The sequence below is a fragment of the Streptomyces sp. NPDC059010 genome (assembly GCF_042740355.1).
GTDB lineage: Bacteria > Actinomycetota > Actinomycetes > Streptomycetales > Streptomycetaceae > Streptomyces.
Genome location: NZ_JBHYJA010000062.1, coordinates 10,208 through 54,950, shown reverse-complemented (window position 1 = coordinate 54,950; position 44,743 = coordinate 10,208). Strand labels below are relative to the sequence as shown.

34 protein-coding genes, 1 tRNA gene and 3 pseudogenes are annotated in these 44,743 nt (G+C 66.5%); 19 read left to right on the top strand and 19 right to left on the bottom strand.

The window, feature by feature from the left end; genetic code table 11:
• Positions 1-108: 108 nt before the first annotated feature.
• From ACFWYS_RS42060 to ACFWYS_RS42045, 4 genes are all read right to left on the bottom strand, one after another.
• A complete protein-coding gene (locus ACFWYS_RS42060) occupies positions 109-1,164 on the bottom strand; it encodes a plastocyanin/azurin family copper-binding protein (protein ID WP_384781466.1) in 1,056 nt (351 codons plus the stop codon).
• A gap of 48 nt (positions 1,165-1,212) precedes the next feature.
• Positions 1,213-2,526: a copper resistance protein CopC gene (locus tag ACFWYS_RS42055; RefSeq protein WP_384781464.1), complete on the bottom strand. Its 1,314-nt coding sequence runs from the start codon at positions 2,524-2,526 to the stop codon at positions 1,213-1,215.
• A gap of 23 nt (positions 2,527-2,549) precedes the next feature.
• Positions 2,550-3,200 carry a hypothetical protein gene (locus tag ACFWYS_RS42050; protein ID WP_384781462.1) on the bottom strand — a complete coding sequence of 217 codons (651 nt, stop codon included), beginning with the start codon at positions 3,198-3,200 and terminating at the stop codon, positions 2,550-2,552.
• 720 nt (positions 3,201-3,920) lie between these two features.
• Positions 3,921-4,265, bottom strand: a complete 345-nt coding sequence (locus ACFWYS_RS42045; RefSeq protein WP_384781460.1) for an ArsC/Spx/MgsR family protein — start codon at positions 4,263-4,265, stop codon at positions 3,921-3,923.
• A gap of 261 nt (positions 4,266-4,526) precedes the next feature.
• Here ACFWYS_RS42045 and ACFWYS_RS42040 point away from each other — a divergent pair, with 261 nt between their 5' ends.
• A complete protein-coding gene (locus tag ACFWYS_RS42040) occupies positions 4,527-4,730 on the top strand; it encodes a cold-shock protein (RefSeq protein ID WP_384781458.1) in 204 nt (67 codons plus the stop codon).
• A 221-nt stretch (positions 4,731-4,951) separates the two neighbouring features.
• Here the strand turns inward: ACFWYS_RS42040 and ACFWYS_RS42035 are convergent, their stop codons facing one another.
• Positions 4,952-5,308 (bottom strand): hypothetical protein, encoded by a 357-nt coding sequence (locus ACFWYS_RS42035; protein ID WP_384781475.1) that lies wholly within the window; start codon positions 5,306-5,308, stop codon positions 4,952-4,954.
• On the opposite strand from ACFWYS_RS42035, the gene ACFWYS_RS42030 reads away from it, so the two are divergent.
• Entirely contained in the window at positions 5,207-5,620 is a 414-nt protein-coding gene (locus tag ACFWYS_RS42030) for a hypothetical protein (RefSeq protein ID WP_384781456.1), read from the top strand. The genes ACFWYS_RS42035 and ACFWYS_RS42030 overlap by 102 nt on opposite strands.
• A 573-nt stretch (positions 5,621-6,193) precedes the next feature.
• Positions 6,194-6,670: a hypothetical protein gene (locus ACFWYS_RS42025; RefSeq protein ID WP_384781454.1), complete on the top strand. Its 477-nt coding sequence runs from the start codon at positions 6,194-6,196 to the stop codon at positions 6,668-6,670.
• Position 6,671: 1 nt separating this feature from the next.
• Here ACFWYS_RS42025 and ACFWYS_RS42020 read toward each other — a convergent pair whose 3' ends face one another.
• The 3 genes from ACFWYS_RS42020 to ACFWYS_RS42010 all read right to left on the bottom strand — a co-directional run bounded on the left by ACFWYS_RS42020 (position 6,672) and on the right by ACFWYS_RS42010 (position 11,411).
• Positions 6,672-7,877 carry an IS110 family transposase gene (locus tag ACFWYS_RS42020; protein ID WP_384781452.1) on the bottom strand — a complete coding sequence of 402 codons (1,206 nt, stop codon included), beginning with the start codon at positions 7,875-7,877 and terminating at the stop codon, positions 6,672-6,674.
• 249 nt (positions 7,878-8,126) lie between these two features.
• The gene (locus tag ACFWYS_RS42015) at positions 8,127-10,574 is read right to left on the bottom strand and encodes a DUF3376 domain-containing protein (RefSeq protein WP_384781450.1); all 2,448 of its coding nucleotides are present in this window, start codon (positions 10,572-10,574) and stop codon (positions 8,127-8,129) included.
• A gap of 321 nt (positions 10,575-10,895) precedes the next feature.
• Entirely contained in the window at positions 10,896-11,411 is a 516-nt protein-coding gene (locus tag ACFWYS_RS42010; protein ID WP_384781448.1) for a hypothetical protein, read from the bottom strand.
• Positions 11,412-11,830: 419 nt separating this feature from the next.
• Between ACFWYS_RS42010 and ACFWYS_RS42005 the strand changes: the two genes are divergently transcribed.
• Entirely contained in the window at positions 11,831-13,024 is a 1,194-nt protein-coding gene (locus ACFWYS_RS42005) for a transposase (protein WP_384781446.1), read from the top strand.
• Between the two features lie 22 nt (positions 13,025-13,046).
• Here the strand turns inward: ACFWYS_RS42005 and ACFWYS_RS42000 are convergent.
• The 4 genes from ACFWYS_RS42000 to ACFWYS_RS41985 form a co-directional block, all read right to left on the bottom strand.
• Positions 13,047-13,120 (bottom strand) — tRNA-Ala (locus ACFWYS_RS42000).
• A gap of 315 nt (positions 13,121-13,435) precedes the next feature.
• The gene (locus ACFWYS_RS41995) at positions 13,436-13,987 is read right to left on the bottom strand and encodes an EF-hand domain-containing protein (protein WP_384781444.1); all 552 of its coding nucleotides are present in this window, start codon (positions 13,985-13,987) and stop codon (positions 13,436-13,438) included.
• Between the two features lie 259 nt (positions 13,988-14,246).
• Complete coding sequence (locus tag ACFWYS_RS41990) at positions 14,247-14,897, bottom strand: hypothetical protein (protein WP_384781443.1); 651 nt, start codon at positions 14,895-14,897, stop codon at positions 14,247-14,249.
• A gap of 56 nt (positions 14,898-14,953) precedes the next feature.
• On the bottom strand, positions 14,954-16,378 hold the full coding sequence (locus ACFWYS_RS41985; protein WP_384781469.1) for an ISL3 family transposase: 1,425 nt from the start codon (positions 16,376-16,378) through the stop codon (positions 14,954-14,956).
• Between the two features lie 9 nt (positions 16,379-16,387).
• Here ACFWYS_RS41985 and ACFWYS_RS41980 point away from each other — a divergent pair, with 9 nt between their 5' ends.
• The 5 genes and pseudogenes from ACFWYS_RS41980 to ACFWYS_RS41960 form a co-directional block, all read left to right on the top strand.
• Positions 16,388-16,648, top strand: a complete 261-nt coding sequence (locus ACFWYS_RS41980; protein ID WP_384781473.1) for a hypothetical protein — start codon at positions 16,388-16,390, stop codon at positions 16,646-16,648.
• Positions 16,649-16,919: 271 nt separating this feature from the next.
• A complete protein-coding gene (locus ACFWYS_RS41975) occupies positions 16,920-17,165 on the top strand; it encodes a hypothetical protein (protein ID WP_384781441.1) in 246 nt (81 codons plus the stop codon).
• Positions 17,166-17,178: 13 nt separating this feature from the next.
• Positions 17,179-18,594: a DUF692 family multinuclear iron-containing protein gene (locus ACFWYS_RS41970; RefSeq protein WP_384781439.1), complete on the top strand. Its 1,416-nt coding sequence runs from the start codon at positions 17,179-17,181 to the stop codon at positions 18,592-18,594.
• A complete protein-coding gene (locus tag ACFWYS_RS41965) occupies positions 18,591-19,250 on the top strand; it encodes a DJ-1/PfpI family protein (protein WP_384781467.1) in 660 nt (219 codons plus the stop codon). The genes ACFWYS_RS41970 and ACFWYS_RS41965 overlap by 4 nt, the downstream gene beginning before the upstream one ends.
• A 273-nt stretch (positions 19,251-19,523) precedes the next feature.
• Positions 19,524-19,625: pseudogene (locus ACFWYS_RS41960) on the top strand (3-oxoadipate enol-lactone hydrolase); the annotation flags it as partial.
• A gap of 232 nt (positions 19,626-19,857) precedes the next feature.
• Here the strand turns inward: ACFWYS_RS41960 and ACFWYS_RS41955 are convergent.
• Entirely contained in the window at positions 19,858-20,823 is a 966-nt protein-coding gene (locus ACFWYS_RS41955) for a restriction endonuclease (RefSeq protein WP_384781437.1), read from the bottom strand.
• Positions 20,824-21,186: 363 nt separating this feature from the next.
• On the opposite strand from ACFWYS_RS41955, the gene ACFWYS_RS41950 reads away from it, so the two are divergent.
• From ACFWYS_RS41950 to ACFWYS_RS41930, 5 genes and pseudogenes are all read left to right on the top strand, one after another.
• Complete coding sequence (locus ACFWYS_RS41950; RefSeq protein WP_384781435.1) at positions 21,187-21,786, top strand: toll/interleukin-1 receptor domain-containing protein; 600 nt, start codon at positions 21,187-21,189, stop codon at positions 21,784-21,786.
• Between the two features lie 64 nt (positions 21,787-21,850).
• Positions 21,851-22,057: pseudogene (locus tag ACFWYS_RS41945) on the top strand (Wadjet anti-phage system protein JetD domain-containing protein); the annotation flags it as partial.
• 52 nt (positions 22,058-22,109) lie between these two features.
• Positions 22,110-22,262: a hypothetical protein gene (locus tag ACFWYS_RS41940; protein ID WP_384781471.1), complete on the top strand. Its 153-nt coding sequence runs from the start codon at positions 22,110-22,112 to the stop codon at positions 22,260-22,262.
• 187 nt (positions 22,263-22,449) lie between these two features.
• Complete coding sequence (locus ACFWYS_RS41935) at positions 22,450-25,428, top strand: hypothetical protein (RefSeq protein ID WP_384781433.1); 2,979 nt, start codon at positions 22,450-22,452, stop codon at positions 25,426-25,428.
• Between the two features lie 320 nt (positions 25,429-25,748).
• A pseudogene (locus ACFWYS_RS41930) lies at positions 25,749-25,988 on the top strand (transposase); the annotation flags it as partial.
• A 353-nt stretch (positions 25,989-26,341) separates the two neighbouring features.
• Here the strand turns inward: ACFWYS_RS41930 and ACFWYS_RS41925 are convergent.
• Both ACFWYS_RS41925 and ACFWYS_RS41920 read right to left on the bottom strand, forming a co-directional pair.
• Positions 26,342-27,025: a hypothetical protein gene (locus ACFWYS_RS41925; protein ID WP_384781431.1), complete on the bottom strand. Its 684-nt coding sequence runs from the start codon at positions 27,023-27,025 to the stop codon at positions 26,342-26,344.
• 24 nt (positions 27,026-27,049) lie between these two features.
• Positions 27,050-30,070, bottom strand: coding sequence for a CHAT domain-containing protein (locus tag ACFWYS_RS41920; protein WP_384781429.1), 3,021 nt, complete (start codon positions 30,068-30,070; stop codon positions 27,050-27,052).
• 1,475 nt (positions 30,071-31,545) lie between these two features.
• Between ACFWYS_RS41920 and ACFWYS_RS41915 the strand changes: the two genes are divergently transcribed.
• The gene (locus tag ACFWYS_RS41915; RefSeq protein ID WP_384781427.1) at positions 31,546-34,482 is read left to right on the top strand and encodes a putative dsRNA-binding protein; all 2,937 of its coding nucleotides are present in this window, start codon (positions 31,546-31,548) and stop codon (positions 34,480-34,482) included.
• A gap of 122 nt (positions 34,483-34,604) precedes the next feature.
• On the opposite strand, the gene ACFWYS_RS41910 is transcribed toward ACFWYS_RS41915, so the two are convergent.
• Positions 34,605-34,871 carry a hypothetical protein gene (locus ACFWYS_RS41910; protein ID WP_384781425.1) on the bottom strand — a complete coding sequence of 89 codons (267 nt, stop codon included), beginning with the start codon at positions 34,869-34,871 and terminating at the stop codon, positions 34,605-34,607.
• Between the two features lie 14 nt (positions 34,872-34,885).
• Positions 34,886-35,842 (bottom strand): hypothetical protein, encoded by a 957-nt coding sequence (locus tag ACFWYS_RS41905; RefSeq protein WP_384781423.1) that lies wholly within the window; start codon positions 35,840-35,842, stop codon positions 34,886-34,888.
• A gap of 534 nt (positions 35,843-36,376) precedes the next feature.
• Between ACFWYS_RS41905 and ACFWYS_RS41900 the strand changes: the two genes are divergently transcribed.
• Positions 36,377-37,450 carry an IS110 family transposase gene (locus tag ACFWYS_RS41900; protein WP_384781421.1) on the top strand — a complete coding sequence of 358 codons (1,074 nt, stop codon included), beginning with the start codon at positions 36,377-36,379 and terminating at the stop codon, positions 37,448-37,450.
• A 109-nt stretch (positions 37,451-37,559) separates the two neighbouring features.
• The gene (locus tag ACFWYS_RS41895; RefSeq protein WP_384781419.1) at positions 37,560-39,926 is read left to right on the top strand and encodes a protein kinase; all 2,367 of its coding nucleotides are present in this window, start codon (positions 37,560-37,562) and stop codon (positions 39,924-39,926) included.
• Positions 39,927-40,032: 106 nt separating this feature from the next.
• Here the strand turns inward: ACFWYS_RS41895 and ACFWYS_RS41890 are convergent, their stop codons facing one another.
• Positions 40,033-41,928 carry a competence protein CoiA family protein gene (locus ACFWYS_RS41890; protein WP_384781417.1) on the bottom strand — a complete coding sequence of 632 codons (1,896 nt, stop codon included), beginning with the start codon at positions 41,926-41,928 and terminating at the stop codon, positions 40,033-40,035.
• A gap of 207 nt (positions 41,929-42,135) precedes the next feature.
• Here ACFWYS_RS41890 and ACFWYS_RS41885 point away from each other — a divergent pair, with 207 nt between their 5' ends.
• A complete protein-coding gene (locus tag ACFWYS_RS41885) occupies positions 42,136-43,290 on the top strand; it encodes a restriction endonuclease (protein WP_384781415.1) in 1,155 nt (384 codons plus the stop codon).
• Positions 43,291-43,293: 3 nt separating this feature from the next.
• On the opposite strand, the gene ACFWYS_RS41880 is transcribed toward ACFWYS_RS41885, so the two are convergent.
• The gene (locus tag ACFWYS_RS41880; protein ID WP_384781413.1) at positions 43,294-43,551 is read right to left on the bottom strand and encodes a helix-turn-helix transcriptional regulator; all 258 of its coding nucleotides are present in this window, start codon (positions 43,549-43,551) and stop codon (positions 43,294-43,296) included.
• A gap of 96 nt (positions 43,552-43,647) precedes the next feature.
• Here ACFWYS_RS41880 and ACFWYS_RS41875 point away from each other — a divergent pair, with 96 nt between their 5' ends.
• Positions 43,648-44,535 carry a transporter gene (locus ACFWYS_RS41875; protein ID WP_384781411.1) on the top strand — a complete coding sequence of 296 codons (888 nt, stop codon included), beginning with the start codon at positions 43,648-43,650 and terminating at the stop codon, positions 44,533-44,535.
• Positions 44,536-44,743 lie beyond the last annotated feature (208 nt).

Genomic DNA, 44,743 nt, shown 5'->3' with positions numbered 1-44,743 from the left:
CGCGGGCCATCCGGAGTCGTCGGTGGAGTACGTCCCCTACGAGGTCGCCGAGCCGGGGGCCGCCCCGCCCGGCCGGGCGCCCCCCCGCCACCTTGCTTCGCGCCCTGCTCAGCAGGAGTTGGTGAGGTAGTCCTCGGTGGGGGTGAGCATGTGCTCGGCCCAGACGGTGTGCATCTTCACGTAGGCGTCCGGGTTGAGGATGTCCGAGACCTGCTGGCCCAGGGACTCCTCCAGATGCGCCTTGTTGATGTGCTGCAGGAGCACGGTGAGGGTGTCGTCGCCGACGGAGCCGGCGCCGTTCACGGCCGGGGTGAGGATCGACTCCACCCAGACGGTGTGCATCTTGATGTAGCTGTCGAGCTGGAGCGCGTCCTGGACTTGCTGGCCCGGGGACTCCTCCAAGTGGGCCTTGTTGATGTGCTGGAGGATCGGCAGCAGGACCTGCTGGATGCTGACGCACTGCTCGGTGCCGCCGCCACCGCTCGCACCGCCCGAGCCGCTGCTCCCGCCGGTCGAGCCGCCGCTGGAGCCGCCGGAGCTCGATCCGCCCGTGCTGCCGCCGGTGGAGCCGCCCGCGGATCCTCCGGTCGAGCCGCCGCTCGTTCCGCCCGTCGAACCCCCCGTGGAGCCGCCGGTCGAACCCCCCGTGCTGCCGCCGGTGGAGCCGCCGCTGTCGGCGACCACGGTGATGGAGGCCGTCATGTCCGGGTGGACGGCGCAGTAGTACTTGTACGTGCCGGCCTTGGTGAAGGTGTACGACCAGCTGTCGCCCTTGTTCAGCGTGCCGGAGTCGAACTTGGCCGGACCGCTGGTGGTGGTGACCGTGTGCGGCGCGGAGTCCTCGTTGATCCACTTCACGGTCTGGCCGACCTTGACGGTCAGCTTCGGCTGGGCGAACTTGTAGTTCGTGATCTTGATGGTGTAATCGGCCGCCTTGGACTGCGCCGCCGCCGGCTGTGCCATCGAGTGGGCCTGCGCGGCCGGCTGCGCGGTGGCAGGAGCCGGGGCTCCGCTGGTCGTCTGGAGAAGCGCGAGGCAGCCCACGGAAGCAAGGGCCGCGCCCAGACCGGCCGTCATCAGTACCCGGTTGCCGCGCCGGGCGCGGGATCCGTGCCCTCGCTCTCGCCGCGCGCCGTCGGCGGATGCGGAGTCGTCAGTGCTCATAGGGGTGGTTCTCCTTCGAAAGGAACTGGTGGTACGGGGTGGCGCCGGTCAGCGGCCGGGGGCGGACGTGACCAGCAGACTCGTCGCGGCAAGGACGACGAGGACGAGCCCCGTCTCCGCCGCGACCGAGTAGACGAAGGGCCGGACGGTGGCGCGGTCGCCGCGCAGCAGAACGGCGATGTCGAGCCGGGTGCGCACCCAGCTCCGGCTGCGCTGGGCGCCCAGCAACACGGCGGCCAGCACGGCGAGTTTGATCAGCAGCAGCTGCCCGTAACCGGTGTCGAAGAGCGCGCTGAACGAGCCGACGACCTGCCAGGCGAGCACCGCTCCTGCCACCGCGATCGCCGCGACGCAGACGCCGGCCAGCGTGGAGTAGCCGGAGACGGCGGCCGAAAGTTCCTCCGGCCGACGCCGTGGCAGCACGCCGAACAGCAGGAAGGCGAGGCCGCCCAGCCACAGGGAGACGCCGAGCAGATGGACGAGATCGGCCACAGCACCCCAACCCGGGTGATTGCCCTCGGAGTTGTGGCCCGCCATGCCCGTCGTGCGCAGCAGGCCGAGGCTGACGGCGGCCGCGCCGACCCGCCAGCCCGGCGACCGCGCCGCCCGCTGGCCGCCCTGCATCAGCGCGGCCAGCACCACGGCTGCCAGCACCCACATCAGCGCCCGGCACGCGAGTACGACACCGACCTCGCTGTTCAGCAGGTCCATGTACGTGGACACCTTCAGCGCGTCGCCCAGCGGGCCCATCGCGCCGTACGCGCCCTGCAGTCCGGCGCCCGCCAGTGTGGCGACGAGCCCGGCCGCCCAGGACGCGGCCAGAATCCGGCGCGTCCTGCCGTCCTGGGAGCCCTGCGGCCACAGCATCGCCAAAAACCCGAGGCCGCCGACGAACAGGGCCAACGCCAGATAGTCCACCCAGCGCACGGCGACCCATGCCTGGCGCACGGCATCGGAAGGCGCGGGGGCCGCTGCAGCGGCCTCGTCGCCCCCGGCTGCCGGCGCGGAGTCGGAGGCACCTGCACCGATGGCGAAGGACAGGCTGCCGGAGGTCGGATGCCCGTCCTCTTTGTCAGTGACATGCCAATCCAGAGTCGAGCGGCCGGCCTCGACTGTGGCCTTGGGGATGGTCACGACGACGGATGACGCGCGCCGCTGCCCGGTGGCCGGCCGCCCGACGGTCAAGGGCTTTCCGTCCGCCGCCACGTGCACGTCGGGAAGGTCCACGGCCTCGCTGAAGGTGAGCGTCACCGTGCCGGGGGCGTGAGACAGCCGGGCGCCGTCCTTCGGGGATGAGGAGTCCAGTTCGGTGTGGGCGGACGCGGCGGGCGCGCTGACCAGTAGGGCCAAGAGAGCCAGCACAGCTGTCACCACAGCGCGAGTTCTCACCGCGTCAGCTCCGCAACCAGGGCCGGGTCGGACGCTACGCCGACGCAGATCCCCGTCGAATCAGCCGACACGGCCGCTGAGTCAGCGGCCGCGGACGGGGTGGGCGACGGGGAGCTTCCGCCCGTGAGACCACCGAAGCCGTCCAGAAGTCCGGTCACTGGAGTGATCACCCCATCGAGAAGCGGCTGCACCAGACGCACTTCGCCGTCCGCACAGGACTGCGAAGGAGACGGCGACGGAGCCGGGGAAGGGGGTGAGGAGGGAAGCGACGAGGGCGAGGGAGAGGACGACGGGCCGCCGGAGTGGCCTGGAAGATTGCCCGTGCTGCCGTGCCCGGCATGACCGCCGCCGGTGTCCTGCGTGCCGCTGCCCGCGGGCACGTCACCGACGGGCAGTGTCCAGGAACCGTCCGACGTCCCGCCCCCCGAACCGTCGGGATCGGTGCCGGTGGGGCCGGAGCCGCTCCGGTCGGACGGCGACGCGGGAGCCTCGGCGGCCGGAGGAGCGGCAACGTTCACGCTCTGGTCGGCGGGGGCGCCGATACCCGACGCGTATCCGAGGACGACGATCACCGCCGCGACGAGCGCGCCGGCCGCGAGCTCGTCGCGGTGGTCTCCTGGCCAGGACGCCCTGGCGAAGAAGGGCATGACTCCTCCTGACGACGGCACGCGCTGGCAATGCCGAAGAACGGGATCGCAATGCCAAGGAGTGGACCGATGCCAGGAGTCCATGTGGATACGCGCCAGTTAATGCGTCGTTTCTTTGCCTCACTTGCGTACAGTGGCACACTGTGAGAAGGGGCCTCACCGGTCGAATACGCGCATTACCATCCATGGAGGAATGGTGAATGCGAACAGGGTGGCCATTATTTCTTCACCGAATTTACTTGCCCGCAAATGCGGCCGTGCGCGCGGGGGTGCGGCGGACTCAGCAATCGGCTTCGGCTCTGGCTGCCCAGGCGGAAAGCGGGGAACGGTCTGGCCTGTCCTTGCGCTCCCCATCGACGATGATCAGCCGCCGGAGATCAGCAGCAGGAGGCTGGTGATGGTCAGGTCGACATCACCACAGCCGAGGCGGCCTCGGTGCCGATGCAGGCGCCGCGCAGCAGGCCGCGGGCGAGGAACGGCGCGACCATCGGAGCGACCGAGCCGACCATCGCCGAGCCGAACCCGTACGCGGCGACGACGGCCGTGAACGTTGTGTCGTCCAGGTGGGCGGTGTGTCAACCTCGGCGCGGTTGAATGGGACCCGGGTGGGGTCGGCCGATGCCACAAGGTCTCATCCCGCGGTGAGGTAGGCCGCTGAGCACTTCGGTGCGCTCGTCGCAAGCTTCGAGCGTTGCCAAGAGCAGCCGTCGGCCGGGCAACTCAGCCAAGAACCGACCGTACGGCTTCGGGCGATCTGCCCAGCACCGTTGTTCCGTCGTCCGCGGTGGTGATCGGACGCTGGATGAGTGTCGGGTGGGCGGTAAGGGCCTGGATCCAGCGGTCGCGGTGTGCGGCGTTTCGTTCCCAGCACGCCATGCCCAGTCGAGTTGCGGCTGGTTCCCCGGTGCGGGTGATGTCCCAGGGCTCCAGAGCGAGCCGTTGCAGCACATGCTCGAGTTCTTCCGCGGTCGGCGGCTGCTCCAGAAAGCGGCGCACCGTGTACTCGGCGCCCTCCGCGTCGAGCAGGGACAGGGCGGAACTGCATTTGCTGCAGGCATTGATCAAGAATCCGGCTGCCGGAGTACCGGGCGACACCTTTCCAGGTGCCGGGCTTACCTCGACATCCCGAGTGCTGATGCTGGCGCGTTATCGGTAGCGGCTGCCGCCGCGTCGTTATAGCGTTGTGATCAGCAGTCGTGGTTCCGAAGTTCCGTTCGCCCGTGATCGCCTCACGGGCGTTCTTGCTGTTCAGCGCCTCTCCGGACCAGGGCGATCACCTCCCGGTCGCGCAGGGCGCGGGCCCGGTTTCCCTCGAAGGAGTCAGCCATGGCCAAGGGCACTGTGAAGTGGTTCAACAGCGAGAAGGGCTTCGGCTTCATCGAGCAGGAGGGCGGCGGCCCCGACGTCTTCGCCCACTACTCCAACATCGCCAGCCAGGGCTACCGTGAGCTGCAGGAGGGCCAGAAGGTCGAGTTCGACGCCACCCAGGGCCAGAAGGGCCCGCAGGCGGAGAACATCCGCCCCGCCTGAGGCCCGCCTCGGTCAGGCCCGGCATCCCTTCGGGACGCCGGGCTTCGCCGACTGCCAGCTCAGCGCACAGAGCTTGACCGGGAACATGCACGTCAGCCGCCCGCGACTCTTCTCGCGGGCAGATGGGGCGGGAGCTTCAGGCCCCCGGCGGCGGTGACGATGGCGTCGGTGGCGAAGCCGAGGACGAGGCCCAGCAGGACGCACCAGGTGGTTCAGAACCTTCAGTGCGGCCTGCGGGCAACGGCCAACAGTTCGATGACCACGTGGAGGATCGACCCCGCGGCCAGGCCCAGGAAGGCGATCGACACGGTGTCGTTGACGATGTGCTGGCTGACCACGGTGCCGAGGAAGGTCGGACCGCCGCCGATCAGGCCGAGCAGTAGCAGCGTGGCCCATGAGGGGCGTTCGCCCTCGGCGGCCAGCGGGGCGACGATGCCGAACCCTTCGGTGGCGTTGTTTCGCTGCCGTCCGTCGCCATGGTGATCCTTGTCGCCGGCACCAGCGGTGTCTTCGGCAAGGTTCTGGTCCCCAGCGGCATCGGCAACGCGATCGCTGACGTCCCGCGCCGACCTGCCCACCGGTCAGCTTCGCTGGTGGCCCTGGCGATGGGCGCGGGCGCCCTCGCGCTGTCCCGCATCAACGACGCCGGGTACTGGATGTTCACCAAGCTTGTCGGAGTGGACCTGTCCCGCTATCTGCTGGCTCAGCACGTCCAGGTGCGCGGGGTGAACCGGCCCGACCGCACAGTCCGACGTCTGCTAGGGACGTCGAAGACCCGATCGATGCGCAGGCTGCTGCGTGGGCCGTGCTCAGTGGTCGCGCCAAAGCCCAGGCAAAATCCGGCGACGGTCCGGTGCACAGCGCCCGGACCGAGGCCATCGGTGAGGTAGCCGACGACGTCGGAGCCCGGGGCGCCGCCCTTGCGGCTGGCGACCCCTGATCGCGCCGCTCGCCTTCGTGTGCTGTTTGTGCTCGGCTGGGATCAGGTTCGGGGTGTTGCGTGAAGGGGATTGAGCATGTCCAGCGGTTCTGAGTGGTGGTGAGATGGAGGCGGGAGGATGGGCGGGTGCCGTCCCGGGCCCATGGTCTGACTCATGATTTCTCTGACCGATGTGTCTCGATCACACGGTGTCGGCCGGTGGTCGGGGATGGTGCGTTGTCGGTGCCGGGCCGGCGGGGTGTGTCCCGATAGGGGCCTGCCGATTGTTGTGGCGTCCTCACGATGCTGACCGCCCGACGCGGCCCGGTACCGGCAACGCGACGCGCCATCGGACCGGAAGGAACGGGCATGCCCAGATCGACCGTGGCCAGTACGCCGCCTGCTCCGCAGACCCGTCGTCGTCGCCCTACGGCGGAGGTGGTGCTGGGAGTGGATACGCACCGGTCCCGGGGGGGTGCCCCTATGTCTTTGGTCAAGGGAAACGAGGGTGCGTCGGGGTAGGGGAGCCAGGCAGCATGGCGGGGTGTCTGATCTGCTGTGGGATGACGTGAGTTCTCTCTTCGACCCGGACTTGATGGGGTCGCTGCCGGACGTGCGTGTCCCGGATGTCTCGGTGGAGGGCTGGCAGGCGGTCCTTGATCTTGTCGCGGAGAAGGGCTGGAAGTGCCAGTACTCGGAGGGAGAGACGGTGCTTCCGGTGCCCCGGGCGGAGGTCGTGCTGTCCCGCCCGGTGGATGCCGAGTGTCCGAACCTGCGGGTCTGGCCGACTGCTGACGTGCTGGCGATCTTCCGCTTCCTTGACGACGGGGTCGTCGACTTCGACGTCGATCTGCGGGAGTTGCAGGGGCAGGAACGACTCGATGTGTTGTGCGGCTTTCTCCGGGAGATCGGTCGGCGGTTGGGCAGACCGGTGCTGATGGACGGGGAGGGTGCCTATGGCCATCCGATCCTCGGCTTCGATGTCGAGACTGATCGAGTCGTCCTTCTCATGGAGCCGTAGGTCAGGCGGCTGAGCCCGATTGCTGGGGTTCGTAGAAGGTGCCGTCGCGGAGCATGGCGAAGAGGACGTCGGCCCGGCGTCTGGCGAGGCAGAGCAGGGCCTGGGTGTGGTGTTTGCCCTGGGCGATCTTCTTGTCGTAGTAGGCCCGCGAGACCAGGTCGCCCAGGGCGGCGAACGCAGCGAGAAAGAAAGCTCGTTTGAGCTGCTTGTTTCCCCTCCGGGAAGGCTGTTCTCCGCGGATCGAGGACCCCGAGCTCCGGGTCGCCGGGGCGAGACCCGCGTAGGCGGCGAGGTGGCCGGCCGTCGGGAAGGTGCTGCCGTCGCCGACCTCGATCAGGATGCGGGCTCCGGTCCTGACACCGACTCCTGGCATCGAGGTCAGGACGTTGGAAAGAGGGTGGGCCTCCAGCAGTTCCTCGATCCGCCCGGCCAACAGCTTGCGTTGGTCGAGGACGGCAGTCAGGGATGTGGCGAGGCTCGGGACGATCAGCGCGGCCGCTTCAGTTCCGGGGACCGTCACCGTCTGCTCGTCCAAGGCGGCGAAGATCTCCTCGACCAGCCGCTCGGCCATCCTCGGCGCCTTCGGCCGCAGCAGCGTGACCAGCCGCCGTCGGCCGGCCTTGCGTATCTGGGCCGGTGACCCGAACCGTTCCAGCAGTGTGAGAACGGCTGGGTGCTGCAACCGCGGCCCCAGCACCCGTTCCAGCGAGGGATGGATCTGGGTCAGCAGGCCGTGTAGCCGGTTCGCGACCCGGGTGGCCTCGCCGGCCAGGTCGTCATCGAACCCGACGATCATCTCCAGCTCGGCGATCGTCTCGTCCTCGCCCTCGATCGCCCGCAGCGTGTGCGGCATCGCGCGGGCCGCGTCCGCGATGATGAACGCGTCCTTCGCGTCCGTCTTCGCCTCACCCGGATAGAGGTCGGCGATCCGCCGCATCGTCAGTCCCGGGAGATAGGCGACCGGGCAGCTCATGTCCCTCGCGACCGCCAGCGGCAGGCCCCCGATTGAGGCCGGCTGGTCGACGACGACCAACACCGTTCCGTGCTTGGCCTTCAGTTTCGCGAACAGCTCGCGGAGCTTGGGTTCGGTGTTGGGCAGGCGCTTGTCGAACGCCTTCTTTCCGCCTGGGGTGACGGCGGTGGCGTGGTGTTCGCCCTTGCCGACGTCCAGGCCGAGGAAGACGTCGATGTCGCCGGTGTCGATCACGCGCAGGCCCCTCCATCACGCTTTCGTCCGGCCTTGCCAGGGCACCGAGCTGCCACATCCACGTTACGGAGAGCTCTTCCAGCTCGGGTGAAGCCGGTGCTCAAGCCCCTCATCAGCGGTCCGTCGATGCCTTCGGACCCGGTGACACCACCCCCCGGATCATCAACAACAGGAGGGGGAAGTCATGCCGGACCCGAAGGCCGGAGGCTCCACTGCGGAGCCGCGAAGAAGGTAACGGGGGGTGCCGGTTCAGACCCGGGTTAGCAAGGCAATGGCAGTGCCGACCACGCCAATGACCATGAAGCCGAGCACGGCTCCGACAGCAAGGACCAGCAGCAGCACAGAGCGCAATGTAGCCCGGACTGCTTTCGCCGCCTCCTTCTGCACGGTCTTCGGGTCGTCGAGGTAGGCGCGCCACGCGGCACGGCGGGTGCTGCGGGTCAGCCACCGGGCCCACCAAGGGAGCCGCAGCAAGGCGAGCGCGGCATCCATCACGCCGTGAAGCGCCTGCGCCCCCGAATTCGTGGCTGCGATCTCCCTGAGTAGCACATTGTCCTGTGGTTGCTTGAGCTGTTCCAGGTGACCGCGCATCCACTCCCGCGGAGGGGGGCCGTCCTGGGGGGCTTCAGCTCGTAGGATGGCGTCGTGCAGCTCTCTTTCCCTGGCCCGCTTCCCTTTCATGGTCATGGGGAAGAGGCTCAGTAGGTGATGGGCAGCGTCCATGCGTCCCCACGCGAAGTCCGACCTGCGCCAGGCGGAGCTGAGGAATGCTCCAAAGTGCTGGAAGCGCACACCGTAGAGCTTGCGGTCACCGATGCTGGCGAACCGGTCCTCGTTGAACAGGGGACTGATGGCGTCGGGGCCTAGCCGCAGGAGGCGGAAGTCCGGCATCAGTCGTTCGACCATCTTCGACGGCGGAGCGTAGGCCCGGGTGACCACTTCCACCGTCAGACAGGCGGTGACGACGTCTGCAGCCCGCCGCCAGCCCGGCAGATCGGCTTCTTCCAGCGCCGTCACATACCTGTCGCCACCTGTCCTTGCGACATCGGCGAGTTTCTCCGGGACCCGTAGATCCGCAAATACCTCCTGCAAGAGGCGGGCAGCCACCTCGTCAGCGGTGTCGGAGCCCGGCGGATGGCGGAGCTGTAGTTGAGCGTCGACCGCATCAAACAGGGCGAGCACCTGGCGGGTAAGCTCGCTGATGGCCTCGGCACCGCTGATCAGCGCCTGCCGTCGATGCGTCGACGACGAGACTTCGGCCAGGCGGTGGTGGAGATGGCTGCTCATGCACTGAAGGGCTCGTTCACAGGTGAGCAACCCCCAATGCCACGCGCCGCCGCCGTACGGATTGGTGAGTTCCCTCGCGGCCATCTCGGGCACCCAGTTGGCCTCCTCGTTGACCTCCTGCTGCAGCCCGAACAAGACTGCCTCAATGCGGTTGATGTCCGCCTCTGGTGTAGTTGCTAGGGGAATCACCGTCTCGGTATCGGCGAGCTTCTTGCGGACGTCGTAGAGCACGGCCCGTGCCCGGTTGAGGCGGAAGTCCGGCAGCAGTTCCAACGCTCTAGTCTGCAGTTGTTGCGCCAGGTCCGGGTGCTTGCTCGCGCGAGCGAACAGGTCCTGCTGGGTGTCGCGGATGCTGTTACCCAGGCGGGTGCATAGCTCCTCAGTGCTTGACCGGAAATCAGCCTCCTGCGGGTACCGGACCGCGTTCAACAACACTTTGGACCAGGAGATTTCGTCGCACTTGTTCCCGGTGGTGCTCTCCGCGCCGAGGCGTCCCACAGACGGGACGATGAAGACCACCACTCGGTCGACCGGCGCGTTCAGCCTGCGCTTGTTGATCGCCTCCAAGACGGGCTGGAACGGCGCATTATCGAGGACACCACCATCGATGACACAGCTGGCGGGGTCGTTGTACCCAGGCTTCGGAAGCTGGCGGTGCCTGACCAACGGCTCTTCATTCACTGGTGAGAACGCCACGGGAAAGCCGGCAGTCGCACGTGCCGCCAGCACCAGTGCCGGGGTGTTGTCCGCTGCGAAGTCGTCCAGCGGCTCGGTCCTGAATCCCCAGTCCCTGCCTTGCTTGGTGTAGGTCACAGCAGCTGGCTGATACTGGAAGCGGTAAAGACGGCGATGGTCGCGTACGTCGAACGCATTCCGGTAGCCGTCAGTGTACGAACGCGAGCGACCGTCCAACGCGGTGGCGGTCACGAACAGTGTGACCTCCTGCCGCTGATCCATCAGGTTCGTGCGCTCACCAATGTGTTGCAGGACATCATCGATCTTCTCTCTGAACGACTCCCCGCTCAACACGCTCGTCTCTGACTTCGGCTCCAGCAGCCCCTCCAGCGCTGCAGACTTCTCCCACACGCTACGCAGATCGGGCAGCCCGGCTCCGCGGCCGAGGGCGGTAGCCAAGATCAAGCCATTGAGTCCGCCTGCCGAGGTTCCCGCCACGATGTCGATCAGCACTTTCGTGTCGGCGGACTCGGTAATTGATCGCCAGATCCGGAACACCGGCCGGTCAACGTCGGCCACGGACTCCTCGGGGACACCGCTTGACGCCCGGCACAGGAGATCGAGTTCATGGGTGACCCCTCCCATCCACACCGCGAGGCTTACGCCGCCGTTCATCACCAAGGCGAGGCGCGTCTCGCGCCGGGGTCCGAGTACAGGGTTGGTCGGGGTGGCCATGAGGGCAACGTAAGACGTCTTAACGCCGGTCATGCCCTGGCAAAGCACCTATGCATCTGTCGGGCACAGAGTTTCGCTCGAACGGAACAGCCGATTCATCCGGGACCACTCCAACTGATCAAAGGCAAGCCTTTTCGACCGGAGCCCAAGTCGCAGAAACGTCCCGTTCATGAGGTCCGTCAGCTTGCTGACCGACCCCTTGTGGCTCCATGGCCGGGCGCGCTGAGGACGGCGACGCGGCAGCCACGGCCGGTCTTTCCCAGGCCGTGAAAAGAAATCTGGGAGACGAAGGGCCCGCGCGGCACGTTGCGGTCAGGTCACTCACTCTGTGGATCCGGCCGGTGCGGCGGGGAAGTGTCGCTCCAAGATCTTCGCCCATCTGTGCGAGGTGATGTGGCCGCCGTCCGCCTTCAGCCTGTCGGCCTGGGCCTGGACGAGGTTGGTGAGTGCGGCGACGAATGGCGCGGCCTCGGTGCCCTCGGCGAGGGGGGCTGCAGCCTCTCGCAGCCTCTGCTGTGCGGCAGCGAAACGGTGCTGGGCCCGGGCTTCCTCTCCCTGGACGCTACGGCGGATTTCATCGAAGGTTGGATCATTCTTGTATGAGGACTCCTCAACGAGAGTGAGCAACCGCTGTGCGTTGTCCCGTTCGTGTGCTTTCTCGATCTGCCCGTGTTGGGTGACATAGACGAGCTGGTTCCACAGCACGCTGTCGATCGCGGGACGAACTCCATTCGGCAGGCTACCGGTCGCGATCAGCGAAGTGATCAATCCGATGCCTACGCTGCGGTTCTGCGTGCCCCCCGTCAGGTAACCCATCCCGCGGACCAGGGCATCCATCTGCCACTGCCGGTCGCGAGCCAGGGCGTCCGTTTCCCATTGCCGGACACGGGTGTCCAGATCCGTTTGCCACTGCCCGACGCGAGTGTCCGGCGCGCAGTTCGCCGCGGCGTTGTGCGTCCGTGCGGTCAGATGTTGTTGCCCCCTGCGCCTTCAGCGGTTCTTGGGCGCGGCTCATGGCTCTTACCTGCGCTTTCCCGCTGATGTTCCGAGCGGTGGACGAAGTGTTGTTCTCCGGCTGAGGGTCCGTCGGTTCGCCTGCGAGAACTCGGGCTGCGCACGCCGTACCTTCGTCGAGCAGATACCCGGCCTGACACGCCGACACGGTCAGAAAACCGAGCGGCTGCGCTCGACCCTGGCCGCGGTCGGTCTGGGCCCTCGCGGGCCGGGCCGGGGCCCGCATCGCCCGCGTTCTCGGCGTGTCCGTCAGCCGCAGCACGGTGCTCCGGCTGGTCGACGCTCTTCCAGAGCCCGAGGTGGCCGCCCCGCGTGTGGTCGGCGTCGACGAGTACGCCACTCGCAAGGGCCGCCACTACGGGACCGTCCTGGTCGACATCGAGACCCGCCGCCCCGTGGACCTGCTGCCTGACCGGGAGGCATCCAGCCTGGCGGCCTGGCTCGCCGAACGGCCAGGCATTGAGGTCGTCTGCCGGGACCGGGCACCGTTCTTCGCCGAGGGCGCCGCCGCCGGCGCCACGCAGGCCGTCCAGGTCGCGGACAGGTGGCACCTCTGGCACAACCTGAGCGAAGCCGCCGAACGGGCCGTCGCCCAGCACCGCCGCTGCCTCCGTGCCCTTGTCCCTGCCGCCCCCGAACCGGAGCCGGAGCCAGGCCCGAAACAAGAGTCGTCCAGTTCACCCTGGCCTACCGGGCACCGGTTCGCCGACCGCACCCGGGCCCGGCACGCCGCCGTCCACGCACTGGTGAAGGCCGGGCACAGCCACCGCTCGATCCAGCGACAACTCGGCATGACCTGGCGGACCGTCAAGAAACTCGCCGACGCAGCCCGGCCTGAAGAACTCTTCACCGGCCAGTGGCAAAGCCGGCCCTCCGTCCTCGACGACTACAAGACCTACCTCGACGACCGCTGGAACGAGGGCTGCACCAACGCCTGGAAACTGTGGGAGGAGATCGTGCCGCTCGGTTACAAAGGCAGCTACCAGCGCGTCCGCGCCTATCTGCGCAACAAGCGCACCTCGCCGCGGCCGGTGACCGCCCGGCCACCCTCGCCCCGGACGGTCTCCCGGTGGATCCTCAGCCGCCCGGAGACCCTCTCCGAGCCCGAGCAAGTCCAGCTCAAGACTGTCCGCACTCACTGTCCCGAACTCGACGCCCTCACCCGGCACGTCCGCTCCTTCGCGGTCATGCTCACCGAGCGCCAGGGCGAGCGCCTGCCAGCCTGGCTCGACGCCGTTCGCAAAGACGACCTTCCCAGCCTCCACACGCTCGCCGCAGGCATCGACCGGGACCGCGACGCTGTCATCGCTGGCCTGACTCTGCCCTGGAACTCCGGAGTCGTCGAAGGACATGTCAACAGGATCAAGATGCTCAAACGCCAAATGTTGGGCCACGCAGGCTTCCAACTCCTACGGAAACGTGTCCTGCTGGCATGACCGAAATACTGGCGGGGTGGGATGGGGCCGGCCGGATTCGAACCGGCGTCCTCCCACATGCGGTGAAGGCGCGACAACCACTGCGCTACGAGCCCCAGCCCGCCCAAGATCATACGAGCACCCGCCCTCCACTGCTCTGAATTTGCCCAAGCCCACGGGGCACTCAGCGTGACGGCGCCACAAAACCTGAGTGAGAACCTCGGGTTGGGAGGCGCTGAAGCCGTATCGCAATCGAACGCGGCCTGCGGACCGGGCTCGGACGACGATGCCCTTACTGCCCAGAGCGGTCCGGGTCCGGAGCACCAACCACGGTTCCGGACCCGGACCGCCTACCGGTACCACGCGCGTAAGGGCTGCCAGGCGAGGGTCAGGCCGTCATCCTGCTGCCGTGCCAGGCGGCAACCCCGCGTGTCAGACGGACAGGCGTCCGAAGAACAGACTGCCTGGGGCGTCCAGGTCCGAGGAGTAGAAGAACTCCCTGACCGCGCGGATGAACTCCTGCCGGCTGATCGCTCCGTCACCGTCGGTGTCCAGCTGCGCGAACACGTCCATCGCGGCGGGATCGGTCATGTTCCAGACGTCCAGGTACTTCTGGAACTCGGCCTTGCTGATGGTGTTGTCGCCGTCGGTGTCCATGATGTCGAAGATGGCGTGCGGGATGCCCTCGACCATGTTGAAGCGGCTGGTGTCCACGCTCGCCGCGCGGCTGGCGAAGTGGTACTGCTCCTTGGAGAGGCGGTTGTCGCCGTCCGCGTGGCGCAGCAGCTCTGCCCACTGCATCTGGTACGAGATCAGCAGCGCCTGTGCCCGGAGGTCGCGCTTGTCGATCTTGTAGCCGGTGAGGTAGCGGTCGACGAGGCGCTGGTAGTCGCTCCAGTCGACGTAGCCGTCACCGTCGGTGTCGGTGGCGGCGAACATCTGGTCCAACTTGATGCTGATCGGGTCAGTGGTGGCGGTCGCCATGATTGCCCTTTCGTGGGAGGGATGTGGTGGTGCGCATCGGCACACCCGCCCCGAAGCTAGACCCAAGATCATCAGAAGGGGCTGTTAAAGGCATATACCATCAGAAAATTCGCACAATGATGTGAACACCCCTCGTGACCGGTGTGGTCCTGGGCAGATCGGGTATCGACTTGGGCCCCTTCGCCTGGTGGCCACATCCGAACATCGCCTGCCGCCGGTGCTGCTCAAAGTCGGGCTCTGGCACAGATTTCGTGATCGGTTACGGTGCGTGTTGGCCACTGGTACCCGGCAGTGGTGCACTGATGGTCAGATCTTCGTCGAGTCTGGCTACCAGGTCCTCGGCGAGAGTCGGAACATGGCGTGTGGCCCACTGCTTGGTCAGAGAGAGAAAGCCTTGCAGTCCCTCCTGCACGGTATGCAGGATCCCCGGTAGGTCACCCACCACGATCTCGATGGGCTGCCCGGAAGGGGTTCCTTGAGCGTCTACGCTGTCCGGCCACAGCTGCACGACCTCGTTGGCATGCTCAAGCCTTGGTGAAGGGTCATGGCCGAGCCACAGGGGCTCTCCGTCTGCGACGTGGAGCCACTCGCGCCAGTCCTCCAGCCCACAACAACATCCTGGCCGGACGGTGACGTTGGTAGGGGTGTCGTGGACGCGCAGCCCTCCTGGTGCGATGACTTTGTCTGTCTCCAGCAGGCAGCGAATCGTCTCACTGGCGTCCATCAAAGGGCGATCGTCGTCACCTGTCCGCGAGTTGTAGTCAGCCAGCATGGCCAGCGCGCTGCCGACTTCGAGCGGGGACATACTGCTCGACAGAGCCATGAACTGGTACGGAGGCAGGTCAGCCACCGGCCAGAAAGAGAAGTCAACGGTGTCTGGGGTTTCCAGGACGGCATTCACGATCAACACCGCGTCATTCTCGCCTGGTGCGGTTCAGCCCGCTTCGCAGTTTCTCCTGGGGCTCATCACGCGAAGAGAACGCGCTTCCGGAGGAGGTTGAAGCCGGCGCGGCCGAACATCTGGCGCTTGAGCATCTTGATGCGGTTGACGTGCCCTTCTACGACTCCGGAGCTCCAGGGCAGGGTGAGGCCGGCGGCGACGGCGTCACGGTCGCGGTCGATGCCCGCGGCGAGGGTGTGGAGACCGGGCAGGTCATCTTGGCGGACGGCATCGAGCCACTCGGGCAGCCGGTGGCCCTGTCGCTTGGTGAGGATCTGGGCGAAGGAGCGGACATGTCCGGTGAGGGCTTCCAGGTCGGGGCAGTGGGCCAGGACGGCTTTGAGCCGGAGCTGTTCGACCTCGGAGAGGGAGTCGGGGTGGCGCAGGATCCAGCTGGCGACAGTGCGGGGTGAGGGCTGGGGTGCGGTAACCGGGTCGGCTGAGAGGCGCTTGGTGCGGAAATAGGCGCGAACTCGCTGGTAGCTGCCTTTGTAGCCGAGAGGCACGATCTCCTCCCATGCCTTCCAGGCGTTGGTGCAGCCCTGGTTCCAGCGGTCGTCCAGGTAGGGCCTGTACTCGTCGAGAACGGAAGGGCGGCCCTGCCACTGGCCGTGAAAGAGGTCCTCCGGGGTAGTGGCGTCGGCGAGGAGTTTGACCGTGCGGTAGGTCATGCCGAGCTGGCGTTGGATCGCGCGGCGGCTGTGGCCGGCCGCCAGCAAAGCGTGGACAGCGGCATGGTTGGACCGGGTTCTGTCGGCGAACCGGTGGCCCGTCGGCCACGGTGAGCCAGTAGGGTCGGCCGGCTCTTCCGGTTCCCTGACCTGCCTGGGCGGCTCGGGTGCGGTGCCTCGCAGGCACTCCCGATGGTCGGCGACGCACCGTTCGGCGGCTTCACTGAGGTTGTGCCACAGGTGCCAGCGGTCCGCGACCTGCACCGCTTGAGGTGCCCCGACGTTGGCGCCTTCGGCGAAGAACGGGGCCCGGTCCCGGCAGACGATCTCGATGCCTGGCCTCTTGGCAAGCCAGGCGGCCAGGCTCGATGCCTCCCGGTTTGGCAGCAGGTCAACCGGCCGTCGTGTTTCGACGTCGACCAGCACCGTGCCGTAGTGCCGCCCTTTGCGCGTCGCGTACTCGTCGACGCCAACCACTCTCGGGGCTGGCAGATCCGGTTCGGGCAGCGCCTCGACAAGCCGCAGCACCGTGCTGCGGCTGACGGACACTCCAAAGACGCCAGCTATCCGAGCTCCCGCCCGGCCGGCCAGGGCGAGGCCGAGCGCCGCCAGCGTCGAACGCAGACGCTCGGTCCACCGGCCGTACCTCCGAGTCAATCCCGGCACCTGCTCAACGAACGTCCGTCGCCCGCACGAAGCGACCAGGCAGGCGAAGCGGCGGACCCGCAGACAGAGCACCACCCGGCGCCCCGCGCTGGGAACATCCGCAGGAAAGCGCAGGTAGGAGCTATGAACCCGGATCGACCAGTTTCCGCAACCCGAACCACCGTAGTGGCACAGCTCTGCTCGGACACCGAACTCGAGATCGGCCCCAAGGTCCAGGCCAGCTCCGGTACCGACGGCAACCGCTTCCACCTGAGTGCCTCCGCCGTGTTCGGCGCCGGCAATCCGGGCAGCGTGTTCCTGTCGTGGGCGGACATGGCGGACGGCGGCGACACGACCATCCGCGGCAGTGTCCTCACCGCCAGCCCCGGCGGGCTTTCTTCTTAGCCGGTGTCACCGCCGCAGCCCTTGCAGGTCCACCGTGCCGCCTCCGTTCGGCGCGCAGGCTCTTCCCTGGACTGCCGTCACTAGTCAGGCCCGCCGGGAAAGGCGGTACGGGCCCTGGCCGCACCACGTCCGGGGGCCCTGGGGCACCCTCACCCGGGTGCACCTGCGCGCCTCCTCGTGAGGTGTCGGGGCATCCCTGCATGATGCGGAGCGGCCCTCCAAGCGCCGAGGGCGGCCGCACACGACAGGACTCGACTACAAGGAGACTCCCATGCCGAACAACACGCTGGCTGGACCGGTGCCGGACCCGTGGCTGGCGGCGGTCAACGTCACGGTGCCGGTGTCCGTGGCCAACGACCTGGACAAGATGCAGGGTGTGATCAAGGACGTGATGACGCAGCTGGGGTGCCCCACGTGCCACTCAGGGAGAGACCTCCGCATCACTATCGCCCGCGACTTCGTGGTGGATCCGGACGGCCAGGTCCAGCCGGCGGTCACTGTCCCGTTGACCCGCTGACCCAGGGCCCGCCGTGACGAGACTAGGGGTGGGGCTCACCTACGTACCCGGTCTCGACCACATCCTCCACGAGGTTGCCGACCTGCTCGACGTCGTCGAGATCGAACCGCAGAGCCTGTGGCGGGTCCGCGGAGAGGGCGAGATCTCGGTCGACGAGGACGTGCTGGGACGGCTTTCGGACCTTCCCGGCGCGCGGCTGCTGCACGGGGTCGGTAATCCGGTCGGCGGCTCCTGCCTTCCCGACCCACGGCACACGGCCCTCTTCGGTGAGCTGGCCGAGAGGCTGCACGCGCCGTGGGCCAGTGAGCATCTCGCCTTCAACCGGGTGGCGGACCGGAGGAGTTGGTTCCACACCGGATTCATGCTGCCGCCCTGCCAAACGGAGGCGGGCGCCCACGCCGCCGCCCGGTCCATTCGCACCATGGCCGATGCGCTTCCGGTGCCCCTCGCCGTGGAGATCGGCGCGAACTACCTCCGGCCGCGGCCCGGCGACCTGTCCGACGGCGCGTTCGTCAGGCGGGTCGCCGAGGAGAGCGGCTGCGGTCTGCTCCTGGACCTGCACAACGTCCTGGCCAACGAACGCAACGGCCGCGGCAGGGTGGACGATCTGCTGGCCGACCTGCCCCTCGACCGGGTGTGGGAGGTGCACCTGGCCGGCGGTTCCGAGTACCGCGGGTACTGGCTGGACTCCCATTCCGGGCTACCCGACGACGATCTGCTCGCGCTCGCCGACCGGATCCTGCCGCGGCTGCCGGCCCTGCGCGCGGTCCTGTTTGAGGTGACTCCCTCGGCCGTACCGGATCTCGATGTGGGCGCCGTCCGCGAACTGCTCGTGGTGATGAGGGAGATGTGGCCCCTGCAGACCGCCCTTGCACGGCTGTCGCCGCCGCCTCCGGCCGACATTCCGCACCCAACCAGACAGGAGACGACCGCCCCATGCGACTGGGAACTCGCGCTCGGCAGTCTGGCCGTCGGCCGCGATCCCGGAACACCGCTGGCCCAGGAGCTGGTGACCGACCCGGCGATCGGGCTGCTCCGGGACTTGGTCGCCGAGTTCAGGGGCAGCGCGCTCACGGGCACCCTCCGGTACACGATGCGGCTGCTGTTCCTGACGCTGGGACCGGTCGGTATGGGCGAGTTGCTAAGTGGCTACACGCGTTCGTGCACGCCGCGCCTCTTCGCCTCCGAGGAAGCGTTCGCGTTCGCAGACCACCTGCTGGAGGCCCCGCCGCCCGTACCCTGGCTGACGGACGTCGTCCAGCTCGACCTCGGCCTCCTCCGCGCGCGACTCGACGGCTCACCCTGCACCGTCGATCTCCGCACCGATCCCACCGCGCTCCTGACGGATCTGGGAGCCGGGCGGCTACCGGTGGAGCCGCCACAAGGCCACTTCCGTGTCCGCCTCGTCGACGACGCCGCACCCGCCTGACCGGGTACGAGGCTTCGCGCAGCCGCGGGCCGGATCGGCGCAAGCTTTTCAAGCTCTTCGAGCCGCTCGACGCCATCGGTCCGTACGAGCTCCTGGCGAACGTCCCCGACGCCCAGGTGCGCTTCGTCGCGCCCGAACCGGGGCGGATCGTCGACGTGCTGGGCGCCATGTGGGTGGACGTGCCCACCCGGTACACGGAGGTCGAGTCCTGCGACGTGCTGCTCGTCCCGGGCGGTGCGGGGGCGCGACTGATGCTCAACAACACGGAGTTCATCGACTGGGTGTGGCGGATTCACGAGACGACCCGCTTCACCACCTGGGTCTGTACCGGGGCGCTCATCCTCGGGGCAGCGGGGCTGCTCAAGGGGCAGACCGCGACCACCCACTGGCTCGCGATGGACGACCTGGAGACGTTCGGCGCCACCTACACCGCGGAACGCGTCGTCTGGCATGACAAGATCATCACCTCAGCCGGGATCTCCGCCGGTATGGACCTGGCCCTGGGGCTGTGCGCGTTGCTGAGCGACGAACTCACCGCCCGGGCCATGCAGCTCCTCACCGCGTACGACCCCCAGCCGCCGTACGACAGCGGCTCCTTGGCCACGGCGACGCCCGAGGCCGTGGCCCGGGCCCGGGAGCTCGCCAGCGGCGGCTGAGCCCGCTCAGCCCCAGCGTGGGCGCGGCAGCCCAGTTTTGGCCATCAGCTCCCACCTCGTAGGACCCGCGTGCCGGCCCCTCCACAGGGAGTCCGCAATGAGTTCGCCGAGTTTCTTCACCCAGGCCGGGAACTTCGCCAGCGTGGTGGCAGGCGGAGTCGACCCGCGTACCGGCCAGTTCACTGCTCGGATCACAGTCTTCCACCTAGTCAAACAGCTACAGTCAGGACCCCACTCATAGGGGCTGTCGTGACAGATGAGAGGGTCGGGCGGGTGAGTGAGACACCGATGAACACCCTGCAATACCGCTTTGACGGGCCAGAAGACGCCCCGGTCCTGATCCTCGGTCCCTCACTGGGTACCACATGGCACATGTCGTAGAAACCGTCTCTGGGCGTCCAGCTGGTCCAGGGCGGCCGCGTAAGTCCAGGTCGGAGCCCTGTGGCACGCAAGCATCCATGGGGCTCGTGACACCGACGTGACAGATGCGCAGCGGATTCCCTGTGTGCAGCGACGGTATGGGGGGAGCACCTTGCCATCGGCATTGGGCCAACGACTGCCCGGGTGGACGCTGTGCGCTTGAGTGATCTGATGGCGCGTAGGGTGTTCAGAAATCGGAGCCCAGCACGGCGAGAGGGCGACGTTCGAGCTGCGCGAAGCGGACCTTTTCGCGCAGCCAGGCCACAACATCACCTTGCCGTTCGAGCAGGAGAACGAGTTCCCGGAGTTCGGCCAGGACGATCACTCGCTGGTTCAGTGCGCGTTCGCTCTCTTCGATGGCCGGCCCGGTGAAGCCAGATGCAGAGATGAATAGGGCGCGGACTTCCGAGCGCCCGTACACCCGTACCAGGTGGCGGCTCATCGCGTTGATCTCGACAGGCTCACCCCACCACTTGATCTCTACGAGGTACGCGGATCCGTCGACTTCGAGGGCGCCGTCGATCTGTTCAACGGGATGCCCCTCCTCGCTGCGCAGCGTGAAGGATTCCCTGATCAAGATGCCTTCGGTCGCGAACAGGTCGTTCAGCACGCCTTCCAGGGCGGTGCCTCGCTTTTTTGGGTTGTCTTCGTTGAACAGATCGTTGAGTCGGTCTCGGAGTGCTTGAAACCTTGCCTTCCGTCGAGCAAGGCGCTCAAGCTCGCTTGTGCGTGCTTTGATGCGAGCTGCTCGCTCTTCATCATGCGCCTGGCTCATCCGCGTGAATGAGTCCTTGACGTTCACGAGTCGTCGCACGCTTGCTTGTAGCCCCTGGGCCGGGAGACGGTCGTCCGGCCACAGTGTGGAGAAGTCCTCGAATTCGATCGTTCGTTTGAGGATCTCCCTGCGAACGCCCAAGCCTGCGTCGCCCTGTTCATTGATCCGGCTGAGTACGGCACGAACGATCTTGTACTTGCTGACTGCTGACTTGTCCGCGGCGAGCTGGTGTCGATGGGGCGCGAGAAGGTCTTCGCTGACGCCAGCGCCCCGCAAGAACCCAAGGACCCCCTCTTTGCTCCGATTAAGCCGGGGCACCAGTTCGATCAGCAAATCCAAAAGCTCAGGCGGCCAGTGGTAGGCGTCGTTGTGGGCCACTCGTCATCTACACCTTCCGCGCGGGAGCCGCTCTCAGGGGTGCTTCGATCTGGGTGATGCCCGAACGGCGCAACCCTATGAACCTGATTGTGCAGCGGCTGCCGCTGCTTGAGACCGGGTTTCGCGGGATGCGTGGCATGAGGCTGGTGCGGAGATCTCTTGGGGGCCCACTGGCAGCTTCAGACTGGCCGAGCCGGGGGACTGGCACTACGGCAGCGGTTGGCCTGCCGGGTGGTGTCCAGCTCGCGTTCCTTCACGTCCCGGACGGTGAGGCCGACTGTGCGGTCAAGGAGCCAGACGCGCGATCTCGTCAGTTTGACGATTTTCCCTATCTGGTGGAGCCCCCGATGGGAAGCTGTGTTCATGCACGCCTTCATCTCTCACAACCACCGCGACAAGCCCCAAGTGACCCCACTTGCCGCCCGCTTGCGGTTGCTCGGCGTGGACGTCTGGCTCGATTCATGGAAGATCCGACCTGGGGATCGGATCCCCGGCAAGGTCAACGAGGCGCTGGGGCTCGTAGACACCGTCATGGTCTTCTGGTCCGCCAACTCTTCGAAGTCCCCTTGGGTGAACACAGAGTGGGAGGCCGCCCTCACACGGCGACTGCGGGATGACTCTGTCCGCGTCATCCCGGTTGTCCTCGACGACACTCCGCTTCCGCCGCTCCTTGAGCCGATCATGTGGGTTTCCCTGGTTGACGGTGATGTCGATCGAGCCGCTCGGGAACTCGTAGGTGTGGACTCCCAAGCAGAACTCGTGAAGACGATGCAGCGGACCGTTGAGGAGTCCGGGCTGGAGTACAGGTACTTCCATGGGTTCGGCGTCATCGTTGGCTGTCCCCGGTGCGGAGCTCCAAGTTCGAAGTTGGAAGGCTGGAGCGCCGTTGATCACGTCCGAGACGACATGTATGCGGGCGTTCGTTGTGCCGAATGTGGGTGGGACGAGGGCGGTGAAGTCTGACTACACCGCGCGCACCGTACAGAGTTTCGTCGGGGCCAACGCGCCGTGGCGTGGGCAGTGACTGATGAGGACCCTGTCGGCTCGTTCCGGCGGGGGTCTCTGCGTTCGGGGATGGGCCCGGTTAAGCGGTGCGAGGGCAGTCGTAGCGACGCAGCACGGTGCGGGGGACAGGGCCAACGACGTACGCCTGGCCCTCTGGGGCGATGTGGACACCCACGGCTTCACCATCCTTGACCGGCTGCGCCGGACCCTCGCGCTCACGCAGTCGATCCTGATGAACCGGCCTACTTTCCTGGAGCACCGCGGGCAGTGGGTGAAGGAAGATGCGCCCACCCACCGGCCGTTCGGCACACTCACCGGACGAAGCCGATGTCTACGACAACCTCGTGGACGGCGAGTTCGGCCCGAACGTCCTGCTCGAACAAGAACGCGTGCGATTCCACCTGGTTGAGGACGTCGTCAACGTGCTTCGCTAGGCGTTGAGCAGCCATCAGCCGGGCTGGCGGTGTTGATGGTGGGTGCTGAGATGGAAGTTCACATGCGCAGGTCTCTATGGGCTCAGTTCAGAGTTCGGCGTGTTCAACTGGCGTGCACACGAGGGCTATCGAGCCGTCCAATCGTGGAGCTGGTCCCATTGTCAGCGGCGGAATGCATCATGTCCGCATGACGACGAACCCGCAGCACGATCCCCCCGAGCCGATTCCCGCAGCCGACTCTGGGGAAGATGACGTGGAACAACTCTGGGAGGAGATCGGTGCTGGTCACAGGCTCGTGGCCCCACCTCCAGATCTTCCTCCGCCGCTCACGGTGACAGCCCCGCTGCTCCTTCAGGTAGAGCAGTTGTCCTGGGAGAGCCTCGAGCATCTGATCGTGGCGCTGGCCCGTGAAGTTGAGGGTGCAGTCCGGTCCAGGCTGTACGGCAGGAACGGGCAGAAGCAGCACGGCATCGATGTCGTGGGGTACTTCGACGATGGCAGCCTGACGGTCTATCAGGCGAAGCGCTGGCGGAGTTTCACCGCCGATGCCCTCTCGGATGCGGTTCGGATGTATGTCGAAGGAACCCGCCCGTTCGACGCCACGCGCTTCGTGCTGGTCACCACTGCCTATGCCGGTGACACTGCGGTGGAGGATCGGCTCCATCAACTGCGTAAGGACTATCACCCACTCGACATCGAACTCTGGGGCCGGCAGCAGCTCTCGGACCTGCTCTTCCCACAACGTGCCTTGGTTGACCGCTTCTTCGGGCGGGCGACGGCAGAGGGGTTCTGCGCAGACGGTCCGGATCCCGTCACGCAGCACACCCATACCGTGGTGGGCTTGCCAATCCGGGACTTCACCGATCCGTTCGCTCTGGAGGTGCACCGTGTCATCGAGGTCGAATCAAGGGATCCCGGTGACCGGCTGCCCCCGCTACCGGCCTACATCAGCCGGGAACACGACAGGCGGGTGGGCCAGCTTGTCGCACGGGTAACCGCCGGACAGAGCGCTCTCGCTGTACTTGTTGGCGACTCCTCCACAGGCAAGACACGAGCATGCTGGGAGGCTATCCAGGCGCTACCGGGCGACTGGCGACTCTGGTATCCGATTGCTCCAAGCCCAGCGGAGGCACTCCTCAATGGCGTGCTGTCCGTCGGGCCGCGGACGGTGGTCTGGCTCGACGAAATCGAGCCCTACCTGGCGTCGCCTCAGCTGGGCGAGCAGGTGGCCGCTGCGCTGAGGGAGCTACTCAAGGATCCCACCCGGGGCCCGGTCGTGGTCTTGGGAACAGCCTGGCCGGAGCACTGGGAAAGGCTTACCCTGCCGCCCGCTTCAGGCGCACCTGATGGGCACCGAGAAGCCCGCATGCTGCTTGCCGGCCACAGTGTCCTCGTCCCCCGTTCGTTCGATGAGCCAGCTCTGCTGGCAGCGCGCAGAGCAGCACACGAGGACCGGCGGTTGGCAGAGGCACTTCACCGAGTCGGCGACGGACGGATTGTCCAGTACCTCTCTGCCGCTTTCGCTCTCATGGAGCGCTATACGACTGCCCCGGCCCCCGCGCAGGCCGTGATCCATGCAGCAATGGATGCCCGCCGGATCGGATGCAGTGGAGCACTGCCTCGTACGCTGTTGGAACTGGCTGCCGTCGGCTATCTCACCGATGACGAATGGTCTGCTCTGAGGGAGGGTTGGTTCGACCAAACCCTCTCCGCGCTTCAACAGCCCTGCCGCGGCGCGACCAGTCCTCTCGGCCTGGTGCTCCCCCGTCCCGGTCAAGCAGTTCACGCGGAACCCCATTTTCGTCTTGCTGACTATCTCGATCACCATGGACGGTCGAGTCGGGCGGCCGGGCCTGCTGCGGCTTCGCTCTGGAGTGCGCTTCCCGAACATGCAGCGATGAATGATCTTGTCGGGCTGGCCTGGGAAGCCCGAAACCGTGGTCTCTTTCGATACTCGTTCCAGCTCCATCTGCGTGCCGACGCCGCGGGCATCGAAGGCACTGCCTGGCTCGCGGGTGACCTGATGGAACGAGCCGAGCAGCACCAGGAAGCCTTGCGCTGGTATCAGCGCGCAGTCGAGTCCAGGGACGAGGACGCCTATGCGAACCTGGTTGAGCTGTCGGAGGCTTTCGGTCAGACGGATGAAGTGGTCGAACAGCTGACACGACTGGCCGAAGCCAATGATGAGCTCGCGCTCTCCTGGGTCGTCGAGCTGACAGCGGACTCGCGCAGTACGGGTGAGACAATTTTCTGGCTCGGCGGTCTCGCCGACCGCGGTGACGCCGCTGCCGCCCGCGAAGCCGGTGAGATGCTTCAGCAGAACGGCCGCTTAGCGGAGGCACTTGAGTTCTACCGGCGGGCAGCACTTTCTGGCGACGCACTCGCGATCCGGCAGTCCGTAGGCATGGTGTGGAACACCGATGGTGCTGATAGGGCCCTCGCTTGGCTGAACGAGCTGGCTCAAGGGGGCACCACCGACCTGATGGTCACGGCCAACACACTCGCTCAGGCCGGTCGTTCGGCCGAGGCGCTCTCGGCCTTCAAGCGTGCGGCCGACACTGGCCACGACATGGCCTTCGGTGTCGGAGCTGAACTGGCCGTGAAATGTGAAGGACTCGAGCAAGCTGCAACGTGGTTGGAGCCATTCGCGACGGCCGGCAGGCCATTCGCCTCGGCCGCATATCTCGACATCCTCCTGAAGGCAGAGCGTTCTGACGACGCGCTGCGCTGGTGTCTGGAGCCCGATAGGCGCGTGGACATGGCAGTGCTTCACACCGCCGCCGAGCTGCTGGTCGCGTCGAGGCGCGAGGACGAGGCGCTGCGTTGGCTGGGCTCCTTGGCTGAACAAGGACATGCCTTCGCCCTCTGGCGCATGGCAGGACTTTCTGAACAGCTCGGGCGAGTTGACGAGGCAGTGTCGCACGCGAAGAAGCTCGCCAAACAAGGTCACACATCGGCGCTCCATCTCACGGCATTCCTCACTGCGCGACAAGCCAAAGGCGAGGAGGCAGTTTCCTGGTATAGGAAGGCAATCTTGGCGGGAGAACCGTTTGCTATCGCCGAGATGGTGGATCTGTTGAAGGAACTAGGGCGTCATGACGAAGGCGATCGCTTGCGCAAGTATGGTTTGGAAGCCGATGGGCAGATTGCTGGCGGCGCAGGCTGACCTGCTGCTGGCGTCGTTTGGGAGCGCCCTGCTGGCGCGATCGAGGCTGGATGTGAATCCTCCAAGACCAGGCGGGAGGAATGAGGCGAGGCTGTAGTTTTGCTGGCCAGGGCCGGTTGAACTTGGCCCGCAGACGGATCGTCCGCCCGAACCGTTCATTGCGGCCGATTCGTGAGGCCGTGGTCGAGCGTGACTCCTTTGGACGGGCCGTGATGATTCGCCGCCCCAGAAGGCATGGGCGTGTCGTTGTTGAAGATGACCGCTGGGGCTCGGATGGGGCGAAGCGTGGCCAGGCTGCTGTCGGTGCCTCTGGTCCACGGAACCCGCTGGAACGGCTGAACCGGGAGATCAGACGGCGGGCCGACGTCGTCCAGGTCTTCCCCAACCTCGCCGCCCTGGACCCACTCGCTGGCGCCGTCCTGGCCGAACTCCACGATGAATGGCAGGTCTTCGACGGTCGCTACCTCTCCGAAGCCCGCATGGCCGACCTCTTCACCACCAAGCCAACCCCGCCCGAACTGCGGATCACCCCGCAACCGAAATTGAAACAGCCGCCGTAATACACCACCCAGCGGGACGTGACCTGCAGGGGTTGGCCAGGATCGCCAGCGCTACCCTGCGGGGAATCCGACCCCAGTCCGGATGCACTCCCATGGCCGGCTGGGGCTGGGACCAGGGCTGTGGTGCTCTGTCGTGGCAGCGGATCCGACCTGCTGGCACCAGTCCCTCTGATCCTGGGCCAGAGTGGGACCGGGGACTGCCGCTCCGGGACGGCGGCGCCGAAGGCAAACTCCCTGTAGAAGGTGGTTGCTTGGAGCCAGTAGCACGTCACCTGGCCTCGCCGGGCAACAGACCTGCGAACCGCAGGCTACTTTGCGGGCGACTCACCGATCTACTCATGGACGCTCTCGGCCTACGCCCGGCGTGCGGGATCGAGGGGGACGACGCTGAGTTCAGAAGGTAGGTCAGCCCGATAGGAGATGAGCCCGAACTTCTTCCGGTTGATGGTGGAGGATACAGCGACCAAGGCATCGACCTCAGCCCCATGGGGCATTTCCACCACCATGCGCAGCGTCTGGACTCCCTCGAGCTGCCACCTCTTAGTCCTGGTGAACCGCCACTCCGGGTCGGACTCGCCTTCGCCCTGGGCGATAACAAACACTTCCTCGTGCTCGGCCTCGATGCCGCGCTCGAACCCGGGCTCGACGAATCCCAGGCTCAAGGTGAGTCCGAATGTGGTCGAACGTCGAATCGGGGAGGCAACTCTGAGGGGTGAAAGCGCACGAGCCACCGCTGATGTGCCAGGCTGGCGGCCCACGAGCGCCACACCCACCGCTCCGCGCACGTGCGGTTCTCCGTCCGCCGGGTAGAACGACACGTCGAGTTGCAGGATGCAGTACCTGACATCGCCGTTTCCATCGAGGCCGGCCAGTGTGGGCGCGGCCTCACGGCACTGTTCCGGCGTTAGGGGAACCACGATCGGCCGACCAAGACCAAGCCGCCGCACTGGTGCGGTGTCCCGCTCACCGAGCAGCACCCGTTCCGGGATCAATTCGACGTCGACGGTCTCGGTCGGCGGAGCAGCGATCTCGATCATGCGTCTTCCATTCCATTCTATGACTCACCAACCGCCTAGGTAGCAAAACGCACCCCAATGGCGGTATTGAGGATGTGCCTCTCGGGTGGCCTCTTGTGCGACGCGGAACGCGGTCAGGCAGCACTCGCCTTCGGCAAGCGCCCTGTAGAGCGTGGTGAAGAACAGTGTGGTCGGATCGGGGTGCACCGGCCACAGGCAGCCGATGACCGACCTGGCGCCAGCCAGCAGGAGCGCCGCCGGCAAACCTTGCAGGTTGTCGCCGTAATCCACTCGTCCGAGCGCCGACTGGCAGGCAGCCAGCGTCACCACCTCCACCCCCCGTAGATCGCACCGCAACAGGTCGTGGGCGAACACCCTGCCCTCGCCGTCCCCGTCGGAAGCGAGGTACAGGCATTGGAAGGCCGGCGCGGCAACGTTGTGCGACCCGTGCGCACCGATGTGGACGAATCGCGCCCGGGGCAGGGCCGCACGCAGGGCCTTCCGTGTGGCTGCCGGTCCGGTGAATGAGGTGCCTCCTGCCACCTCGGCGATGCGGTCGGCCTGTTCGGCGAGCACTTCCTCACAGGCCAATCCGAAGCGGCCGCCCCCGTCGGGAGAGCCGAAGGCGACGACCGTGCGCTCGGTTGCCGAAGCCACTGGGGACGGACGCAGCGACGAGAGGCCGGGAATGGTGGTGACGGTCCAGTGATCGGCTAGTGGTGCTCCGCCTTCGTGGATCAGATGAAATGGCATGAAGTGCAGTGGCCCGTGAGGCCACAGGCACAAGTGGTCGTACCCTTCGTCGCGCCACTGATCGAATCGCTGGGCCAACGGCCCGAACAAATCGACCAGAGAATCCGTGAGCTGTCGCTCCGCATCCCTGGACACGGCGCGGAAGAGGGGGTCTGCGCACACTGCCTCACGGACCCGCGCCACCTCGAGAGCGGTAAACCGCACCACCAGTGCCGGCCCGTCGTCAGGCCGACTCAACAGGTCCTGGGCCGGGGCCTGGCGAGAGACCCACGTGCACTCGACACCGCGCGAGGTGATTGCGGACAGGTGGATTGCCAGGTCACCTCTGTCGATTTCACCGAACTGCAGGGAGATCAGCACCGTCCGTGGGGGAAGCAGTCCTGCTGTTTCGTCCAGCCGCTGATAGACCGACTCGCCAAGAGCGGCGCGCGTGCGCGCCAGATGGGTACTCAGCTCCCGGTTGTACCTCCGCTGCAGATTGCGGAGCCGCTGGTCGGCGCTTTCTCCGGGTTCGCTTTCTGACACGCCGAGATATGCACCGAGTACTACTTCCTCCCTTAGCGGACCGGCGCCGACCGTGACCGCTTGCGACTCGAGTTCGACAACTTCGGCGAGCAGTTCGTCCTCATGAGGGAAGCGGTCCAGTGGGCCGGCGTCTTGATGGGCCACAGTGAAGCGCTGGGCCTTGCCGAGCTGATGAACGAGGTGGCTGCTGAAGCAGTCCTGGGTAAGGTTCCGCGCAAGCGCTACAGCCAGCTCGAAGAGCACCTGGTCGGCTTTCTCCCTCACGACCGCCACCGCCATCGCAACCGCGGCGGCCAAGGACCCGATGGCTTCTCTGGCCATGTCGGGGTCACCGTCTTCATCGAGTGCACCTAAGACCAGATTCAGGCAGTGCAGCGTCTGGTCCTCAAAGTCGAGTGCCGCATACCAGTAGGCCGCCTCGGCAAACAGGCTCAGGGCACGGCCGTGGTTTCCGTGAGCCCATTCAGTCCGAGCGACCATATACCGCAGCTGGTTTTCGGCGAAGAGGACCCCGGCGACGGCCGGGCCGGGGTATGCGGTGTCGATCTCGTGCGCTTCGCGCAGCAAACGCATCCCGTCGCCCGGCCTATCGATCATGCCAGCGTGCACCGCCAGATGCGCCAAGCCGGAGGCTCTTTGCCGGGGTGACCACTTCTCGCGTCCGGCCTGCCGCCGCAGCCGGCGTTCCTCTTTTTCGAGAGGGAAGTTCTTCGGCGGGCAGCCGGAAGGGTCATCCGGCAGTCCGTGCATGGCTGCCACCAGGAAGAAGCCCCGCGCTGCCGGAGTGGTGCCCCCTTGGAGGGCCTCCTCTACTTCGGTGAGGATCCCGCAGACGAGGTTCGAACGGCCGCCCGCGATCGCGGCTTCCAGCGACAGTCGCGCCAGATCGTCCGCTTTGACGCGCCCCTCTAAGGCGCGATATTCGGCTAATGGAACCGGTGGAAGGCGCTCACTGGTCAGGTCTTCAGCCGCTCCGTTGCGCGCCAGTATGTAGAGCAGGCTCACAAACCCGGAAGCGTCCTGCGCACCGTCCCCCATGGTTGTCACCGCTTGACGTGCCGCGTGGACGATGTCCGCGGAGGACACCTGGAGCCCCACAGACGCCCCCAGGTCCAGGGCCTGCGCCCATGCTTTCAACACAGGCATCCGGTCTGGCCCGACGGCGAGTTCGGCAGCCTCCTGTAGGAGGTCGATCGACTCTGTCACCGGCACCCGCGGGTGGGGCATCATCACTGCGTTCGCATCCACGCCGGGCTCACGCTCCCGCAAGTGCCGGATCAACCTCGACTGCCAAGGAATCCAAGCGGCGTCGAAGCTCCGAGCCCGGCCCACCATGTTCATCCCGTACGGTGTGAAGCGCAGCCGACCGGCCTGCAAGAGCCAGGTTGCCAATGGCACCGGATCCTCGACACGGCGGGCGTCGTTGACGAACCTGTCGGCAAGTTCACAGGCATGGTCGAAAACGCGACGATCAGGTACCGAGACCAGCCAAGCAGTTGCCGCGGCCAGCACTCGTACCGCGGCGCACTCTCGCCAGGGCGCGTCCACCGGTGCACCGGACGACTCCACACAGGTGAAGAGCAGGCGACTCAGAGCGTAGGCGAACTCGGCGTGATCGTCGCCCACGGCCAGGTCGACCTCCGCGGCGACGGAGGAAACTTGATCACCATCGACCATCCTGCCGAGGAGAGCTGCGCGCCGCTCGGCCTCGTCCTGGCCGATGGTGTGTCGAACGACGGCATCGGACAGGGCGAGCAGAGACTCGACAACGTCTTGGTTCCCGTTCATCACGAGCCCCCAGTGATGGGCCACCGATGTCCTATTTACGATTATCCCGGACATCAGCCGCCAGCGACACTTCAATGGGAAATTCCGTTCGGCCTCTGGCCGTCGCCTCACCCGCCCGGCAGGCGCCCTGCTGCTGTCACTGGCGTCCGCCATGCTCTGCGCACGAACGAGAACGCCACTGGTGGCTCATCGAAGACTGCACACGGTCCACAGGGGACCCAGACGCCGAACGAATGGCCGAGTGGATCGCAAGGAGTACGGGCACGAGCTGTCGAGCGATAGCTTCCTCGGCACCCGCGCGGGCGTCGTGGCCGCTCTTCTGTGACGGTGACGCCCACGCATCAGTAGCTGCTTGGTCATGCTCTCCCTTCCTGCTTTGGCTCCGTGGCGTTGCGCCGCGGAGAACCGGGCGGGATGTGCGTTAACGCCCCCCAGCGCACACGATCAAGGGGGAACCGTGCCACATCCGATCACCCGGACACGCAACTGGTGGAGCGGGAGATCGCGGAGTATCCGGCTCTTCAACTGCATGTGCATCCCTCCGTGCATCGCCGTTCTGCACGGGCCTTTAGTTCGGCCACATCGACTGGTGGACACGACACGCCTTCCTCCTCGACCGTAGCCTCCAGCGTGACTGGCGTTGCTTCGGCGGTCCCATCGCCGTACTGCTGTTCACCAGTTGAGCAGCGCCCAGGACGAAGCCCGCCAGACCAAACGTGCCTGGGCCCGAGCTGGAACGGAAGGAGCGGCCTTCCAGAGCTCCCTGCGCTCGCTGTTCACCAGTCCCGACCTCGCCTCTCCTGACCTCCACGGCAGAATCCCTGGGCGACCAGATCAACGCGATCCGTTCCCTGCGCCGCGACGATCCCGCACGAGACGAAGCCATCGTGAGCGTCCTCGCCGAATTCGACGCAATGCGGCCAAGCCCGTCGGGACGCCTCCGCCGCACTTTCAGGGCGCTAGTGCAACGCAGCGACGAGTTGTCGCAGGTGAGGCTCTGGCGGACCCAGCTGCAGAAGCGGTGGCAGATCCTCCGCACCCAGATATGCGCCCAACTGGCCGACGGCTGGCTTGCCGACGACACGAAAACCGCTGCCCATCAGGCTATTTGAGCAGCCCTTGAAAGCAGGCCGAAACCCATGGATGTGGGAGCGAGGCGACGAGCACGCTGCGGTGAATGCGATGCGGTACTTCCTCAATGACCCAATCGCACTGTGCCAGGCCGCCAGAGCCCTTGAGGTGTACAGGCGACCGTTCGGCGCCGAGGCTGCGTGACATCGAGACCCGCCGATGTTGATGCCGGTGATGGCCGTGATGTGACCCTGGAAGTCGTCGCCTAGCGACTTCCGAAGAAGCAGACGCAGCTACACCAGAGCCCTGGCGTCGAAATCGGTCTCAACTGTGTAAATGCCTATCACTGCTTGCCATGCCGTGATCCACTGGAACAGGGGGCGCGGCTTGGAGCAGCCGGCCGCGTGCCGACGACACAGGGCTCGCACGATGCACGGGGACCGCAGATGAACCACTGGGTTGGAATCGTCGCGCTGCGTGACGCGCCGAGTGCCGTGTCGACGCCGCTACACAGGATGGCGACGGCGATCGAGACAGCCCGCCGGATCCGCACCTACAACCTGGGCACGGGGCGCAAGGTGCTTCACGCCGACTTGCGCGATGCACTGCGAGCTGTCGGCCGGCGCTACTCCTTGGCGAACGACTCGGCGCGGGCGGCTGCCTCGTTCCGCGCAGTGCGCTTCTTCCCAGACCATACGGATGCGTGGCGGGATCTGCCGTGGTGGCTGCAGCAGGACTTGGCCAGGGAACTGGAGGCGTCGCTGCCGGTGCAGCGCAGTGCCATCGCTGTGCAGGCCCGCCGACCCCCTCGGCAGCTGCCGGTCACAGGGAAGCCGCAGCGGCGGGCCGGGTCCGTGGCCTCCACGACGTCCGTCGTCGAGCGGGTTGGGCTGGATCCGATGGACGTTGTACGTCCGCCGTTGACGGACCCCGGGACGCCGTTCGACGTTATCGACTTGGGTGCCGTGTTGGAAGCGGATCTCGCGTCGACCGGTCTGAGCTTGGCCGACGATCCCGTGCACGCGCGGTGGCTGCGGATCGCGACCCTGCACACGAGTTACGTCTACGAGGACGTGCATGGCCCTGCGGGCCTGCTCACGCTGCACACCCTGAACATGCTTGGCTCGCTGGGCGGAGCGTGGCTGGACCTCCTTGTCCTGGACGCCCTCGCAGCGGATCCGACAGTCCACGACAAGGACGAGGGTACGCAGTCGGCTCGCCTGGCCCACCATCGCAAGGAAGCAGTGCGGCAGCTCGGAGCCTGGGCGGCGGCTGCCGGATTCGCTCACCTGGGGCGCGGGCAAGCGCAGAGCGAGACGGCGAGCGTTGCCGAGACGTTGGCCCTGCAGGTCGTTGGAGCGCTCGTCTTGATCGGCGCGGATGAGTCGGCGCGCAGGCTGGTCGCGGCGAAGACCAGCGACGCGGGACGGGGTTGGGGGGCTGGCGTCCCGCAACGCGATTGGATCACGCTTGTCCAGGAGCGGCCGTACGTCCGCGGCATGCGGTGGTCGTACGACACCGAGGGCCCGGACCACGACAGGACGTTCACCGCAACCCTTCAGACGGACGACGGGCGTACGGTGAGTGCGACTGGCGGTTCGAAGAAGGCCGCGCGCCAGGCCGCGGCCTATGCCTTTTTGATCCGTTACGATCCAGCAGCCGCCTCCACCGTACCGGCGCCCCGGCGCGACCCTGCCCCTGTCAGCCCCTCGGGCTACGGCGTTGACGAGCCGGGCCACGGGAAGGCGATACGCGACCTTCGGCAGGGATTCGGCTTGGCGGTAGCGGCCGAGCCGTGGCTGGCCCAGGCCCTCACCCACAAATCCTGGGCCTATGAGAACCCTGGCCTTGTCGAGAGGGCCCACCAGCGGAGCAACTCCCTGCTGGCGCACGCGGGTTCGCACGTGGCCAGAGCCCTCATGGCCTACGAGAGGGCGCACGAGGCGGCGTCCCGGGGCTTGCGGCCTGCTCCCGAGGAAGCACGGATCGGTTCGGTCGGCAACACGGAGTGCGGCCGTCTCGGCGAGGAACTCCGCCTGACCTCAGCCATGCTCATCGGCACCGGTGAACGCCGCAGCCGGCGCTCCGATCCCGGAGAGGGCGCCGCCCAGGCAGTACTGGCCGTCGCCTGGCGGCAGCTCGGCGCGCGCCTCCTCACTCGGCGCCCATACGTGCTGCACACGTGGCTCACCACTTTGGACCAGGGCCTCGACCCCGTGACGCAGCTGCAGAATGTGTGCAGCCGCTTCGGTATCCGCCTGAACGAGCCGGAGTTCTACGTCCGTGGTGAGGACCACGCCGAGGAGCGGTACTGCGAGCTCGTCCTCACCTGCGGCGAGGAGAGCATCCGCTGGGCGGGAACCCCGGTCATGGGAGGCAAGGCCATGGCCAAGCAGCGCGCCGCACAAGAGATCCTCGCTCTGCTGCACGCCCACGCTTCCGGTAACACCGGTACGTGGTCCGCGGAGGAGACACGCGTCCTGCGTGGCGTTCTGCGCCAACAGCTCCACCAGGCGCCCCACTTGCCGCCGAAGGAGTGCCTGAACTGCGCCCGTGACGGTGTCCTGGGCCTGGACCTTCTGGCGTCCGCAGACCCGGAGGGCTTCCGCGCCTGGGCGCAGCGAACTCAGACACTGGTGGGAGACCTTCCCCAGGACACCCTCGACCACCTGACCCGCTTCTACACCCAGTGCCTGACCCAGGTCCGTTACGGCGACGACTCCTCCCTGCGCACCGCACTGCGGCGCGTCGCTGGCGGTGCAGCGGATGTGTCCACGCATCTCGCGGCCACGGCGGCCCTCCGCGCCGCGACCGCGGAGCACCCCGCGGACCTGCGGGGCCTCCTGGCCGCATGGTGGGCTCAGACAACGGAAGCGGCACCCGTCTGGCTGTCCGACGGCACGGGCCAGCGCGGCGCCCTGCCGCTGACCGCCGTGGAGGCCGGCGCGCTGAGGGAGGTCCTGGTCTGGGCGGCGGAGGCGGCAAGAGCGGTGAACCGTCCCATGTCGGTGGAACTGACGATCGACACAGACCGCCTGTACGTACTCCTGGGCATCGAGGGCGTGAACGTCCCGAAGACCTGCGCCCGTCTCCTCCCCTTGCTCGATGAGATCGTCCCGTCGATGCGCTGCACGGCGACCGAGGACAGCCTCCTGCTCCATTGGCGGCAGCTGGATGGCTCCAGTGATCTCGACGAGACCACTCTGGCCGTGACGGGCTTGACGGCGCTTTCCGAGCCGCTGCCCGTACCGGCCGATCTCAAGCGGCAAGCTCGGGACGCGTCGCCTTCCCGCCTTGATCGGCCGCCTCGCCGGGACGGGCCTGACCCTCAGCCTCCGTAACTCCACTCCTTAAAGATCAGCAAGCGGTCGGCGATTCGTGTCTGGCGACGATGGACGCCTTGAAATGCAAGGTAAGCCATGCATGTAGCGCGCCGCCGACAAACCTGGATAGGGCGAGCTCTTTAGGGCTGCTGCGACGAGTTGGCGAGTGCCACGGCCTGAGCCTGGCGCGCGGCGGCGAAGACAGCCCGGCGGGCACTGAACGGGTCGTGGGCCGAGCGCAGCCAGGGGTGGGTACCGAGAGCGGCGGCCAGCCGCCTGCACTCTTCCTGGGCTGTGAGCCACCGCTCGCGTTCTGCGCGTGTGATGTCGGCTCGTCCTGCCGCGATGTCGGCTCCCGCCGGGAGGGCGTCGGCGAGTGCGCCAAGGTGCTGAAGGGCGGAGTCCAACGTCACCCTCGCCGCTACCACGTCGCCGGGAATCTCCCAGCCGTCCATGTTCCACGTGGACCTGTATTCCGGCGGAGGTTCCTTCGATAGCCAGTCGGAGGCGTCGATGGGGTCGCCGTTGTCGCGGGGGCGCGCGAGTTCCGAGCGAATCCCGGTGTCCTCGCCGTAGTGGCAGTGCACATGTGCCAGCCACGCCGCGGCCCGGTGCGCGCTTGCATGAACAGTGTCACGAGCTCACCCGTGGCCGTCATGCGCACCATTTCGTCGTAGTGCGCCTGCGTCGATTCCCATGTGGCGTGCCAACCGGCACAGCGCGTACCCGTCTTGGGGCATTCGCGTTGAGTGGTCCAGTCGCAGCGGACCATGCGCAACGCCTTCACGCCTCCTCGCACGCGCAAAGCGTCACCACTGCCCACGTCCTGCCATCGCTGGACGTTCAGCCTGGCCCAAGGCGCCCGATCGATGGCCAGCGAGTTCTCGTTTGTCACGAGCCACAGCGGTGTCAGGCCGTCGCCCACCGCGGTGCGCGTCCTGTTGTCCACAGAACCACTCGCGATCGGCGAGATCTGGATCTCATAGCCGATCTTCTTTCCGCTGGCCCCGGCGACCGTTACATCCGTACGGCGGCGACCATGTACGGCTCGGTCTTCGACGGAGACGCTGAAGCCCTCCCGGCTGGCTGCTTCGGCGGTGTGGTTCTTGAGCGCCTTGTGCAGCTCGCTCTCGCCCGCTGTCTCGTTGACCTCGCCCCTGGTCACGTGCCGGGCGTGGTAGCGGCCGTTCTTCTCGACGATGGTCATGAACCCGGGGCAGACGGTGCCGTATTCGTGGGCCCCGAGGCAGTAGAGAAGGTCGGGCTTGTAGTTGCGGTGAATCTCCTGCAGGAGCCCCGGGCGGTCGGGGTTACCCAGGTCTGATGCACTCAAGTCGATAGTGATCCCGTAACCGCGATGCAGCACGTTGTGGGTCATAATTTGAGAGTAAGTCCTACCTCTGACAACAGAGTTGGTTGCCGCAGTCGGACTGGCCGGTTGCGTCCATGGAGATGGCGTACGGGTTCGACCTGATCCGGGGGTTTGCTCCGGCATCGGGATGGCGCCTGCGAGCCGTTGCCAGTCGTTCGCGCGGGGCGCTTTGAGATGCGCCGGAGAAGACCTTGCGGCGCGCAGCGACTAGGGAGCTTCCAAGGGTCTTCGGTCGGTAGATGACATCTGTGTGAGGACGGGCGGCGGTTGGGGAGCATGCCAGCGAACACTGCTGCAGTACCGTGGACTGGCTCCTGACATCTCTGACCGACGTGTCCTGACCATCCTGTGTCGACGCGGGGCGAGGCAGTGTGCTCGGACGCTGGGCCGGGCGAGCGTGTCTGGAGCACTGCAATGCGGACGACCTCTGCACCGTGTCACTGGTGACCGCTCTCCGGGCCGGCGGCGCACTGTTGCCTGACCTCCGACAGGGGGATGAACTATCGAGTCGTCAGCCCGCTCCCAGCCGTGGACCGCTCTGTGAACGCGGATGAGGTGATCCTCGGGGTCGACACCCATCGAGATGTGCACGTTGCGGCTGTGGTCTCGATGACAGGCAACGTCTTGGCTGTTGAGCGCTTCCTGACTACGGCGAGTGGCTATCGACAACTTGCCGAGTGGGCCGGCCGGTGGGGTGCTGTCTGCCGTGCTGGGGTTGAGTGCTCCGGCAACTACGGTGCGGCGCTGTCTCGATATCTGCTGTCTCAAGGCATCGCGGTTGTCGAAGCTCCCGGCCCGGGGCGCTCGGCTCGCCGTCGACGGAGCAAGTCCGACGAGGGCGATGCAGTCGCCGCCGCCCGTTCTGTACTCAGTGGCCGTGCGCGTTCCCCAGTGAAGGCGGCCGACGGCCCGGTCGAGAGCGCGCGCATATACCTGATGGCCAAGGACTCCGCGGTGAAAGCTAAGCGGCAGGCCGTGAACCAGATCAAGGCCATCCTGGTCACGGCCGATCCGGCCCTCAGAGAAGAGCTGCGGAGTCTGTCGCGCCGTCGTCTGACTCTCTCCTGCCTGCAGTTGCGTGAAGGCGGCGAGGAGGTAGATCCGATCGTGCGGGCCACCAGGTTTACGGTGCGGATGCTGGCTGAACGCATCGAGCACCTTGATCGGCAGGCTCGAGTGCTGGAGCAGCGCCTGTCCGCGTTGATCAGGACGCACTACCCCTGCCTGGTCAACTCTGTCGGAATCGGACCCCACAGTGCGGCGGTGTTGTTGACGGCCATGGGTGACAACAGAGAGCGCATGCGAGGCGAGGCGTCGTTTGCGGCGTTATGCGGGGCAAGCCCGGTCGAATACTCCTCGGGCAGCCGGCAGCACCGCCGGCTCAACCGCGGCGGCCACCGGCAGGCGAACGCGGCCCTCCACCGCATTGTGCTGTCCCGGCTACGCTGGGATCTGCGTACGCAGGTGTACTACGAGCGACGTGTGGCTGAGGGGAAGACCCGGCGAGAGATCATCCGTTGTTTGAAGCGGTACGTGGCGCGCGAGATCTACCGGCTGATCACCACCAGCCGTCAGGGAAATGCGAACGGGCTCAGCTACCTGTCCGCCCCGTAGCCCATTGCGCCCAGCCGGGGCATCGGTGTCTGCGGCCTGTGTTGATGGCGAGGCTGAGCGCCATTGTGCCATGCAGGAGGTGCAGCGGAGGTTACGCTCCGCAGTTGGCGTGAGCAGTCGTATCTTTGTGTTCATGCCGCCGCGTCACAAAGAACTGGTCAGCCCCGGCACTCGGATGAAGTTCCGCTCACTGGCGACGAACTTGACTGTTCGCACGATTGCCGAGGCGTGGCAGAGCCACAACTTCGCCCCCATCCCCGACGACGAACTTCGGTACACGGACTCCAGCGTCCGCCGCACCACCTTCGAGTCCTACGCCGCAGCCGTTGACTGGTCCGACCGCAGCCACGTGACCAGGGCGCTGCGTGTGTTCGAGGACATGATTCGGACCGGACGGCGGGAGGGGTGGAGTGGGCCCTGGCTGGACGATCTGACCGAGCGCCTGCGGCAAGACGGCCTGCAGATCGATGAACGCGACCGCATCACCGAGATTCCGGGCACCTGGACACCGGCAGTCCCTACCCAGAGCTCGACGCGCAGGGACAACCGCAGTGTGGCGCTCACCGAGGTGACGCGGCGTCGCATCGCCGAAGCCCTTGGCACGACCGATTGGACGGGCGGGCTGGGCGACCTCCCGTTCCTCGAGCGCCTCTATGACCTCGATGCCTTGCCGAGCCATGACTCCCGCTTCGCGACGGCACGAGAAGACATCGCCAAACACCGCTACGCCAACGACGACTGGGAAAACGACTGGATCTTCAGCGACGACCGGTTTGGCCTGGGGCGCGGCCCGGACGAGACGTTGCTTCGATTTCTCAGTGAGACCCTTCACCCCGCTGTACGCACGGACGAGGAGGAGGTTGCACGTCTCGTGACTGTGCTCAATAGGGTGCTGGCTCCGGATGGTTATGTTCTGGAACCGGCGACTGTGATCAGCGGATACCCGGCCTATCGAGCCGGGCGCTTGGCAGAGAGGACGGCATCCGGCCAGTCGGACGGAGACGTTGCCGCGCGCGAGGACTTGGATCCGATGCCCGGCTCCCGGCACAGTTCTGCGCCGGGGACCTCGACCTCTTCGGCGGTGGCCGATGACGCGGCGCGGGTGCGACGTCTGGCCCGCGGAGATCGGAAGGACTATTCCTGCGAACGCCTGCCGTTCGCCGACGGCGGTCAAGCAGACGTCTTTCGCGCGATACATAAACCGACGGGCGCCAGGGTGGTGCTCAAGAAGCTCCGTGACCGGAACCCGCCCGAACGTAAACGCGCCCGCATGCGGCGCGAGATCACCCTGGGCCGCTGGCTCGATGGGCACCCGCATGCCATGCCGATCTTGGACGCGGATCCAGGCCACACCTGGTTCGTCATGCCCTACGCCCCCTTCACGGCGGAGCAACGCAGAGACCAGCTCGCCGAGCCGTCGGAGCTGAGGAAGCTCGTCGATGCCCTGTGCTCGGTGTTGTCCGCCACCCACCAGGCTGGGTGGATCCACCGGGACATCAAGCCCGCCAATGTGCTCATGTACGACGGCCGTTGGGTCCTCGCAGACTGGGGCATTGCCCGGCGTCCGCGTGGACAGACCACGGACCCGCAACGTACCCGCGTCGGCGTACCTTTCGGCTCGGACGGTTTTGCCGCTCCAGAACTTTCCATGGACGCACACAGCGCCACAGGCGCCGCCGACGTGTACAGCATCGGTCAGCTGATTGGCTGGGCCGTGACCGGAAAGATGCCCGCGATCAACGTGCCGCTCCTGCCCCAGGCAGGGCCGTGGAGAAGCATCGTGCGGCAGGCCACACAGACCGATCCCGCTCGCCGGTCCCCCACTGTCCAGGCACTGCGCCAGCTGGTCATCCAGGAGACGCAAGCCCCAACGCAGTCAGCCTTTGTGAAGGCGCAGGCCCTTCAGCGTGATGTGGAATCAGGCTCTGGCACCGCTGCACACGAGTTGATCGCGTTGGCCGCGCGACATATCGATGACGCGTCGCTCTACTGCGACCTGCTGGTCAAACTGCCCCTGCGGCCACTCTTGCCGGCGCTGCTGGCCGATGCTCAGCGAGCCATCAACATCGTCCGCGCGATGGCCGCACTCCTGGGCACGCACCGGTCTCCTGAGCGGGGGGAAGTCGATGCCACCATCATGTGGCTGATTCGCATTGCGCAGCGGGCAGCAGAGATCGGTGCACTCGACCTTCTCGAGGAGTGCTGTGACGGGGCATTCGAATGGGACGCTCACTGGGATCAGTGGGGACCTCAGAAGGACATCGCGGCATGGCTACGCACCTTGCAGGGCGACAGTGCCAGCTCAGTCGCCTCGATGCTTCGCCAACACCCCACCTGTGCACAACACTTCAGTCACGTCGCCGACGACGTCGATGTCGACCACCGGATCCGAGCCGCCCTGACACAGCTTGGCGACGCGCGTCCCGCGCCAGCGCAGGCTGACGCGATCCGCCCATCCCCACCCGGACTGCGGTGACGCGGGGTTGGACCGGGGGCTCCCTTCGCGCCGCGTCTGGAGAACTGCACACGATGCGCCTCTCGCGGCAGTCTGTTGGGCTGACCGGCGAGTGCCGCGAGCGGCTTCAGGTCGACTCGTGGGCCGGATTGGTGGACGACTGCCGCGGGACAAGCCTAGCTGGCATGGTCCGAGGAGGGTTCGCGTAGGCCGCGTGCGCGCGTTCCTGCTCGCGATGCCAGATCCGCTGGAGGGCTTCGTCTGACCGCGGCACAGCGAGGCCCAGGTCCCTGAGGATCTCTCGAAAGAAGGGGACGGGGCCGCCGTCAGGTGCCACGACCAAGGACGACAAGAGCGGGGCATCGCTCCCGGAACGATTTTCGATCTGGGTCAGCAGGGTGAGGCGCACATCCTGAGCGGTGTTCTTGCCGCCGGACAGCAACAGCCAGTGTGTGGTGCTTCCTGCCTGCGCCACAGCGATCAGCTGCTGCCGCAGCTCGTCCGGAGCGGGGACAGCTGGCCTTTTTGCCTTGGCGAGTTGAGCGTCGCGTGGGCGCCGATCCCGCTCGTTCGGTTCCTCGACGGGGCGCTCGTGCGAGGTGGCGTTGGAAGCCTTCTGGCTACGCTGCGCCGCCTGTCGGGCCGCGGTGATTGCGGCCTCCAGCTGAGCGCTCGTTTTGCGTAGAACCCGGAGCCCACGGCTGTTGAGCTGCGTGCGGCGGGTGCCCTCCAGCAGCCTGCGCGCTGCTCGCAGTTCCTGCGTCAAACGGGCGGCAGTCCCGCCGCCTGCGCCGCCAGCCAATTGCTGGCCTTCGGCGAGCAGATCTTGCAGCCGCATCCATTCGTCGGCGCCGGGCGTCTGGCTGCCCTGCCCAGCCGCCTGGTGGCTGCCTTGAAGTTCGACGCGGCGCGGGCTGAGCGGGGTACGAGTACGGCGTTGGGGCACCGCCGCATTAAGCGGCAGTTCCGGGGGCATGGTGCGCGCCGGGACGCCGTACTTGGCGAACGCGCGATCGGCCTCTCGCTGAGCCCACCGCTTCAGATGGGGCGCCGACGACGGCTTCCCCAGCCCGATACCTTCGATAACCCTGGCCAGGTACGGCAACGGCGCACCCTCATCTGTCCGCATGAGCGCGGACAGTACGGGGTCGCGCGCAGGGAACGGGATGTCGACCTCGGTGAGCAGATCGACGAGGTCCGCGTCGTCGTATCGGGTGAAGTCCACGCCGATCGTCTGCCCGAGGCGCTTCAGGGTCGGTTTGGTTGCCCAGCGCGCATCGAGCTCCAAGGCGTCTCGAAGCGCGACGATCAGTTCGTCCCAGCCCAGCTCGCGGACGGGCGGCGGCGGGACCTCAGGCGATCGCTCTGTGCCGCTGCGCCTCTTGTCGTCGGCCCTCGCGCGCCGGCTGGCCGCCCGGATCTTGTCGACTGCCGGCGTCGCTAGTCCGTCGTGGGTCAGGTCTGCGGCTGAGAACGGAGTCCATTCGGTTGCCTGACCGCGTTGTTGCACACCGAGATAAGGGCATCGCTCGGCTCCCCTGGTCTCGAACCGGATCCGGAAGACGTACCCGGACTCGTTCCAGAACACATCGGGCACCGCGCCGCCGAGCCCGAAGATCCAGTCTGCCTCTTCTCGTAGAGGTAGGGTCTCGCCAGGCGCTGGACCCCACGAGCCGTTGAGGTCGGGCCACAGGCGGAAGTGCAGCCGCCGGGCCATGCCCTGTGGGTCGACGTCGATCGAGCCACCGGAAGCGGCGGCGTTGCCGGGCATCCGGACCGTCGCTTTGAGGCCACGACTGCCCATCCAGCTGCGCAGAGCCCGCCTCATGAAGAGATGGTCGGCGCTGTCTTCACCATTGGCGGTCCGCGTGCAGGTGTGATGAGGATGGTGCGCGAAGTGACAGACCTTCGATTCATAGAGGCGGTCGGTGAGCCGTTCTCCGCATCCACCGAGCAGAGTGCCGCACCAGTAGGTGTACTGAGGATGGCGTTGCCGCCATTGCGTCAGCTCTCTTGCCTTCATGGGGAGGATGATTGCCAGGTCCGAATCGCGGCTACCGATGACAGCCGTCTGTATCCGACGATGGTCCACGGGCGGCGGTTGCATGACGTTGGACCTCCGGCGGAGGGAAGCTGGCAGGCATCAACAATCCTGCCAGAACAGGTCACTTGTGCCAGTCGCTTGCAGCGAAAACAGCCGAAACTCCCCGGCCGAGCGAGTATTTACTGGGTGAAGCACGGGCAGGTGGTGACGCTGGCGTGCCGGCACCAGTACGGGAGGGGCGGGGCGATGTGTTCCAGGTGTACGACCCGGGATTGGTCTGGCGACCGGTCGCTGCTCGAATGGCTCGGGGAACTCGTTGGAGTCCGGATCGGGCTATCCGTCACGGAGGATGAGGTGGCCCGCATCGTCCGCGAGGCGACGCGGGATTCCCCGATCTCTGACTACAAACAAGCAAATGAAGTCTTCGGGCGTCGCGCGCTCGAGCGTCTCGGCCTGCGTGGTGCGATCGCTGCTGGCGACGGGGTGATCCCTCGCATCTGCGCAGGAGTCGGAGACGGCGAACTGGCGGTACGCGCCATCGCCTTCATGATGGAACGCGTCGTCAGACCTGGCGAGGCGTCCAAGCAGTGCGCGATGCCGGGCGCCGGGTCCGACCTCGTAGACATGTTCCGTGCAGGCTTGCCTCTCGGTGGCGTGCACATCCCGCAACTTGAATACGGGATACGGGACACAGACGCCACCGAGTGCGTGGCAGAAGCCCTACGTCTCTACGGCCGGGCCTTCGCTGACGCTGTTGCCATCGTCGTCGACGAGATGCGGTACAGGGCGGCGCGCAATCCCATTGTCTTGGGTGAGCGCCAAAGTTGGGATGATGTCCTCGGCCTTACTGAACTCTTCTCGTCGGAGTCGGTGTTGGCTTCGTATGGAAGATTCTTTGACCAGCGATTCGTCAACTATCTGGCTGCCAACTATGAGGCGATCGGGGCAATTCACTGGAGGAAGTTCGAAGGACTTGTCGCCGAGTACTTTGACCGGCAAGGGTTTCGTGTGGAGATCGGCCCCGGAAGAAACGACAACGGCGTGGATATTCGGGTCTGGGAGGACGACTCGTTTGCCGACACCTCGCCGCCCACGATGCTCATTCAGTGCAAGCGCGTGAGGCGAGAGATCGACAAGGTGGTGGTGAAGGCCCTGGCTGCCGACGTCGCATGGGAGGGGGCGCAGCAAGGGTTGCTCGTGGCGACGGCTGACTGGTCGCCGGGGGCACGGGAGGTCGTCCACACCAGGAACTACGCGGTCACAGAGGTGAACCGAGCGGCCGTGCAAATGTGGCTTGAGGACCTGCGAGTATCCGGCAACGGACTCTGGTACCCGGCCTGAAGGTCAGACACCGACACCGCTGTACTCGGGTTCGCCGCTGTCGAGGACGCGGAGCAGCGATGCGGTGACGACGCGAGTGCTGCGGCCAATGCGCAGTACCCGGCACGGGAATTCCCCGCGGCGGACCAGGTCGTAGCCCTTGGCCCGGGAGAACCCGAAAGCCTTGGAGGCGTCTTCTACGCTTCCCGTTCCGCCCCAGGTAGCGCGGATGTGAGCCGGGCTGTAGGGGGCGTCCTGCGGCGGGCTGTCCTGTCGGTGCATCGTGCTGGCTGGTCCCTTCTCGAAATGCGGTGACAGCGGAAATATCCCTGCGCGGATGGGCGTTCCCCTCTGGCATCGTGATCGTGAGTCGAGGGGGTGGTCGGTCTGAAGCTGTTCAACACGGCAGGCGGCGTGGTCGAGGTCCTGCCGCGTCTTGCGGAGGTCGAGGCGGATGTGCAGGCCCTCGTCGAGGCGCACATGGAGACGATGCTGGGTGTCACCTTCCTGGCGAGCGAGTACGTCATCGACTGTGTCGATGGCGGGCGGATCGATTCGCTGGGTCTCGACGAGAACGGTGCGCCCGTGATTGTCGAGTACAAGCGCGGCACCGACGCAGGGGTGATCAACCAGGGCCTCTTTTACATGGCCTGGCTGACGAACCACAAGGACGCTCTCCGGAGTCTGGTCCGCGACCGGCTCGGGGCGATGGCCGCGTCCCAGATCCTTTGGAGCGCACCGCGGCTGATCTGCGTGGCCGGCGACTTCACCCGCTACGACGCGCACGCTGTACGCGAGCACCGGCGCTCGATCGACCTGGTCCGCTACCGGTACTTCGGCAGCGACCACATCGGTCTTGAGACCGTGGCCTCGGTCACCGGGCACTCGGCAGAGGCCAAGCGGGTACGCCGCAGCGCGCCCGGGGCGCCGCTGGTGGTGCAGCAGGGCGGTGCGATGGCCGAGCTGGCGGCGGCGGTCGACGAGGTCCTCGTCGGGCTGGGTGACGGCGTCACCCGGGTGCAGCGTAAGCAGTACCGCGCCTACCAGCGGTTGCGGAACTTCGCCTGCCTCATCCCGCCCCAGCAGACCAAGGTGCTGGTCTACCTGAAGGCGGATCCGACGGCGGTGGATCTGGTGTCCGGGTTTACCCGCGACGTGACTGGGCTCGGCCACCATGGCACGGGAGACCTGGAGGTTCAGCTGCGCACCGAGCGGGATCTGGAGCGCGCCCAGGACCTGTTCCGCCTGAGCTACGCCGCGGCGTAGCACCTTGACCGGAGGAAAACGGCACGGGCTATGCAGTTATGAGAGGTCTTCGTGTGCTGTCCTTCCGGTAGGACGGTCAGGTAATTGGCGGTGGACCACTAATGATCCGGTGGAGTGGGGGGTTAGGTTACACGGAAACCTCGCGTATAGTTGTGCGCACCCAGCGGGACGGAATTAAGGCGGTGGGGGTTGAGGTGTTGTTGTATTG

Coding starts and splice junctions, on each gene's coding strand:
- ACFWYS_RS42050 (WP_384781462.1), bottom strand. CDS start 3,200: ATGCCCTTCTTCGCCAGGGCGTCCTGGCCAGGAGACCACCGCGACGAG.
- ACFWYS_RS42015 (WP_384781450.1), bottom strand. CDS start 10,574: ATGGCCACCCCGACCAACCCTGTACTCGGACCCCGGCGCGAGACGCGC.
- ACFWYS_RS41980 (WP_384781473.1), top strand. CDS start 16,388: ATGAACCCGGATCGACCAGTTTCCGCAACCCGAACCACCGTAGTGGCA.
- ACFWYS_RS41880 (WP_384781413.1), bottom strand. CDS start 43,551: ATGCACCGACAGGACAGCCCGCCGCAGGACGCCCCCTACAGCCCGGCT.
- ACFWYS_RS42030 (WP_384781456.1), top strand. CDS start 5,207: ATGGTGATCCTTGTCGCCGGCACCAGCGGTGTCTTCGGCAAGGTTCTG.
- ACFWYS_RS41890 (WP_384781417.1), bottom strand. CDS start 41,928: ATGAAGGCAAGAGAGCTGACGCAATGGCGGCAACGCCATCCTCAGTAC.
- ACFWYS_RS41920 (WP_384781429.1), bottom strand. CDS start 30,070: ATGAACGGGAACCAAGACGTTGTCGAGTCTCTGCTCGCCCTGTCCGAT.
- ACFWYS_RS42010 (WP_384781448.1), bottom strand. CDS start 11,411: ATGGATGCCCTGGTCCGCGGGATGGGTTACCTGACGGGGGGCACGCAG.
- ACFWYS_RS41995 (WP_384781444.1), bottom strand. CDS start 13,987: ATGGCGACCGCCACCACTGACCCGATCAGCATCAAGTTGGACCAGATG.
- ACFWYS_RS41905 (WP_384781423.1), bottom strand. CDS start 35,842: ATGACCCACAACGTGCTGCATCGCGGTTACGGGATCACTATCGACTTG.
- ACFWYS_RS42060 (WP_384781466.1), bottom strand. CDS start 1,164: ATGAGCACTGACGACTCCGCATCCGCCGACGGCGCGCGGCGAGAGCGA.
- ACFWYS_RS41935 (WP_384781433.1), top strand. CDS start 22,450: ATGACGACGAACCCGCAGCACGATCCCCCCGAGCCGATTCCCGCAGCC.
- ACFWYS_RS41975 (WP_384781441.1), top strand. CDS start 16,920: ATGCCGAACAACACGCTGGCTGGACCGGTGCCGGACCCGTGGCTGGCG.
- ACFWYS_RS41925 (WP_384781431.1), bottom strand. CDS start 27,025: ATGATCGAGATCGCTGCTCCGCCGACCGAGACCGTCGACGTCGAATTG.
- ACFWYS_RS41940 (WP_384781471.1), top strand. CDS start 22,110: ATGCGCCCACCCACCGGCCGTTCGGCACACTCACCGGACGAAGCCGAT.
- ACFWYS_RS41950 (WP_384781435.1), top strand. CDS start 21,187: ATGCACGCCTTCATCTCTCACAACCACCGCGACAAGCCCCAAGTGACC.
- ACFWYS_RS42040 (WP_384781458.1), top strand. CDS start 4,527: ATGGCCAAGGGCACTGTGAAGTGGTTCAACAGCGAGAAGGGCTTCGGC.